This is a genomic window from Kitasatospora sp. NPDC054939 (assembly GCF_053610105.1).
Genome location: NZ_JBSGXP010000035.1, coordinates 1 through 56,293, shown reverse-complemented (window position 1 = coordinate 56,293; position 56,293 = coordinate 1). Strand labels below are relative to the sequence as shown.

General features: G+C 73.9%; 51 protein-coding genes, 2 tRNA genes and 1 other RNA gene (1 of these 54 cut by a window edge). 29 read left to right on the top strand and 25 right to left on the bottom strand.

Annotated features, from left to right (window positions below; genetic code table 11):
• Positions 1-821 carry the 3' portion of a YDG/SRA domain-containing protein gene (locus ACWGB8_RS13275; RefSeq protein WP_452213134.1) on the top strand. It extends 586 nt beyond the left edge of the window, so only the last 821 of its 1,407 coding nucleotides appear in the window; its start codon lies off the left edge, out of view; the stop codon is at positions 819-821.
• On the opposite strand, the gene ACWGB8_RS13270 is transcribed toward ACWGB8_RS13275, so the two are convergent.
• On the bottom strand, positions 776-1,051 hold the full coding sequence (locus ACWGB8_RS13270; protein WP_452213156.1) for an ATP-dependent Clp protease proteolytic subunit: 276 nt from the start codon (positions 1,049-1,051) through the stop codon (positions 776-778). The two genes, ACWGB8_RS13275 and ACWGB8_RS13270, sit on opposite strands and share 46 nt — an antisense overlap.
• 198 nt (positions 1,052-1,249) lie before the next feature.
• Here ACWGB8_RS13270 and ACWGB8_RS13265 point away from each other — a divergent pair, with 198 nt between their 5' ends.
• Positions 1,250-3,088 carry a S9 family peptidase gene (locus ACWGB8_RS13265; protein ID WP_452213132.1) on the top strand — a complete coding sequence of 613 codons (1,839 nt, stop codon included), beginning with the start codon at positions 1,250-1,252 and terminating at the stop codon, positions 3,086-3,088.
• A 102-nt stretch (positions 3,089-3,190) separates the two neighbouring features.
• Here ACWGB8_RS13265 and ACWGB8_RS13260 read toward each other — a convergent pair whose 3' ends face one another.
• The 10 genes from ACWGB8_RS13260 to ffs all read right to left on the bottom strand — a co-directional run bounded on the left by ACWGB8_RS13260 (position 3,191) and on the right by ffs (position 13,343).
• Positions 3,191-3,979: an SURF1 family protein gene (locus ACWGB8_RS13260; RefSeq protein ID WP_452213130.1), complete on the bottom strand. Its 789-nt coding sequence runs from the start codon at positions 3,977-3,979 to the stop codon at positions 3,191-3,193.
• Between the two features lie 80 nt (positions 3,980-4,059).
• Positions 4,060-5,334 (bottom strand): hypothetical protein, encoded by a 1,275-nt coding sequence (locus tag ACWGB8_RS13255; protein WP_452213128.1) that lies wholly within the window; start codon positions 5,332-5,334, stop codon positions 4,060-4,062.
• A gap of 122 nt (positions 5,335-5,456) precedes the next feature.
• The gene (locus ACWGB8_RS13250) at positions 5,457-6,173 is read right to left on the bottom strand and encodes a SigE family RNA polymerase sigma factor (protein WP_452213154.1); all 717 of its coding nucleotides are present in this window, start codon (positions 6,171-6,173) and stop codon (positions 5,457-5,459) included.
• 235 nt (positions 6,174-6,408) lie between these two features.
• Entirely contained in the window at positions 6,409-7,461 is a 1,053-nt protein-coding gene (locus ACWGB8_RS13245) for an aspartate-semialdehyde dehydrogenase (protein ID WP_452213127.1), read from the bottom strand.
• Entirely contained in the window at positions 7,458-8,738 is a 1,281-nt protein-coding gene (locus tag ACWGB8_RS13240; protein WP_452213125.1) for an aspartate kinase, read from the bottom strand. Before ACWGB8_RS13240 ends, ACWGB8_RS13245 begins: the two co-directional genes overlap by 4 nt.
• Before the next feature lie 360 nt (positions 8,739-9,098).
• Positions 9,099-9,764 carry a DUF5063 domain-containing protein gene (locus ACWGB8_RS13235; protein ID WP_452213123.1) on the bottom strand — a complete coding sequence of 222 codons (666 nt, stop codon included), beginning with the start codon at positions 9,762-9,764 and terminating at the stop codon, positions 9,099-9,101.
• The gene (gene recR, locus ACWGB8_RS13230; protein WP_452213152.1) at positions 9,757-10,356 is read right to left on the bottom strand and encodes a recombination mediator RecR; all 600 of its coding nucleotides are present in this window, start codon (positions 10,354-10,356) and stop codon (positions 9,757-9,759) included. The genes ACWGB8_RS13235 and recR overlap by 8 nt, the downstream gene beginning before the upstream one ends.
• 173 nt (positions 10,357-10,529) lie before the next feature.
• On the bottom strand, positions 10,530-10,868 hold the full coding sequence (locus ACWGB8_RS13225; RefSeq protein WP_452213121.1) for a YbaB/EbfC family nucleoid-associated protein: 339 nt from the start codon (positions 10,866-10,868) through the stop codon (positions 10,530-10,532).
• Positions 10,869-10,971: 103 nt separating this feature from the next.
• Positions 10,972-13,170, bottom strand: coding sequence for a DNA polymerase III subunit gamma and tau (locus tag ACWGB8_RS13220; protein ID WP_452213119.1), 2,199 nt, complete (start codon positions 13,168-13,170; stop codon positions 10,972-10,974).
• A gap of 82 nt (positions 13,171-13,252) precedes the next feature.
• Positions 13,253-13,343: signal recognition particle sRNA small type (ffs, locus tag ACWGB8_RS13215), an RNA gene on the bottom strand.
• A 122-nt stretch (positions 13,344-13,465) separates the two neighbouring features.
• On the opposite strand from ffs, the gene ACWGB8_RS13210 reads away from it, so the two are divergent.
• From ACWGB8_RS13210 to ACWGB8_RS13200, 3 genes are all read left to right on the top strand, one after another.
• A tRNA-Ser gene (locus ACWGB8_RS13210) sits at positions 13,466-13,550 on the top strand.
• 554 nt (positions 13,551-14,104) lie between these two features.
• On the top strand, positions 14,105-14,566 hold the full coding sequence (locus tag ACWGB8_RS13205; RefSeq protein ID WP_452213117.1) for a prevent-host-death family protein: 462 nt from the start codon (positions 14,105-14,107) through the stop codon (positions 14,564-14,566).
• Complete coding sequence (locus ACWGB8_RS13200) at positions 14,563-14,919, top strand: hypothetical protein (protein ID WP_452213115.1); 357 nt, start codon at positions 14,563-14,565, stop codon at positions 14,917-14,919. Before ACWGB8_RS13205 ends, ACWGB8_RS13200 begins: the two co-directional genes overlap by 4 nt.
• Positions 14,920-15,210: 291 nt before the next feature.
• Here ACWGB8_RS13200 and ACWGB8_RS13195 read toward each other — a convergent pair whose 3' ends face one another.
• Positions 15,211-16,677, bottom strand: a complete 1,467-nt coding sequence (locus ACWGB8_RS13195; RefSeq protein WP_452213113.1) for an aminotransferase-like domain-containing protein — start codon at positions 16,675-16,677, stop codon at positions 15,211-15,213.
• 53 nt (positions 16,678-16,730) lie between these two features.
• On the opposite strand from ACWGB8_RS13195, the gene ACWGB8_RS13190 reads away from it, so the two are divergent.
• From ACWGB8_RS13190 to ACWGB8_RS13170, 5 genes are all read left to right on the top strand, one after another.
• The gene (locus ACWGB8_RS13190) at positions 16,731-18,266 is read left to right on the top strand and encodes a DUF885 family protein (protein WP_452213111.1); all 1,536 of its coding nucleotides are present in this window, start codon (positions 16,731-16,733) and stop codon (positions 18,264-18,266) included.
• Positions 18,263-18,880 carry a LysE family translocator gene (locus tag ACWGB8_RS13185; RefSeq protein ID WP_452213110.1) on the top strand — a complete coding sequence of 206 codons (618 nt, stop codon included), beginning with the start codon at positions 18,263-18,265 and terminating at the stop codon, positions 18,878-18,880. Before ACWGB8_RS13190 ends, ACWGB8_RS13185 begins: the two co-directional genes overlap by 4 nt.
• Positions 18,881-19,071: 191 nt before the next feature.
• Complete coding sequence (locus ACWGB8_RS13180) at positions 19,072-19,881, top strand: hypothetical protein (protein WP_452213109.1); 810 nt, start codon at positions 19,072-19,074, stop codon at positions 19,879-19,881.
• A gap of 17 nt (positions 19,882-19,898) precedes the next feature.
• On the top strand, positions 19,899-21,089 hold the full coding sequence (locus ACWGB8_RS13175; protein WP_452213107.1) for a sensor histidine kinase: 1,191 nt from the start codon (positions 19,899-19,901) through the stop codon (positions 21,087-21,089).
• On the top strand, positions 21,086-21,826 hold the full coding sequence (locus tag ACWGB8_RS13170; RefSeq protein WP_452213105.1) for a response regulator: 741 nt from the start codon (positions 21,086-21,088) through the stop codon (positions 21,824-21,826). The genes ACWGB8_RS13175 and ACWGB8_RS13170 overlap by 4 nt, the downstream gene beginning before the upstream one ends.
• Before the next feature lie 89 nt (positions 21,827-21,915).
• On the opposite strand, the gene ACWGB8_RS13165 is transcribed toward ACWGB8_RS13170, so the two are convergent.
• Positions 21,916-22,581 (bottom strand): NADPH-dependent F420 reductase, encoded by a 666-nt coding sequence (locus tag ACWGB8_RS13165; RefSeq protein WP_452213103.1) that lies wholly within the window; start codon positions 22,579-22,581, stop codon positions 21,916-21,918.
• 170 nt (positions 22,582-22,751) lie between these two features.
• Here ACWGB8_RS13165 and ACWGB8_RS13160 point away from each other — a divergent pair, with 170 nt between their 5' ends.
• Positions 22,752-23,108: a winged helix-turn-helix transcriptional regulator gene (locus ACWGB8_RS13160; RefSeq protein ID WP_452213150.1), complete on the top strand. Its 357-nt coding sequence runs from the start codon at positions 22,752-22,754 to the stop codon at positions 23,106-23,108.
• A gap of 84 nt (positions 23,109-23,192) precedes the next feature.
• On the opposite strand, the gene ACWGB8_RS13155 is transcribed toward ACWGB8_RS13160, so the two are convergent.
• The 4 genes from ACWGB8_RS13155 to ACWGB8_RS13140 form a co-directional block, all read right to left on the bottom strand.
• A complete protein-coding gene (locus ACWGB8_RS13155; RefSeq protein WP_452213101.1) occupies positions 23,193-23,702 on the bottom strand; it encodes a cupin domain-containing protein in 510 nt (169 codons plus the stop codon).
• A 135-nt stretch (positions 23,703-23,837) separates the two neighbouring features.
• Positions 23,838-24,719 (bottom strand): SCO6745 family protein, encoded by an 882-nt coding sequence (locus ACWGB8_RS13150; RefSeq protein WP_452213099.1) that lies wholly within the window; start codon positions 24,717-24,719, stop codon positions 23,838-23,840.
• 189 nt (positions 24,720-24,908) lie between these two features.
• The gene (locus ACWGB8_RS13145; protein WP_452213097.1) at positions 24,909-25,514 is read right to left on the bottom strand and encodes an NAD(P)H oxidoreductase; all 606 of its coding nucleotides are present in this window, start codon (positions 25,512-25,514) and stop codon (positions 24,909-24,911) included.
• A 5-nt stretch (positions 25,515-25,519) separates the two neighbouring features.
• Positions 25,520-26,638 (bottom strand): NADP-dependent oxidoreductase, encoded by a 1,119-nt coding sequence (locus ACWGB8_RS13140; protein WP_452213095.1) that lies wholly within the window; start codon positions 26,636-26,638, stop codon positions 25,520-25,522.
• Positions 26,639-26,792: 154 nt separating this feature from the next.
• Here ACWGB8_RS13140 and ACWGB8_RS13135 point away from each other — a divergent pair, with 154 nt between their 5' ends.
• Entirely contained in the window at positions 26,793-30,305 is a 3,513-nt protein-coding gene (locus tag ACWGB8_RS13135; protein WP_452213093.1) for a BTAD domain-containing putative transcriptional regulator, read from the top strand.
• A gap of 227 nt (positions 30,306-30,532) precedes the next feature.
• Positions 30,533-31,312 (top strand): TetR/AcrR family transcriptional regulator, encoded by a 780-nt coding sequence (locus ACWGB8_RS13130; protein WP_452213091.1) that lies wholly within the window; start codon positions 30,533-30,535, stop codon positions 31,310-31,312.
• 103 nt (positions 31,313-31,415) lie between these two features.
• Here the strand turns inward: ACWGB8_RS13130 and ACWGB8_RS13125 are convergent, their stop codons facing one another.
• Positions 31,416-32,219, bottom strand: coding sequence for a VOC family protein (locus tag ACWGB8_RS13125; protein WP_452213089.1), 804 nt, complete (start codon positions 32,217-32,219; stop codon positions 31,416-31,418).
• 219 nt (positions 32,220-32,438) lie between these two features.
• Positions 32,439-35,090, bottom strand: a complete 2,652-nt coding sequence (locus ACWGB8_RS13120) for a terpene synthase family protein (RefSeq protein ID WP_452213087.1) — start codon at positions 35,088-35,090, stop codon at positions 32,439-32,441.
• A 347-nt stretch (positions 35,091-35,437) separates the two neighbouring features.
• On the opposite strand from ACWGB8_RS13120, the gene ACWGB8_RS13115 reads away from it, so the two are divergent.
• Positions 35,438-36,655: a hypothetical protein gene (locus ACWGB8_RS13115; RefSeq protein WP_452213085.1), complete on the top strand. Its 1,218-nt coding sequence runs from the start codon at positions 35,438-35,440 to the stop codon at positions 36,653-36,655.
• Between the two features lie 90 nt (positions 36,656-36,745).
• Complete coding sequence (locus tag ACWGB8_RS13110) at positions 36,746-37,342, top strand: HhH-GPD-type base excision DNA repair protein (protein ID WP_452213083.1); 597 nt, start codon at positions 36,746-36,748, stop codon at positions 37,340-37,342.
• Positions 37,343-37,366: 24 nt separating this feature from the next.
• Here the strand turns inward: ACWGB8_RS13110 and ACWGB8_RS13105 are convergent, their stop codons facing one another.
• Positions 37,367-37,579, bottom strand: coding sequence for a KTSC domain-containing protein (locus tag ACWGB8_RS13105; protein ID WP_452213081.1), 213 nt, complete (start codon positions 37,577-37,579; stop codon positions 37,367-37,369).
• Positions 37,580-37,776: 197 nt separating this feature from the next.
• Positions 37,777-39,282, bottom strand: a complete 1,506-nt coding sequence (locus ACWGB8_RS13100) for an MFS transporter (protein WP_452213148.1) — start codon at positions 39,280-39,282, stop codon at positions 37,777-37,779.
• Positions 39,283-39,576: 294 nt separating this feature from the next.
• Between ACWGB8_RS13100 and ACWGB8_RS13095 the strand changes: the two genes are divergently transcribed.
• Positions 39,577-40,548 carry a helix-turn-helix transcriptional regulator gene (locus tag ACWGB8_RS13095; RefSeq protein ID WP_452213079.1) on the top strand — a complete coding sequence of 324 codons (972 nt, stop codon included), beginning with the start codon at positions 39,577-39,579 and terminating at the stop codon, positions 40,546-40,548.
• A 30-nt stretch (positions 40,549-40,578) separates the two neighbouring features.
• Here the strand turns inward: ACWGB8_RS13095 and ACWGB8_RS13090 are convergent, their stop codons facing one another.
• Positions 40,579-41,097, bottom strand: a complete 519-nt coding sequence (locus tag ACWGB8_RS13090) for a YbhB/YbcL family Raf kinase inhibitor-like protein (RefSeq protein ID WP_452213077.1) — start codon at positions 41,095-41,097, stop codon at positions 40,579-40,581.
• 148 nt (positions 41,098-41,245) lie between these two features.
• Here ACWGB8_RS13090 and ACWGB8_RS13085 point away from each other — a divergent pair, with 148 nt between their 5' ends.
• Complete coding sequence (locus tag ACWGB8_RS13085) at positions 41,246-41,947, top strand: rhomboid family intramembrane serine protease (protein WP_452213075.1); 702 nt, start codon at positions 41,246-41,248, stop codon at positions 41,945-41,947.
• A gap of 96 nt (positions 41,948-42,043) precedes the next feature.
• Positions 42,044-43,210 (top strand): hypothetical protein, encoded by a 1,167-nt coding sequence (locus tag ACWGB8_RS13080; protein WP_452213073.1) that lies wholly within the window; start codon positions 42,044-42,046, stop codon positions 43,208-43,210.
• On the opposite strand, the gene ACWGB8_RS13075 is transcribed toward ACWGB8_RS13080, so the two are convergent.
• Positions 43,153-44,880 carry a helicase HerA-like domain-containing protein gene (locus ACWGB8_RS13075; RefSeq protein ID WP_452213071.1) on the bottom strand — a complete coding sequence of 576 codons (1,728 nt, stop codon included), beginning with the start codon at positions 44,878-44,880 and terminating at the stop codon, positions 43,153-43,155. The genes ACWGB8_RS13080 and ACWGB8_RS13075 overlap by 58 nt on opposite strands.
• Before the next feature lie 276 nt (positions 44,881-45,156).
• Here ACWGB8_RS13075 and ACWGB8_RS13070 point away from each other — a divergent pair, with 276 nt between their 5' ends.
• Both ACWGB8_RS13070 and ACWGB8_RS13065 read left to right on the top strand, forming a co-directional pair.
• Positions 45,157-45,453, top strand: a complete 297-nt coding sequence (locus ACWGB8_RS13070) for a type II toxin-antitoxin system VapB family antitoxin (RefSeq protein ID WP_030061387.1) — start codon at positions 45,157-45,159, stop codon at positions 45,451-45,453.
• Positions 45,454-45,725: 272 nt separating this feature from the next.
• Positions 45,726-46,388 carry a LytR C-terminal domain-containing protein gene (locus ACWGB8_RS13065; protein WP_452213146.1) on the top strand — a complete coding sequence of 221 codons (663 nt, stop codon included), beginning with the start codon at positions 45,726-45,728 and terminating at the stop codon, positions 46,386-46,388.
• Between the two features lie 78 nt (positions 46,389-46,466).
• On the opposite strand, the gene upp is transcribed toward ACWGB8_RS13065, so the two are convergent.
• Entirely contained in the window at positions 46,467-47,102 is a 636-nt protein-coding gene (gene upp / locus ACWGB8_RS13060; protein WP_452213069.1) for a uracil phosphoribosyltransferase, read from the bottom strand.
• A 151-nt stretch (positions 47,103-47,253) separates the two neighbouring features.
• On the opposite strand from upp, the gene ACWGB8_RS13055 reads away from it, so the two are divergent.
• The 8 genes from ACWGB8_RS13055 (at position 47,254) to ACWGB8_RS13020 (ending at position 52,520) form a co-directional block, all read left to right on the top strand.
• Complete coding sequence (locus ACWGB8_RS13055; protein WP_452213144.1) at positions 47,254-47,454, top strand: hypothetical protein; 201 nt, start codon at positions 47,254-47,256, stop codon at positions 47,452-47,454.
• A 325-nt stretch (positions 47,455-47,779) separates the two neighbouring features.
• Positions 47,780-48,280, top strand: a complete 501-nt coding sequence (locus ACWGB8_RS13050) for a tRNA adenosine deaminase-associated protein (RefSeq protein WP_452213068.1) — start codon at positions 47,780-47,782, stop codon at positions 48,278-48,280.
• Between the two features lie 67 nt (positions 48,281-48,347).
• Entirely contained in the window at positions 48,348-48,902 is a 555-nt protein-coding gene (gene tadA, locus ACWGB8_RS13045; RefSeq protein ID WP_452213066.1) for a tRNA adenosine(34) deaminase TadA, read from the top strand.
• A gap of 10 nt (positions 48,903-48,912) precedes the next feature.
• Positions 48,913-49,002 (top strand) — tRNA-Ser (locus ACWGB8_RS13040).
• 512 nt (positions 49,003-49,514) lie between these two features.
• On the top strand, positions 49,515-49,679 hold the full coding sequence (locus ACWGB8_RS13035; protein WP_452213065.1) for a hypothetical protein: 165 nt from the start codon (positions 49,515-49,517) through the stop codon (positions 49,677-49,679).
• A 116-nt stretch (positions 49,680-49,795) separates the two neighbouring features.
• A complete protein-coding gene (locus tag ACWGB8_RS13030) occupies positions 49,796-50,089 on the top strand; it encodes a Dabb family protein (RefSeq protein ID WP_452213063.1) in 294 nt (97 codons plus the stop codon).
• Between the two features lie 263 nt (positions 50,090-50,352).
• Positions 50,353-51,321: an RNA polymerase sigma factor SigF gene (locus tag ACWGB8_RS13025; RefSeq protein WP_452213061.1), complete on the top strand. Its 969-nt coding sequence runs from the start codon at positions 50,353-50,355 to the stop codon at positions 51,319-51,321.
• 191 nt (positions 51,322-51,512) lie between these two features.
• Entirely contained in the window at positions 51,513-52,520 is a 1,008-nt protein-coding gene (locus tag ACWGB8_RS13020; protein ID WP_452213059.1) for an RNA polymerase sigma factor SigF, read from the top strand.
• Between the two features lie 14 nt (positions 52,521-52,534).
• Here the strand turns inward: ACWGB8_RS13020 and ACWGB8_RS13015 are convergent, their stop codons facing one another.
• The gene (locus ACWGB8_RS13015) at positions 52,535-53,482 is read right to left on the bottom strand and encodes a tyrosine-protein phosphatase (RefSeq protein ID WP_452213057.1); all 948 of its coding nucleotides are present in this window, start codon (positions 53,480-53,482) and stop codon (positions 52,535-52,537) included.
• Between the two features lie 417 nt (positions 53,483-53,899).
• Here ACWGB8_RS13015 and ACWGB8_RS13010 point away from each other — a divergent pair, with 417 nt between their 5' ends.
• Entirely contained in the window at positions 53,900-56,239 is a 2,340-nt protein-coding gene (locus tag ACWGB8_RS13010) for a hypothetical protein (RefSeq protein WP_452213055.1), read from the top strand.
• Positions 56,240-56,293 lie beyond the last annotated feature (54 nt).

Below are 56,293 nucleotides of genomic sequence, written 5' to 3'. Positions count from 1 at the left end.
TCTGCGGGACCGCGGCCGGCGGCGCCGAATCGATCGTCGTCTCCGGCGGCTACGAGGACGACGAGGACCACGGTGACGTGATCATCTACACCGGCCAGGGCGGGCGCAACCAGGACACCGGCCAGCAGGTGGCCGACCAGACGCTGACACGGGGCAATGCCGCTCTCGTGACGAGCCTGGCCATGGGTACTCCGGTCCGTGTCATCCGTGGCTCCGAGGGAGATCCGGCCTACTCGCCGACCGAGGGGTACCGCTACGACGGACTCTTCCGGGTCGAGGACCACTGGTCGGAGATCGGCAAGTCGAGCTTCCGCATCTGGCGCTACCGGCTCACCCGAATTCCCGATCCGGATCACATCGCCTGGCACCACCCTCGGCCCGCAGTGCTGCCGCGGCAGCCCGAGGGTCGCGTGGCTCCCACCCGCGTCACGACCAGCACGCAACGCATCGTGCGGAACACCGCGGTGGCGGAGTACGTGAAGCGCGTACATGCACACACGTGCCAGGTGTGCGGGCTGCGCCTCGTGACGCCCACCGGCGGATACGCGGAGGCTGCACACATCCGCGGGCTCGGGCGACCCCACTCGGGGCCGGATGTCGCCGACAACGTGCTGTGCCTGTGCCCCAACCATCACGTGCTGTTCGACTTCGGCATGCTGATCATCGAGGACGACCTCACGGTCATAGATCGCACGGCCGGCTCCGATCTCGGCCGGCTCCGGGTGAGCGAACCGCACGAGATCGGGCGCCAGTACCTCGCCTACCACCGCAATCATCACGCTGGACAGGATGCGGCCCGGGACGGGGCACGACCCGTCTGAACACCCGAGGCCGGAGGCCCCCTCGGAGGGATCCTAGGTGCCCTCCGGCCTCGTACGGAGCCGGCCGAAGCTGACCCGTCAGACGGCGGGGAGGTCGGCCGGGGAGGAGATGACGCGGTCGATGCGCCGTAGGCGGCGGCTTCGGGGGCGGTGAGCCAGTGGTCGCGGTCGGCGTCGGCGGTCCACTGTTCGACGGTCCAGCCGCTGTGGAGGGCGGAGAGCTCGGTCATCCGCCGCTTGGTGTGGAGCAGGTGCTCGGCATGAATCAGGTGGTCGGCGTGGATCCGGATGTCGGTGGCGAAGTCGGCCAGGGCCATCGCGATGGTGACCCCCGGCGCCGGCCGGCGGTCGGGCCCGGCGGGCCGGGCCGCGGGCCGGGTGGTGCGGGGGCGTTCCGTTCGGCGGGCCGCATCGGGTTGGATGGTCGGATGAGCGAGGAGAAGAGCGCCGTACCGGCGTGGGAGCAGCGTTTCAGGGCGGCCCGGGTCTCACTGCCGGACTGGGCCGACGACGCCCCCGACCGGGCGCTGTACGTGTCCAACGCGACCGGCACCTACGAGGTCTACGCCTGGGACCGGACCACCGACGTCCACCGCCGGGTCACCGACCGTCCGAACGGCACCACCGACGCCGAGCTGTCGCCCGACGGCGCCTGGGTGTGGTGGTTCGACGACCACGACGGGGACGAGTTCGGCATCTGGCGGCGCCAGCCGTTCGCCGGGCGGCCGGAGGGCGCCGAGGGGCCCGACGAGGAGGCCGTGCCCGGCCTGGCCGCCTCCTACTCGGCGGGGCTCGCCCTCGGCCGGGACGGCACGGTGGTGGTCGGCCGCTCCAGCGACGAGCACGGCACCACCCTGCACCTGCGCCGCCCCGGTGCGGCGGAGGCCGTGGAGATCTACCGGCACCAGGAGTACGGCGGCGTCGGCGACCTCAGCCACGACAGCGCGCTGCTCGCGATCGACCACACCGAGCACGGCGACGCGATGCACGCGGCGATCCGGATCGTACGGCTCGCGGACGGCGCCACCGTCGCCGAGCTGGACGAGGTGACCGGCCGGGACGAGCCGCGCGGGGTGGCCTGCCTGGGCTTCGCGCCGGTCGAGGGCGACACCCGGCTGCTGGTCGCCCACCAGCGCACCGGGCGCTGGGAGCCGATGATCTGGGACGTCGCCACGGGCGTCGAGACCCCGCTGCACCTGCGTGACGAGCAGGGCCGCGAGCTGCCCGGCGACGTCTCCGCCCAGTGGCGGCCGGGGGCCCGGGCACTGCTGGTGGAGCACGAGTACGAGGCGCGCAGCGAACTGTTCTCGTACGGGCTGGACGACGGGGTGCTGACCCGGTTGGACACGCCGCGCGGCACGGTGTCCGGCACCACCGCCCGCCCGGACGGCACGGTGGAGTTCCTGTGGTCCTCGGCGGCCGAGCCGTCGGTGGTCCGCTCCACGGACGGCGGGGTGGTGCTGCGGGCGCCGGGCGCGGTGCCGCCCGGTTCGGTGCCGGTGGAGGACGTCTGGGTGGACGGGCCGGGCGGGCGCGTCCACGCGCTGGTGCAGCGACCGGCCGGCGAGGGCCCGTTCCCGACGGTCTTCGACGTCCACGGCGGGCCGACCCACCACGACAGCGACTCGTTCGCCGCCGGTCCGGCCGCCTGGCTGGACCACGGCTTCGCGGTGGTGCGGGTCAACTACCGCGGCTCCACCGGTTACGGCCAGGCGTGGACGGACGCGCTCCGCGAGCGGGTCGGCCTGATCGAGCTGGAGGACGTCGCGGCCGTCCGGGAGTGGGCGGTGGCGAGCGGGCTGGCCGACCCGCGCCGGATCGTCCTCAGCGGCGGCTCGTGGGGCGGCTACCTCACCCTGCTCGGGGTCGGCGTGCAGCCGGAGCTGTGGTCGCTGGGCCTCGCCGCCGTGCCGGTGGCGGACTACCTGACGGCGTACGCGGACGAGATGGAGGCGCTGAAGTCGCTGGACCGCACGCTCTTCGGCGGCACTCCGGAGGAGGTGCCCGAGCGCTGGCACGCCTCCTCGCCGCTCACCTACGTCGAGCAGGTGCGGGTGCCGGTGTACATCAGCGCCGGGGTGAACGACCCGCGCTGCCCGATCCGGCAGATCGAGAACTACGTCGAGCGCCTGGAGCAGCTCGGCCGGCCGCACGAGGTCTACCGCTACGACGCCGGGCACGGCTCGCTGGTGGTGGAGGAGCGGATCAAGCAGCTGCGGCTGGAGATCGACTTCGTCCGGCGCCACCTGCCGGGATCGGCGGACTGAGGCGTCCGGTCGGCGGGGCGGTACGGGGCGGTGCATCCGGCGTACCGCCCCGCCGCGTCTCCTGGTGCTTCCCTCGGAGGGAACGCCTCGGCCGGACAGGGCCTAGTCGAGCGCCGGGTCGAGTCCGAGTGCGCGGTCCTGCTCGGCCTCGGCCTCGCGGCGCACCAGGCGGAACCACATGAAGACCACGAAGCCGCCGAAGACGAACCACTCCAGGGTGTAGCCCAGGTTCTGGAACGCCCGCAGGGTCAGCCCGTCGCCGCCCTGGGGACGGACGGTGGGCACCTGCGCCAGGCCGTCCGGCACGCTGTCGGCGGACACCCAGCCGTCGTACCAGCCGTCGTGTGCGAGCACGTTGACCAGGGCGGCCTGGTTGATGGTGCCGAGCTGCCCGGCCGGCAGGCCGCCGGAGACCGCGCCGCCGCTGCCCGCGTTCTCCCCGGCCTGCAGGCGGCCGGTGAGGGTGACCTCGCCGCTCGGCGGCGGGGCGGCGGACGCCCCGGCGGCCGGGCTGCCGGGGGCCCAGCCCCGGACGACGGCGACGGTGCGGGAGTCGGCGGTGCGCAGCGGGGTGAGGACGTAGTAGCCCTGCTTGCCGTCCACGACGCGGTTGGGGACGAGCAGTTGGTTGGCCGCGTCGAAGGTCCCGGTCACGGTGACGGCCCGGCCGACGGTCGTGGTGCTGACCCTCGGCTCGCCGGTGGTGAGCAGTTCGCCGAGCGGTCGCACTTCACCGGCGTCGCTCACCGATTGGCTGATCTCCTGGTGCGAGGAGACCTTGTCCTCGAACCTCCCGAGCTGCCAGGTGCCGAGCCAGAGACACACCGCGACGGCCGCGACGGCCAGCGCGGTGCCGCCTGCCCAACGCGGGCTCAGGAGAAACCGGTACACCCCACCACGGTAACCAGTCCTCACACCGCCGCCGACCGAGGGGCCCCCGACGGACGGGTACGGCCGTGCCGGCCGCCGGCTCAGCCGCCGGCGGGTGGGGCGGTGGCGGTGCCTGCCGGGCCGGGGGCGGCGCGGTAGACGGTGCCGGAACAGGCGCCGGGCAGGACGGCGGTGGCCGCGGTGGGCGACCCGGAGGCCGGGGTGTGGGCCAGGGTGACGCTCGGCGGGGCGCCGCTCGGGGTGGCGGTGGCGGTGGGACTGGGTGCGCCGGTCGGGGTCGGGGTGCCGGTGGCCGCCGGGGGCAGCGCACTGGGCGAGGCCGCGGTGACGCCCTTCGGAAGGCCGTCGCGGGCGGCGGGGGCGCCCGCCGCGCTGCCGGACCCGCCGGAGGAGCCCGGGACGCCGGAACCGCCGGGACCGGCCTGTCCGCCGGGCTGCAGGCCGGGGGTGGCGGACGGCGTGCCGGGGGCGGGGCAGGCGCCGTCGGGCACCCAGGCGAACTCGACCCGGTACCCGGCCTGCGGGGCGAGCAGCAGCGGCTCGTCGGCGGTCGGCCGGTCGGGCAGTCCGGCGGACGGGTCGCCCGGGGTGTGGTCGAGGATCCGGATGCGGCTCGGGTCGCCCGTGGTGGCGGCGGCCACGGTGATCGCACCGGGCCCGGTGAGCCGGCAGCTGTGGGTGGAGGTGTTGACCACGGTGAACGAGCCGCGGATCCGCCCGGCCGCGTCCGCGGCGCCGGTCTGCGAGGTCGCCTGCCCGAGGTCGGCCCGGGTGCAGGTGGGAACGGAGGCGGTCCCGGTGGCCGGGCCGGTGCCGGCGCCGGTCGCGGGGGCCCCGGGGCCGGCCGTGGTCGCCCCCGGCTCGGTGCTGGGCGTGGCGCCGGGGGTGCCGGACGGGGCGGCGGAGCCCCCGGCGCCGCTGCCGGGATAGGGCCACCAGGTGGGCCCGGTGCCGGTACCGCTGCCCGGGGCGGTGGAGGCGGGGGCGGCCTTGGCGGTGCCGTCGTGGGCGCCGGGCGAGCCGTGGCCGCCGGAGAGGCCGAGGTGTTCGCCGCCGTGCAGGGCGGGGAGGAGGACGGCGGCGGTGACGGCGACGGCCGCCGCCCCGGTCCAGGCACCGCGCCGGGCGGCCCGACGGCGGGGGACGGCGCGGCGGATGCGGGGCAGGGCGGCCGTGGAGGGCTCGACCTCGCGCACGGCCCGCTGCATGAGGTCGCGCAGGGCCCGTTCCTCCCCGCTGAGCGGCTGCTGCGGCGGCTGCGGCTGCTGCGGCTGCTGCGGCTGCGGCTGAAGCGGCTGCGACGCCGGCGTGTGCGAGGCCGGTGTGTGCGCGTCCGGTGTCCGCGCGGTAGGCACGCGCCCGGTCGGCGGCCAGGACGCCGCCAACGGCCCCGAGGGCGGATGCGCCGGCGGCCGGTGGGCCCGTGCGCCCGAGCCGCCGCCCGAGCCGACGCCCGGACCGTCCGTCCGACCCTCCGTCATGCTCCGGCCTCCATCTGGGTGCGGAGCGCGGCGAGCCCCCGGGATCCGTAGGCCTTGACCGAGCCGAGCGAGATGCCCAGGGTCTCCGCGACCTGTGCCTCCGTCATGTCGACGAAGTAACGGAGCACCAGTACCTCCCGCTGACGCCGTTGCAGCCCCCGCAGCGCCGACTTCAACTGGTCGCGCTCCAGCGCATCGTAGGCGCCTTCTTCTGCACTGGCCATGTCAGGCATCGGCTTGGGCAGCAGCCGCAGGCCGAGGATCCGGCGGCGGAGGGTGGAGCGGGAGAGGTTCACCACGGTCTGCCGCAGGTAGGCGAGGGTCTTCTCCGGTTCGCGCACCCGGCGGCGGGCCGCGTGCACCCGGATGAACGCCTCCTGCACGACGTCCTCGCAGGTCGAGAGGTCGTCGAGGAGCAGGGCGGCCAGCCGCAGCAGGGAACGGTAGTGGGCCTGGTAGGTGGCGGTGAGCTGGTCCTCGCTGGTGCCCGCACTGCTCTCGGCGGCCCCGATCGGCACCCCGGCGCCCTCCCGGGCGTCCGGCACCGGCCGGGCGTCCTCCGGCCTATCCACGGGACGAGGGCCCCGCGTCTCCACCGGCCGGAGCCCCTGCGCGCCCGCGAACCGCAGCCCCTGCACGTCCACCGGTCGCGGGGCGCGCGGCGGGAACGTCACCGCGGCCGCCGCCGAGATGCCCGCCCCTGCCCCCACCATCACGTTCGCCACGCCCGTTGGACACTCGATCCCCTGTCATGGTTGCCCCAACCCGCGGGACATTCTTCCGCATGTGCGGAAGCCCCCTCCAGTGAACCCGAGGGGGATTCCGTGCCCGGGGCGGGGCACGGAGGAGTATCGGCGGAGGATCGGTGAAGTCCGGGGGGATCCGCGGCGCGCAGCCGCTGACGGGGGGTCGGCCGCGGCGCGGGGTGGCTGACGGGCGTTCGGCCCGTCAGGGCGTCAGCTCGCCCGCGACCAGTTCGGCGAGCTGGACGGCGTTGAGCGCCGCGCCCTTGCGCAGGTTGTCGCCGCAGAGGAAGAGGTCGAGCGCGGCGGGGTCGTCGAGCGACCGCCGGATCCGGCCGACCCAGACCGGGTCGGTGCCGACGACGTCGTTGGGGGTGGGGAACTCGCCGGCCGCCGGATCGTCGTACAGCACGACGCCGGGCGCGTCCCGAAGGATCTCCCGCGCGTGCTCCTGGGTGACCTCGCGCTCGAAGACCGCGTGGACGGCGAGCCCGTGGGTGCGGATCACCGGGATGCGGACGCAGGTCGCGGAGACCCGCAGCGAGGGCAGGCCGAGGATGCGGCGCGACTCGTCGCGCAGCGCGGCCTCCTCGGAGGACCAGCCGCCGTCGACCAGGGTGCCCGCCCAGGGCACCGCGTTGAGGGCTAGCGGTGCGGCGAACGGCTCGTGGTCGGCAATCAGCGCCCGCAGGTCGCCGGTCTGTTCGCCGACCTCGGCGCCGGCCACCAGCGCGGTCTGCCGGCGCAGCGACTCCGCGCCGGCCCGGCCGGCCCCGGAGGCGGCCTGGTAGGAGGCGACGACGAGTTCGGCGAGCCCGTACTCGGCGTGCAGGGCGCCCAGCGCGGCGATCATGGTGAGGGTGGTGCAGTTCGGGGAGGCGACGATGCCGCGCGGACGGATCCGCAGCGCCGCCGCGTTCACCTCGGGGACGACCAGCGGCACGTCCCCGGCTGCGCGGAAGGCACCGGAGTTGTCGATCACCACGACGCCCTTGGCCGCGGCGATCGGCGCCCACTGCGCGGAGACCTCGGCGGGCACGTCGAACACGGCGACGTCGATCCCGTCGAAGAGCTCCTCGGTGAGCGCCACCACCTCGACGGTCTCCCCGCGCACGACCGTCTTGCGGCCGGCCGAGCGCGGGGAGGCGGCGAGTCGGACCTCGCCCCAGATGTCGTGGCGCAGGGAGAGCAGGCCGAGCAGCACCTCGCCGACCGCGCCGGTGGCGCCGACGACGGCGAGGTTCGGCCGCCGGGTCATCGCCCGGTGCCCCCGTAGACGACGGCCTCGTCGCTCTCGCTGTCGAGTCCGAAGGCGCTGTGCACGGCGCGCACGGCCTCCGGCACGTCCTCGGCGCGGGTGACGACCGAGATGCGGATCTCCGAGGTGGAGATCAGCTCGATGTTGACGCCGGCCTCGGAGAGCGCCTCGAAGAAGGTCGCGGTGACGCCCGGGTTGGAGCGCATGCCCGCGCCGACCAGCGAGATCTTGCCGATCGCGTCGTCGTAGCGCAGCGACTCGTAGCCGATGCCGTCCTTGACCCGGCCGAGCGCGTCGATGGCCTTCTGGCCCTCGGTCTTCGGCAGGGTGAAGGAGATGTCGGTCAGCCCGGTGGAGGCCGCCGAGACGTTCTGCACGACCATGTCGATGTTGACCTCGGCGTCCGCGATGGCGCGGAAGATGCGGGCCGCCTCGCCCGGCTTGTCGGGCACGCCGACGACCGTGACCTTGGCCTCCGAGGTGTCGTGGGCGACTCCGGAGATGATGGCCTGCTCCATCTCGCCCCCTTCGGGCTGGTGCGGGTTGTCGTTGCTGACGATCGTCCCGGGGAGACCCGAGAAGGACGAGCGTACGTGAATCGGGATGTTGTAGCGCCGCGCGTACTCCACACAGCGGTCGAGGAGCACCTTGGAGCCGGACGAGGCCAGCTCCAGCATGTCCTCGTAGGCGATCCAGTCGATCTTGCGGGCCTTCTTCACCACGCGCGGGTCGGCGGTGAACACGCCGTCCACGTCGGTGTAGATCTCGCAGACCTCCGCCTTGAGGGCGGCGGCGAGGGCGACCGCGGTGGTGTCGGAGCCGCCGCGGCCGAGCGTGGTGATGTCCTTGCTCGTCTGCGACACTCCCTGGAAGCCGGCCACGATCGCGATGTTGCCCTCGTCGAGGGCGGTGCGGATGCGGCCCGGCGTCACGTCGATGATGCGCGCCTTGTTGTGGACGGAGTCGGTGATCACACCGGCCTGGCTGCCCGTGAAGGACTGGGCCTCGTGACCCAGCGATTTGATCGCCATGGCCAGCAGGGCCATGGAGATCCGCTCCCCAGCGGTCAGCAGCATGTCGAACTCGCGGCCGGCAGGAATGGGGGACACCTGCTCCGCCAGTTCGATGAGCTCGTCCGTCGTGTCGCCCATCGCGGACACCACGACGACGACCTCATGGCCGGCCTTCTTGGCATCAACGATTCGACGGGCGACGCGCTTGATGCCCTCGGCATCCGCAACGGATGAGCCGCCGTACTTCTGCACGACAAGGCCCACGTGCGCTCCTCGACTTGTGTCGTTCCGGGGGCCGGGCCCCCGCACCCCCGGGTGGCGGGGGCTTTTGCGGTCCGCGCCAGTCTACCGAGCGGGGGTGGCGCGACTGCCGCTTTCCATATGATGAGACGCCCGTTTTAGCAGGTGGGCGGGGGGTCGGCCGGGCCGACCGGCAGGTCTGCGGGGCGCACGGTGCGGGCCCGGAGAATCGCCGGGCGGGCCTCGGACGGTCCCGCATTTCTCCACCGGGCGGGACACGCTGAGAATCCCGTCACATCCCGCCGCGGAGGCGCTGCGGAGGCACCGCGGCGGGCCTTCGGAGCCGCACTCGCCGGCGACCGGACCCGTCGGCGCCGGGATCCGTCAGCGGCCCAGACCGAGCTCGGCCGCCATCAGGTCGCCGGCCTGCTGCTCCAACTGCTCGTCGGTGAGGCCGTCGTCGTCGGTGTCCGCGCCGTCCGGCACCGCCCCGATCGGGCTGTCCAGGCGGACGTGCGCGATCAGCGACTGCAGGGCCCGCAGCACCGCCGTGCAGGTGGTGCCCCAGTTGGAGAGGTACGAGAACTGCCACCACCAGAGCGCCTCGCTGACCCGGCCCTCGCGGTAGTGCGTCAGGCCGTGCTGGAGCTCGCCCACCACACCGGCCAGGTCGTCCGAGATCCGGAACGCGTTCGGCTTCTCCGGCGGCCCGTACGGGTCGAAGACCTCGTGGTACACGTCGATCGGTGCCAGCAGCTCGGCCAGCCGCTCGCGCAGCTGCTCGCCGTCCGGCTCCGGGCCGGTGTCGGGCTCGAAGCGGTCGTCCGGCACGACGTCCTCGATCGCCCCGAGCCGCCCGCCGGCCAGCAGCAGCTGGGAGACCTCCAGGAGGAGCAGCGAGACCGCGCTGCCGGGTTCGTCCCCCTTGGCGACCTCGGTGACGGCGAGCACGAAGCTCTCCACCGAGTCCGCGATCTGCACCGCGAAGTCGTCCGGCTCCGAGCCGTGCGCGTGGGTGTGGGGCTGCTGGTTGATCGTCCGGTCAGACATCGAGCAGTCGTCTCCCTTCGAAGGCACGGCCGAGGGTGACCTCGTCCGCGTACTCCAGATCCCCGCCGACGGGCAGGCCGCTCGCCAGCCGGGTCACCTTCAGGCCCATCGGCTTGCACAGCCGGGCCAGATAGGTGGCGGTCGCCTCCCCCTCCAGGTTGGGGTCGGTGGCCAGGATCAGCTCGGTGACCGTGCCGTCCGCGAGCCGCGCCAGCAGCTCCCGGATCCGCAGGTCGTCCGGGCCGACGCCCTCGATCGGGCTGATCGCGCCCCCCAGCACGTGGTACCGGCCGCGGAACTCCCGGGTGCGCTCGATCGCCACCACGTCCTTGGGCTCCTCGACCACACAGATCACCGCGAGGTCCCGCCGCGGGTCGAGGCAGACCCGGCACTGCTCGGCCTCCGCGACGTTGCCGCAGACCGCGCAGAAGCGGACCTTCTCCTTGACCTCCAGCAGCGCGTGCGCCAGCCGGCGGACGTCGGTCGGGTCGGCCTGCAGCACGTGGAAGGCGATCCGCTGCGCGCTCTTGGGCCCGACGCCGGGCAGCCTGCCCAGTTCGTCGATCAGGTCCTGAACCACGCCCTCGTACAACGTCGCGCCTTCTCTCATGCCCTCGTACGGCCGCCGGTGCTCCGGTGCCATCATCCAACGAATCGGGCGCCGGACACACCGTCCGACGCCCGACTCCCACATAAATCACATGGGCCCGTCGCCCCGTCTCCAGACCTTCCCGGCCGGTTCGTGCCCGGCCGGAGGCCCGGGGATCAGAACGGCAGGCCGGGGATCCCGCCGCCGAGGCCCTGGGTCAGCGGACCCATCCGCTCGGCCTGCATCTTCTGCGCCGCCTGGTTCGCGTCCCGGACGGCCGCCAGGACGAGGTCGGCCAGCGTCTCGGTGTCCTCCGGGTCGACCGCGGCCGGGGCGATGGTCAGCGCCACCAGCTCACCGGCACCGGTCACCGTGGCCTCGACCAGGCCACCGCCCGCCGTACCGCTCACCTTCGCCTCGGCCAGCTGCTGCTGGGCCTTGGCGAGCTCCTCCTGCATCTTCTGCGCCTGCTTGAGCAGCTGCTGCATATTGGGCTGGCCACCACCGGGGAACACGGCTCACTCCTGCCTTGGTACGGATGCGTCTTCGCGTCGTCACACCGAGCCTACGTGCTGCGAACGGCTGATGCGCGCGACCGGTTCCGACCACCCGTACGGGCTACGGACCGTTGTGGTGGATCTCCTCCAGGACGGTCGCCCCCAGCTCGCGGATGATCAGCTCCTGGCCGGAGAACACCTCCTCGTTGAGGTCCGGGTCGTCGTCCTCGGGGACGTCGTCCTCCGGCGCGACCGCCGGCACCGGCGGGGCCGCCGGCCGCGGCGCGGCGACGGGCGGCGCGACCGGCGGCGCCTGCACGGGGGCGACCGGGGCCGGCGCCGACATCGGGACGACCGGGGCCATCGGCGGCGGGGCGGCCGGCGGCGCCACCACCGGCGCGGCCTGCACCGGCGCGGCGGCCGGCCGCGGCGGCTGCGGGGCTCCCCAGCCACCGCCCGGGTTGCCGCCACCGCCGTACCCGCCGGCGGCCGGGGCCTGGGCGCCGCCTGAGGGGTCGACGATGCACTCGACCCGCCAGTCCACGCCCAGCGCCTCCGCCAGTGCCTGGCGCAGCACGTCCTCGCTGTTGCTGCCGACGAAGCTGTCCCGGGCGCCCGCGTTGACGAACGACACCTGCAGGACGCTGCCGTCGAACCCGGCGACCTGCCCGTTCTGGCTGAGCAGGATCCAGGTGAAGCGGCGGCGGTTCTTCACCGCCTCCAGGATCTGCGGCCACAGCTGCCGGACCTGCGCCGCACCCTGCTGCGCGGCGGCGGACGGCTGACCGCCCGCCGGCGGCTGCTGCACGGGCACCGGCTGGGGCTGCGGCGGGGCGGCCGGCACCGGCGCGGGCGCCGCCGGCTGCGGTGCGGACTGCGGCGCGGCGGGTGCGGCGGCCGGGGCCGCGGCGCTCCCGGCGGGCGGGAAGCTCCGCGGGATCGGCCAGGCACCCGGGGCGGGGCCCGCGGGGGCCGGCGGGGCGGCAGCCGGTGCGGGGGCCGCGGCCGGGACCGCCGATGGCGTCGACGCCACCGGCTGGACCTGCGGGACCGGCGGGACCTCGGGCATCGGGGGGGCGCCCACCAGCGCGGCAGCCACGGGCGCGGCCATCGGCGCAGCAGCCATCGGCGCGGCGGCCATCGGCGCCGCGAACCCGCCGGCCGCGGCCCGGCGCTCCAGCTTGTCCAGCCGCGCCTGCAGCGACAGCTCGTCGCTGTACGCCCCGGGCAGCATCACCCGGGCGCAGATCAGCTCCAGCTGGAGCCGGGGCGCCGCGTTGCCGCGCATCTCGGTCAGGCCGGTGTTGACGATGTCGGCCGCCCGGCTCAGCTCGGCCGCCCCGAAGGCGTCCGCCTGCGCCTGCATCACGGCCACCCGGTCCGCCGGGGCGTCGATCAGCCCCTTCTCCCCCGCGTCGGGCACCGTCGCCAGGATCACCAGGTCGCGCAGCCGCTCCAGCAGGTCCGTCACGAACCGCCGGGGATCGTGCCCGCCCTCGACCACCCGGTCGACCGCCTGGAAGACCGTCGCCCCGTCGTGCGCGGCGAACGCGTCCACCACCTCGTCCAGCAGCGCCGAGTCGGTGTACCCGAGCAGCGCGGTGGCCATCTGGTACGTCACCCCGCCCTCGGCGGCGCCGGCCAGCAGCTGGTCCATCACCGACATCGAGTCGCGGACCGAGCCCGCGCCCGCCCGGACGACCAGCGGGAAGACCGGGTCCTCGACCTGGATGCCCTCCCGGCCGCAGACCTCCGTCAGGTAGTCGCGCAGCGTGCCCGGCGGCACCAGCCGGAAGGGGTAGTGGTGCGTCCGGGACCGGATCGTCCCGATCACCTTCTCCGGCTCGGTGGTCGCGAAGATGAACTTGAGGTGCTCCGGCGGCTCCTCCACGACCTTCAGCAGGGCGTTGAAGCCGGCCGAGGTCACCATGTGCGCCTCGTCCAGGATGAAGATCTTGTACCGGCTGTGCACCGGCGCGAAGAACGCCCGCTCGCGCAGCTCGCGCGCGTCGTCCACACCACCGTGCGAGGCGGCGTCGATCTCGATCACGTCGATCGAGCCCGGCCCGCCCGTCGCCAGGTCACGGCAGGACTGGCACTCCCCGCACGGGGTCGGCGTCGGGCCCTGCGCGCAGTTCAGACAGCGCGCCAGGATGCGGGCGCTCGTCGTCTTGCCGCAGCCGCGCGGGCCGCTGAACAGGTACGCGTGGTTGACCCTGTTGTTGCGCAGGGCCTGCTGGAGCGGAGCGGTCACGTGCTCCTGCCCGATGACCTCCGCGAAGGTCTCGGGGCGGTAGCGGCGGTACAGGGCTAGGGACACACCCCCGACGATATCGGGACGGACCGACAAACGCGTCGCCCCTCGCACCCCGCCCGGGGTCCCGAGGGCCCTCCGGGAACGCAAAGACCCCCCGCGCACCCGCCAGAGCCCTCCTACCCTTGCTGCCTTCCGGCCCTGGGGGGGTTCAGAGAGATAACGCCACACGAGGGGCTGGTCCCCACAGTACCCGATCCCAGCCCCCGCCCTCCACCTCCTCCATCCACAGTCCCCCCGCTCCCCGACCTGCGGGATACGTGGTCGCAACCACCCCTGAACATGTACTAAGCTCTCCCACGGAGGATTCGCCTAGAGGCCTAGGGCGCACGCTTGGAAAGCGTGTTGGGTTCACCCCCTCACGAGTTCGAATCTCGTATCCTCCGCCGGCAGAAGGCCCGGACCGCTCAGCGGTCCGGGCCTTCGTCGTTCCCGGCGTCCGGTTCAACCGCTCACCACAGCGGAGAGGACCGACCGCGACCGCTGCTGCTCGGCACTCGGTGAAGCAACGCGAACCCAGCGACACAACCGGTCACGGGCACTCCCTCGTACTGCCCCGACAAGGCTCGGACCCTGTCGCCATAGGTGACACCTGCTGGCTCTTCCTCCCCCCGTGCCGACTTGGGCACGGGCCGGGCATCAAGCCATCGCACGATGTCAGCGAGCCGGAACAGCCGCTTGCGGCCCACCCGCAGCTCCTGCGGAAAGCCCGGCGCGAGTGCACACCTGCAGTCGGCCAGTACAAGAAGCCAACTGTGAACTTCACACATGCAGGGAAGGCGCGCCACGAGAAGCCCTCGGGGAACCCTCCAGAAGTCGGCATTCCCGAAGGCTGCGAGGAGCGTCGACACTCTCCGTGATGCCGACTGCGGAGCGGAGGCATCGAGGATGCGGCCCTCTTCGATTGACTTCGGAACACGTTCCGAAGTAGCGTCGAGCCATGTCCACTCTCACCGTGTCGTTCTCCGACCTGTCGAAGAATTCCAAGCGCGTCGCGGACACCGTCGAACAAGCCCAGCGCGTTCACGTCACGCGCCGTGACGGCGAGGACCTGTATCTGACTACAGCGCGGCACGACCGCCAACGCGAGGAGACCGCTGATGTCACCGCGCGGCTGCTTGCTGCACTGATCACCAGCGACGAGGGGGCTCGTGCTGTCCTCCTCGCGCTCCCTAAGGTCTTCCCCTGGACTCGACACCTATCGGCCGATGAGGTTCGAGAGTTCGTCGTCGACCTCGTGGACGCCACTCGTGATGCAGCGGAGCTGGACGTCCACGCCAACCTGCATCGCGTGATCGTCGAATGGCGCGCCACCGCCCGGATCCTGGCCGATCCGGAGCTGGCCGCGCAGCTCGCCAAGCCGCTTCCCAGCGACGACCACGGCGAGGTGTTCGCGCCATGAGCCCCAAGCGTGGCGACGACGTCCCACCACCACCGATCGGTGACGAGTGGCGACTCCGGTTCGCCACCAACGATGCGGCCAAAGGATGGGGCGATCTCTGCACGGAGGCACCCGGAAACACCCGCCGCTGCTTCGACGCCCTCCGCATCGACCCGTTGTCCATGAGCGACCCGGATCGGCAGCACCGGCTGCGAGGCCGACTGGCGACCCGTGCCCTCGGAGGACGCGAGCTGCCCCAGTGGGAGTACGAGGTGACCGCCGGCGGACGCGTCCGCTACCTCGTCGACGAGCCCGGCCGAACCGTCCATCTCGTTTACGCCTCGCCTCGGCACCCCAAGGACACCGACAGCTAGCCAAAGCTCAGAACCGAATCGGCCGCCCGAGCACCGGCGCCATGGTCTCAGTTCCGGTCTCGTTCACCCCCGTCCGACCAGGTTCAGCCGTTGCTCCACCGCTCTGACACAGGTCAGAACGGGTGTGAACCCCGGCGGACAGCGTTCAGGAGAATTGGAAAGCGTGTTGGGTTCACCTCCTCACGAGTTCGAATCTCGCATCCTCCGCCGGCAGAAGGCCCGGACCGCATCACGCGGTCCGGGCCTTCGTCGTTCCCGGCGTCCGGTTCTGCTCTCAGCCGGTTCTTCTGCTCAGCCTCGGCCGCCGCTGGTCCGGGGCAGTGCGGCCCAGGCCGTCGAGAGGCGGCCGACCAGTTCGGCCGCGGTCTCCGGGGCGAAGGAGTAGGGCAGGCGGAGGTGGTCGTCGTGGGCGCCGGTCGGATCCATCGTGGCGCCCGGGACGACTTCCGCGCCGTGGCGCAGTGCCAGCTGCGCGTACGTCCGGGCGTCCGTGCCCGGCGGCAGCCGGATCCACAGCACCGAGCCTCCCTGCGGTTCCTGCCAGCGCCAGTCCGGAAGCCGCTCGGCCAGCAGCCGGGTCATGACGGCCAGCCGCTCGCGCAGGAGACGGTCCCGTTCGGGGGCGAGGGCGGGGAGCCCGGGGATCAGGCGGGCGGCGAGCGCCTGGTCGAGGACCGGGCTGCCGAGGTCGTTCAGCGCCTTGAGGCGGGCCAGGCGTTCCACCGCGTCCTGCGGCGCGCGGATCCAGCCGATCCGCAGGCCGCCCCAGACCGCCTTGGCCAGGGAACCCACCGTCAGCACGGTTCCCCCGGCCGGGTTCGCGGCGATCGGCGGCGGGGCCTGCCCGGGAGCGAGAGCCGCCGCGTGGGCGCTGTCCTCCAGGACGGTGACGCCGTGTTCGGCGGCGAGCTCGGCCACCCGGCGACGGCGGCCGGCGGACATCAGGGTGCCGGTCGGGTTGTGGAAGGTCGGCATGACGTAGAGCAGCGCGGGCCGGTGCTCGGCGAGTGCGGCGGCGAGCCGGTCGATCCGCACGCCGTCGGAGTCGAGTTCCACGCCGACCAGCCGTGAGCCGGCCGCTCTGAGGACGTCCAGGCAGCCCGGCCACGCGGGGGATTCCACGATCGTGGTCGACCCGCGTCCGAGGTACAGCTGGGCGCTCAGGGTGACGGCCTGCGTGGCACCGGTGGTCACCACCACCTGGTCGGGCGTGGTCGCCAGCCCGTGCGCGGTGTGATGGGCGGCGATCGCCGCCCGCAGTGCGGGCAGCCCGGCCGGGTGGTAGCCCGCGTCACCGATCAGCCCGGGCAGGTCCTCACGGACGAGGTCGAGCAGCGCCCGGGCCAGATCCGGGCCTCCGGCCTCGGCCGCCTGGCCCAGGGAGATGAGGTTCGGCGGCTGCGCCACCAGCCGTTGGATCACCGCGCCGGCCCGGCCGCCGCGCACCCGCCCATCCACCGGAACCCGCTGGTCGGCGGCTCCCCCCGACACCCGCGTACCGCTGCCCCGGCGGGTCTCGACCAGGCCCGAGGCGCGCAGTGCGTCGTAGACCGCGACGACCGTCGCCCGGCTGACCGGGAGCGCGTCGGCGAGCCGCCGCTCGGACGGAAGGCGGTCCCCGGTGCGCAGGTCCCCCGACCGTACGGCCCGGAGGAACGCATCGGTGAGCCGCCGGTACAGCGGCCCGTCGGCCGCACTCCAATCGCCCAGCAGGTCGATCAGCCCGGCCGGCTCGGACGTCTCACGAATCCGGTCCACTTTCCCCTCCATTGGCACGGAAGTACGGGCCGCCGCAGACAGAGGCTAGCGGCATGACATCCACCTCAGCCCTCGACCTCCGGCTGGCAGCGATCTGCGACCTGTCCGTCTCCGCCGCGCGGGACAGCGTGGGACGGCACGAGTACGACGGAACGGTCCAGGACCTCTCCCCGGACGGAGTCCGGCGCGGCCTCGCCGCCCTCGGGGGCCCCGCCGGCACCGAGCCCTACCCGGACCCGCACGACGAGGCGCACGCGGCCGCTGCGGAGGAAGCCCTCCGGGTCCGCTTCGGCGAACTCGAACTGCACCGGAGCAACCCCCTGTGGCACATCGAGAACCTGGACCTCTCCGGCTACGACCGCCCCTACGCGCCCCGCCCCGAGCGGGACGCCGCCCGCAGCGCCCAGTTGCGCCGCTGGCCGGACGCCGTGGACGCGGCGATCGTGGCACTGGACCGCGTGCCCGCGGCGCTCGCCGGTGCGACGCTGCCGCTCGCCCGCGGTCTGGCCGCCCTCCTCGACCCCGAGTGCGGTCCCGTCCACGCCGCCGCCGGCCGGGCCCACGCCCGACTGCTGACCCACCTGCAGCGAGCCGCCGACGGTCCGTCCTCGGCCGCGCTCGGCGGCCCCGCGCTCGCCCGGCTCCTCGGCGCGGCCGAGGCCTGCACCGTCGACCTCACCGCGATGTCCGCCCGGGTGGACGCGGAACGGGACCGCCTGCGGGCACTGCTCGACGATTCGCTGCGCCGCATCGACCCCCGGGCCGCGCCGGCCGACACCGTCCGGGCACTCCAGGCCGACCACCCCGACGCCGACCGCCTGCTGGCCGAGTTCGCGGCACTCGTCGACGAGACGGTCGCCTGGACGGCCCGGCAGGATCTGGTGCCCCACCACGATGTCCGGGTGGACGTCCAGCCGATGCCCGAATCCCAGCGCCGGTCGCTGGCCGGCCTCTTCGCGTCCGCGCCCCACGAGGCCGACGCACCCAGCAGCTTCCGCCTCAGCCTCCCCGACACCGGCTGGAGCAGGACGGAACGCGACCAGTGGCTGTCGACCGGCTTCAACCGGACGCTGATGCCCAACATGGCCATCCACGAAGTGGCACCCGGCCACGCCAGCCACGGCAGGGCACTGCGCCGGGCGACGACCGACGTCCGCCGCACGCTCCACTCCGAGGCCTTCATCGAGGGCTGGGCCCACTACTGCGAGGAGCTGGCCCTGGAACAGGGCTTCCGCGACGGCGACCCGCGCGTGGCCGTCGCCGTCGCCCAGGACGCGCTGCGCAGGGTCACCCGCTTCGCCTGCGCGATCGGACTGCACACCGGAGCCATGACCCTGGCGGACGCGGCGGCGCGGTTCACCGAGGACGTCGCGCTGGCCGGCCCCGCAGCCCTGCACGAGGCCGAGCGCGGGCTGTTCGACCCCACCTACGGCCGGTACACCTGGGGCAAGTTCGCCGTCCTCGACCTGCGCGAGCAGGCCCGGGCACTCTGGGGCGGCGCCTTCTCGCTCCGCCGCTTCCACAGCGCCCTGTTCGACCTCGGCGCCCCGCCCCTCGGCCTGCTGCCCACGGCACTGGACCGCGGATGACCTCACTCGCCGCCTTCGTCCTGGCCTCGCTGGCCCTGGTCGCCGTACCCGGACCCAACCTGATCTACATCGTCACGCGCAGCGTGCAGGACGGGTGGCGGGCCGGCATCGTCTCGGCCCTCGGGGTGGAGACCGGCACGCTCCTCCACGTCATCGCCGCCGTCGGCGGACTGGCCGCGCTCGTCGCCGACCACCCGGCCGCCCTCACCGTCCTGCGCTACGCGGGCGCCGGCTACCTCGCGTACCTGGGCGCACGGACGCTGCTCCGCCACCCGCCCCCCGCCGTCGGCGCCGAACGGCCCGCCCGACGCCGGCTGCTGCGGATCTACGGCAACGCCGTCCTCGTCAATCTGCTCAACCCGAAGGTCGTCCTGTTCTTCCTGGCCTTCCTCCCCCAGTTCCTGCCCACCGGCCTGCCTCCGTCGGACACCCGCACCCGCATGCTCGTACTCGGCGTGGTCTTCCTGGCCGTCGCCCTCGCGCTGGACCTCTGGTACGCGCTCATCGGCGCCGCACTCACCGGGCGGCTCCGTACGGCACCTGGCCGTGCCCGCCGGCTGTCCTGGCTGACCGGCGGCAGTTACCTCGGCCTGGCCGCCCTGGTGTTCATCTGACGCCCCGCATGGACCGGGCGGTTCGTCCGCAGGCGTTCCCGGTGCTCTCTTGGCCCACCTCCGGCCGCGCCCGTCGGACCGTGGTCCGATGCGGGGGCGGGTGGCGGCGTCCGGGTCGGACCCCGGGCCGATCCGGGAATCCGGACCGTGCTCCGATGCGGGGCCGGGGTCCCCGCCGGGATCGTGGGGGCATGACGACGAGCCGGAGTACCGCTCCCACCCGCACCGCACCCGCCGCACCGACCGGCCCGCCGCCTGCGCACCGGGGCGTCCGCGGGCTGCCGGTGGAGTGGGCCGGGGACGCGCCCTTCCCCGGCCGGTGGGTCGGCGGGGTCTCGCTCCTGGTCGGGCCGCTGCTGCTGACCGTCGGCGTGCTGCTGCGCCTGCCGTTCGACTTCTTCTTCCCCGGACAGCTCGCGGCCCGCGCCGAGCACCCCCGTCTGATCGCCGCCTCCTACGGCGCCTTCGCCGCCGGCACCGTGCTGCTGTGGCCGGGGATCGCCGTGCTCGCGGCCCGGATCGGGCGGAGCCGGCCGGGACTGGCGCTGTGGGGCGGGGTGTTCGCGGTGCTCGGCCTGTTCGCCCGGACGTTCCACGCCGGGGTGGACCACCTGGCCTTCCGGTTCGCCGACCGGCAGGGCACCGAGGAGGCCGTCCGGTTCGTCGGTGAGACCTACGGCGCCTTCCACGTCTTCAGCGTTCTCAACGTCGCGGTCATGGGCGGTTGGCTCGTGCTGGCGGTCGGCGCCCGGCGGGTGCGCGTGCTCGGCCCGGTCCGGGCCGTCGCGCTCGCGGCGGCGGCCGCGCTGCCGCTCGGCGTGCTCAAGGGCACCACGCCGCTGTCGGTCGTGGCGGCGGGCGGGCTGTGCCTCGCGCTCGTCCCGTTGGGCGTCACCGTGCTGCGGGACGGACGGGCTCCGCGCCGGACCGCGGCGCTGGGCTGGACCGGCGTCGTCGTCGCCGCGGTCGCCGCGATGGCCCTTCTCGGGCAAGCGGGTTGACCGGGTACGGTCGGGCCATGGGTCTCCTGCGCCGGTCGGACGGCGGCCACCTGCTCGCGCTCGACCTGGCCGCGGCACTGCTCGTCGTGGCCGCGTACCTGGGTTTCGCCCGGATGACCGGGAGCGACGGCCAGCCCGCCTACGCCGGGCCGGCGTGGGCGGGTTGGCTGGTCGCCGCGGCGGTCGGGCTGCCGGTCGCGGTACGGCGGCGCCGGCCCGTCCCCGCTGCCGTGACCGCGCTCGCCGCGGCCGCCACCGCCACGCTCCTCGACATCACGCGCGAGCCCTGGACCGCCGTGGGGCTGACCCTGTACCTGGTCGGACTCGCCTCGCCGCCGCGCCGCTCCGTACCCGTGCTGGCCCTGGCGGGTGCCGTGTCGGCGGCCGCCGTGCTGACCGGGGAGGCGGTGATCACGCCCGCCGAGACCTGGAGCGGGGCGATCGGTGTCACCGCGGGCGTCTGGGTGGTCCTGGGCGCCGGTTGGGGCGCCGGCCTCGCGGTACGGCTGCGCCGGGCCCGTGACGAGGAGCGGAGCGCACGCCGCACCGAGCAGATCATCGTCGACGAACGGCTGCGGATCGCCCGGGAGTTGCACGACATCGTGTCGCACAGCCTGAGCCTGATCACGGTCCGGGCGGGCGTCGCCGGGCACATCGCCCGCACCCGCCCGCAGGAGGCGCTGGACGCGCTGCGCATCATCGAGGAGACGAGCCGCGCGGCGATGACCGAGATGCGCCGCACGCTCGGCGTGCTGCGCGCCGATGTCGCGGGCCGCCCGGCCGACGCCGCGCTCGGCCCCGCGCCGGACCTCGACGGGCTCGCACTCCTCGCGGACCGGGCCCGACAGGCCGGCCTGTCCGTGGACTTGACGGTGCGGGTGCCGGAGCCGCTGCCCGCGGGAATCGCCCTCGCCGTCCACCGGATCGTCCAGGAGGGTCTCACCAACGCGGTCAAGCACGCGGCGCCCGCCCACTGCCGCGTGGACGTCGAGGCGGACCGGGACGAGGTGCGGATAGCGGTCACCGACGACGGCCGCCGCGGCGGACCGCCGACCGGCGGCGGTGACCGGGCCGGCGGCCACGGCCTGGTGGGCATGCGGGAGCGGGTGATGATGTACAGCGGGGAGTTCGGGGCCGGCCCGGGCCCTGAAGGGGGGTTCGCGATCGCCGCGAGCCTGCCGCTCGACCGTGTGAGGGGGAGCAGGTGAACGGTGACGCCATCCGCGTCCTGGTCGTCGACGACCAGGTGCTGCTGCGGGGCAGCTTCCGCATCCTCGTCGAGAACGAGCCCGGGCTCGCAGCGGTCGGCGAGGCCGGGGACGGCGCCGAGGCGGTCGAACTCGCCCGGCTGCACCGCCCGGACGTGGTGCTGATGGACGTCCGGATGCCGGTCATGGACGGCATCGAGGCGACGCGGCGGATCTGCACCCTCCCGGAGACCGCCGGGGTGCAGGTGCTGATGCTGACCACCTTCGACCTCGACGAGTACGTCTTCGGCGCGCTGCGAGCGGGGGCCGCGGGCTTCCTGCTCAAGGACGCGCCGCCCGCGGACGTCCTGGCCGCCATCCGTACGGTGGCCTCCGGCGACTCCCTGCTGGCACCGTCCCTGACGCGGCGGCTGATCGAGCGGTTCACCCGCCACCCCGAGGCCTCCCCGCAGGTCAGCCCCGCCCTGACCGGGGTGACCGAGCGGGAACGGGAGGTGCTGGGGCTGATCGCCCGCGGGCTGGCCAACCAGGAGATCGCGCAGCACCTGCAGCTGAGCATGGGCACGGTGAAGACCCACATCGGCCGGCTCCTCGCCAAGCTCGGCGCCAGGGACCGGGCGCAGTTGGTCATTGCCGCGTACGAGGCGGGGGTGGTGACCGCCCGGGTCCCGAGCCCTGCCGGACGTCCCTCCGGAGCCGACCGACCGGCCGGAGGGGATCTCCCCGGCCGGAGGTAGGCCCGGTCGGCCGTCCGGCAGGGCCGGCGACGCCCGGCGGGCTACGGGACACGCGGGCTACGGGACGCGCGGGCTACGGGACGCGCGGGCTACGGAACGTCGTCGGTCGCGCCGGGGGCGAGGGCGGGGGCGGGGAAGACGTGGCGGGCCTCGGCGCCGGACCACCAGACGCCGACCGCGAAGACTGCGGCCGCTTCGAGGACGGCCGCGCGGTCGAGCCCGCCGCAGGGCAGCGGGGTGCAGCCCATCGAGGTGACCAGGTCGGCCACCAGGTCGGCGGCGGCCGGGCTGTCCGTGCAGAACGGGACCGCGAGCGGCGCCCCCTCGAAGGCCGGTCGGGGCAGGGTCCAGATGCTCTCGTGGCAGATGCCGAAGACCTTGGCGACCTGCGCGGCGGGGGCGGCGGCGGCCAGCCGGGCGGCGACCGAGTCGGTACCGCCGGTGGTGGTCGGCGAGGGCCCGCCCGCGCCGGGTGCCATCGGGACCGTGCAGTCGAGCACGATCCGGCCGGCGAGCTCCGGGGCCAGGGCCGCGACCAGCTCCGCCGCGGTGCCGGCCGGGACGGCGACGAGCACGGCTTCACCGTGGCGTGCCGCGTCTGCGAGGGTGCCGTGTCCGGCGGCCCCGGCGCCGGCCGCCGTCCGGGCGGCGGCTGCGGTGTCCCGTCCGCCCACCAGGACGTCGTGTCCGGCCCGTACCCAGGCCCCGCCCAGGGCTGCCGCCATGGCGCCCGTTCCGAGAATGCCGATGCGCATCGTCGTGCTCCTGTTCGCGTCGTGGATGCCGTGTTCCGGACGTTAGGGGAGCCGATGGACACCGTCCGGTACGCATCGGGCGGGCAGGATGTCGGTAGGGGAGGTCGGCATGGGAGGTCGGTATGGGAGAGCCGGACGAGGCGGTCGACGGGGTGGATGATCCCGTCGACATGGCGGGGGGCGTGTTCGCGGCGGACTGCCGGGCCCGGATCGCCTTCGAGGTGCTGGCCAACCGCTGGGACAGCGTGGTGGTCTACATCCTCGGCGAGGGCGGCCCGATGCGGCCCCGGGCGATGCTGGGCCGGATCGGGGGGATCAGCCCCAAGGTGCTCAACGAGGCGCTGCGACGACTCGAACGGAACGGCCTGGTGGAGCGCCGCCGGTACGCGGAGGCGCCGCCGCGCGTCGACTACGCCCTCACCGAGGCCGGGCACGCGCTGATCGGCCCGATCCGCGCGATGGGCGCCTGGGCGGCGGCGTACGGGGACATCGTCGTGTCCGCCCAGGCCCGCTTCGGCGGCCCGTAGTGCGGACCCGGCCGCCTCCGCCTGGCCCGCACCGGACCCGCACCGGACCCGCCAATGGCCCCGGGCCGGGGCCCCGGACCCGGCTCAGGCGCGCTGGGCCAGGGCCTGCTGCCAGACCGGGCTGTCGACGTAGTGGTTGTCGTAGCGCTCGGAGGAGTCCTTGATCTCCTGCGGGCTGGCCTCGCCGCGCATGACGCGGCCGAGGAGGCGGAGGTAGTCGAAGCGGGCCATGCCGGGGGTGAAGGCGAACAGGACGTCGGCCTCGGCACCGGGGGCGGCGGCGAACGCGTGCGGGGTGTGCGGCGGGACGAGCAGGAAGTCGCCGGCCTCCAGGACGGTCAGCTCCTCGCCGAGGAGGACCTGGAGGGAGCCGCCGAGGACGAAGAACATCTCCGAGGCCCGGGTGTGGAAGTGGGCCGGGGCGCCGACCGCGCCCTTGGCGAAGGAGGAGCGGTAGCTGGTGAGCTGTCCGCCGGTGGTGTCCGAGTCGGCCAGCAGGGTCATGACGCTGCTCGGGTCGCTGGTGGTCTCGGCGTCGGCGGCGCGGGTGAGGATCGGGGCGAAGGTCTTCAGCGGGTTCGTCTGCTCGCTCATGAAGATCAATCTAGTGGACAAGTGACCGGCGATCGAGGTCAATACCCGAGCAGAATCACGGGTCAATTGCCCCCGCCCCGCCGCGACCGCACCGCGCGCGAGCGACTGGTGGGCCGGCGGCCCACCAGCCGCGTTTCACCAGGTCGGCGCCGGCACGGTGGTGATCCCGAGGGTGCTCCGGGCCGGCAGCAGGCCGGACTGGACGGCGGCGAGGAAGAAGGGCAGCGCGAGGGTCATGAAGCGTTCGCTGCGCTCGGCGCCGAGCGCCTCCCAGGGGCCTGCGGCGAGCTGGTCGGTGAGGCGCTCGACCTCGTTGCGGCCGGCCCGTCCGAGGTCGGTGGCACGGCCCTCGGCGTCCAGCCAGCCGCGGTCGGCCAACCGCGCGGCGGCGGCGGACCACTGCTGCGCCATCCAGCCGCGGGAGGCGAAGTTCTCGGCCGGCGCGGCCCCGATCGCGGCGAACGACACCAGGGACTCGCACGGGTCGAGGCCGGCCGCCTGCAGGGCGACCAGGTGGCCGTCCCCGCGGTGCTCGCGCAGGACGGTGACGGCCTGCCAGAGCGCCAGGTGCGGTTCGTCGGGCCACGGCAGTGCGGCGTTGGCGGCGGCCAGCGGGCGACCGGCGGTGTCCGCGGCCTCGGCGGCCCCGCGGGCCAGGTCGACGAGTTCGCGGAGGTCCGGCGAGGCCAGCAGGTCGCCGAAGAGCGCCCGGCAGATGGCGTCGACGGCCCGCAGCCGGGCCGCCAGGACCTCGGCGGGCCCGGCGGTGTCCCAGATCGCGGGGACGTGCTCGGCGACGGCGGCCGGGTTGAAGCTGTAGCAGACGGCCGCCGCCAGGTCGGCGCTCGCCGCGCCCAGCGGTGCGGTGCGCCAGGCGAAGTAGGCGGGCCAGCGGGTGTCGGTGCGGTGGCCGAGGGCGGCGGCCTCGGCCACCGCCTCGGGTGCGAAGTAGAGCACGGCGTGCAGCGGTTCGAGGTGGTGCCAGGCGCGGCGGGGCAGGGCGCGGTCGAGCGGCATGGAGGACTCCCCCGAGTAAAGCGGATAGCTTGACTATCCAATTTGACCCCATGGGCGGCCGGCTGTCCAGAGCGGATCCGCCCCGGCCGCCGATCGGTCGGCGGTCGGGGGCGGACAGCGGGCGCGCCGGGGGCGGCGGCCGGGGGCGGCGGTTCGGAAGCCGGCGGCCGGGCCGCCCGCAGGCGCCGTTCAGCGGGCGGGCGCCGCGTCGAGGAACCCGTCGAGCGCGGCGTCCGCCGCTCCGACGGCCGCGGCACCGGCACCGGCACCGGCACCGGCACCCAGCGAGTCGTGGACGACGGCGACCGAGACGTCCCGGATCCCGCAGAACTCCGAGATCCCGACCCGCAGCTGCCGGTCCATCACCTCGCTCCAGCCCAGCTCGGCGTACTGCTCGCGCGAGTAGCTCGACAGCCCGAGCCAGAGCATCCGCTTGCCGCCCAGCCGGGGCCGGCTGCGGCCGTACGCGAAGCCGTAGTTCCAGACCCGGTCGATCCAGCCCTTGAGGACGGCGGGGAGCCCGAACCACCAGACCGGGAAGACCACCAGGATGCCGTCGGCCGCGTCGATCCGCGCCATGTGCGCGCGGACCTCGGGCGAGTACTCCTTCTCCCGGTCCGTCCAGTCCGGCTCGTCCTCCGGGCCGAGGCGGGGGTCGAAGCCCTCGGCGTACAGGTCGAGCAGGTCGACGGTGTGGCCGACGGCCAGCAGCCGTTCGCGGGCGTGCCGGGCGGTCGCGGCGGTCAGGGAGTCGCCGCGCGGGTGGGCGACGACCAGCAGGGTGTGCGGTGCCACGACCCTCAGCCCTCCAGCCGGACGAGCATCTTGCCGGTGTTCGCGCCGCGCAGCACGCCGAGGAAGGCGTCGGGCGCCCGGTCGATGCCCTCGAACACGGTCTGCTCGGTGCGCAGCGAGCCGTCGGCCAGCCAGCCCGCGGCGCGGTCGATCCACTCGGGGAAGAGGTGGAACCAGCTGCTGACCAGCATGCCGCGCAGGCTCAGCTCCTTGGCCGCCGCCTGGAACAGGTTGTCGGGCCCCGGCGCCGGGGCGGTGTCGTTGTAGCCGCTGATCGCGCCGACCAGGGCGATCCGGCCGCCGGGGCGCATCGCGGCGACGGCGGCCCGCAGGTGGTCCCCGCCCACGCTGTCCAGGTAGACGTCGATGCCGCCCGGCGCGGCCTCGGCCAACTGCTCCTCCAGGCCGCCGGCCCGGTAGTCGATCGCGGCGTCGTACCCGAAGTCCGCCACCAGCTTCGCCGCCTTGACCGGTCCGCCGGCCGAACCGATCACCCGGGCCGCCCCCAGCCTGCGGGCCAGCTGCCCGGCGACGCTGCCGACCGCGCCCGCCGCCGCGGAGACGAACACCGTGTCGCCCTCCCGCACCGGGGCGATCTCGGTCAGCGCCGCGTACGCGGTCAGTCCGGTGGTGCCCAGCGCCCCCAGGTACGCCTGCGCCGGGGCGAGGTCGGTGTCCACCACGGTCGCGGCGGCGGCCGGCAGCACCGCGTACTCGCGCCAGCCGAGGAAGTGCGACACGGTCGCGCCGACCGGCACCGCCGCCGAGCGCGAGGCGACGACCGTGCCGACCGCGCTGCCCTCCAGCGCCGCGCCCAGCTCGAACGGCGGGATGTAGGAGGGCGCGTCGTCCATCCGGCCGCGCATGTACGGGTCGACCGACATCCAGGTGTTGCGGACGACGATCTCGCCCTCGGCCGGCTCCGGCACCCGGGTGCGGACCAGCTCGAAGGTGTCGGCTGTGGGCTCGCCGACCGGGCGGGCGGCCAGCTGGATCTCACGGGAGAACAGGGCGCCCGCGGTGGCGGTGCTCGGGGTGTCGGCGGTGGCGGTGCTCGGGGTGGCAGCGGTGCTCGGGGCGGCGGCGGTGCTCGGAGTGTCGGCGGTGCTCGGGGTGTTCGGCATGGTGGGCTTCCTCGGTTCGTCGGGGCCGTCCGGCCGGTTCGGCGGGGCCGTTCCTGGTGACGAGGACGACTCTGCCGGGGGCCGCGCACGAGCCGCTGACGGTGCACGCACGGCCGCGCACGGGCGCTGTCCGCACGGGGGTTAACGTGGCGTCATGCACTTCGAAGTGTTGGGCCCGCTCCAGGTCCGTACCGACGAGGGGGCCCCGGTCGCCGTCCGCGAACCGAAGGTCCGCGCCCTGCTGGCCGTCCTGCTGGCGCACCACGGGCAGCCTGTCGCGGCCGACCGCCTGGTCGACGAGTTGTGGGGCGAGGCGGTGCCCGGCAATGCGGCCAACACGCTCCAGACCAAGGTCTCGCAGCTGCGCCGGTCCCTGGAACTGGGCGAGCCCGGCGGCCGCGCCCTGGTGGCCCGCCGTCCGGCCGGCTACCTGCTGGAGGTGCCGGACCCGGCCGTGGACGCGGGCCGGTTCACCGAGCTCACCGCACGGGCCCGCCGGACCGATGACCCGCGCGGCCGGGCCCGCCTGCTGTCGGACGCCCTGGCGCTCTGGCGCGGGCCGGCCTTCGCCGAGTTCCGCGACGAGACCTTCGCCGAGACGGTCGGCGCCCGCCTCGACGAGCAGCGGCTGACAGCCCTGGAGGAACTCGCCGACATACGCCTGGAGCTCGGCGAACACCGGTTGCTCGCCGACGAGTTGGGAGATCACGTCCGACAGCACCCGCTGCGTGAACGGCTCCGCGCGGTGCACCTGCGCGCGCTCTACCGCGCCGGGCGCCAGACCGAGGCGCTGGACGGCTACCGCGAACTCACCGACCACCTCGCCGAGGAGCTCGGCCTCGATCCCGGCCCCGAACTCGTCGCCCTGCACCGGGCGATCCTCCGCCAGGACCCCGCTCTGACCCCCGCCCCGGCCGCCGCCACCCCCGCGACCCGGGCGACGTCCGGCAACCTGCCGGCCGCGACGACCGACCTGGTCGGCCGCCGCACGGAGGTCGCCCGGATCGGCGAACTGCTGGCCACCGGACGCCTGGTGACCCTCACCGGGCCGGGCGGCGTCGGCAAGACCCGACTCGCCCTGGCGGCCGCCGCCGCTGCCGTCTCTGCCGTCTCCTCCACCTCCGCCGTCTCCGCCCCCTCTGCCGTCTCCGCTGCGGATGCAGCCGCTGCGGACGCCTTCCCGGACGGGGTCTGGCTGGTCGAACTCGCCGCAGAGACCGCCGAGTCGGGTCGCGACGCGGGAGCGGGCCGCAACGCCGACAGGGGCGCAAGCAGGGGTGCAGGCGGCGTCGACGACGTCGCCGCGGCCGTCGCCGAGGCGCTGGGGATCCGCGACCACGCCGTCGCCGACCTGCCGCCGCGCCGGGCGGCCGACCGGCTCGCCCAGGCGCTCGGCCCGCGCCGGCTGCTGCTCGTCCTGGACAACTGCGAGCACCTCGTGGAGCCCGTCGCCGAGTTGGCCGAACGGCTCCTGCGCCACGCCCCCGACCTGCGGATCCTGGCCACCAGCCGGGAGCCGCTGGCGATCTCCGGCGAACTGCTGCACGCGGTCGAGCCGCTGCCCGAGTCCGACGCCGTCCGGCTCTTCGCCGCGCGGGCCGCGGCGGCCTCCCCCGGCTTCGCGCTCGGCCCCGCCAACGCCGACGCGGTGGCCCGCATCTGCGAACGCCTCGACGGCATCCCGCTCGCCCTGGAACTCGCCGCCGCCCGGGTGCGCGCCCTGGGCGTCCACGAGTTGGCCGAACGCCTCGGCGACCGCTTCCGCCTGCTCAACGCCGGACGCCGGGACTCCCCCGCCCGTCAGCGCACCCTGCGTGCGGTGATCGACTGGAGCTGGGAGTTGCTGACCGACCCCGAGCGCACCGTCCTGCGGCGGCTGTCGGTCTTCGCCGGCGGCTGGACCCTGGCCGCCGCCGAGGAGGTCTGCGCGGCACCGGACGTCCCCGGTGACACCGTGCTCGACGTGCTCACCCGGCTGGTGGACCGCTCGCTGGTCACCATGCGGGACGACCCGGACGGAGCCCGGTACCGGATGCTGGAGTCGGTCGCCGCCTACAGCCTGGAGCGCCTCGACCTGGCCGGTGAGTCGCGGCTCGCCCGCCGCCGGCACGCCGCCCACTTCACCGCGCTGGCCGAACGGGCGGAGCCCCTGCTGTGGGGCCCCGAGCAGCGCTCCTGGCTGCGGCGGCTCGACACCGAGAGCGCCAACCTGCGCGCCGCCCTCGCAGCGAGCACGGGAGGCGGCGGCACCACCGAGTCCCCCGACTCCCCCGACACCTCCGACTCCGCCGACACCTCCGCCCGCGCCGACTGCGGACCTGCGGCGGCGGGTGACGGTGCGGCGGGTGGAGCAGGGGCGCTGCGCCTGGTCAACGCGCTGACCTGGTACTGGTTCCTGCGCGGACGGCTCGACGAGGCCCGGCGCGCGTTCGACCTGGCCCTCCGGTCGACGACCCCCGCCCCCGCCCCCGTACCCGCCCCCGCGCCCTCCTCCGCCCGGGCCGGCGCGCTGGCCCGGCAGGCCGCCTTCGCGCTGCTGACCGGTGACGGCGGGCAGGCGCAGGCCCGGACCGCCGACGACTGGAGGCAGGAGGGTGCGGACGCCCGGGCCCGCTGGTTCCTGGAGCTCGCCCGCTGCGGCTTCGCCGAGCTGTCGCGGACCGACCGCACCGAGGCCCTGCTCGCCGAGTTCCGGGCCGCCGACGACCACTGGGGCATCGCCGCCACCCGGAGCACCCTGGCCACCCAGGCCCTCTACCGGGGCGACCTCGCCGGCCTGCGGCTGCACGCCGTGGACAGCGCGGCCCGGTTCGCCGAACTCGGCGACGGCTGGGGCCGGCTGCAGGCCGCCGACCAGCTCGGTGTGCTGGCCGAGATCGCCGGCGACTACACAGCGGCGGCCCGGCTTCAGCAGGACGGCGTGCGGCTGGCGGAGGAGCTCCACCTCTGGACGGACGTCTCGTTCCGGCTGTCGCGGCTGGGCCGGATCGCACTGCTGCGCGGCGAGTACGCCGCCGCCGCGGAGCACCACGAGCGGGCCCGGCGGCTGGCCGCGGAGCAGTCCCACCGGCCCGCGGAGCAGTTCGCCGTGATCGGGCTCGCCCTGGGTGCCCGGCGGTCGGGCGACCCCGACACCGCCGAGGCGCACCTGCGTCCCTGGCTGGACTGGAACCGCCGGCAGGGCGTGGACTCCGGGGCCGCCCTGGTGCTCGCCGAGCTCGGCTTCGGCGCGGAACAGCGCGGCGACGCCGACCGGGCCCGGTCGTGGCACTTGGAAGGGCTGGCCGCGGCCCGCCGGACGGGTGACCCCCGGGCGGTCGCGCTCGCGCTGGAGGGTTTGGCCGGGGCCCAGTCGCTCTACGGAGGCCCCACAACCTCCGGAGGCGCCGCGAGCCCCGGACCCTCCGCGGGCTCCGGGAGCACCGGAAGCACCGCGGACCCCGGGTCCGCCGAACAGGCGGCCCGGTTGCTCGGTACGGCGAGTGCCGTCCGGGAGTCGGTCGGCTCACCGCTCCCGCAGGCCGAACGCGGCGACGTCGACCGCATCACCGCACGGGCCGTCGAAGCCCTGGGTGCAGCGGCGTTCGCCACCGCGTTCGGGCAGGGCAGCACGCTGGCACCCGACGACCACCTGGACGATCTGCCGCCGTTGCCGCTGCCCCGCTGACCGCGCGCTGTGCGCACCCCCGTGACGCACGCACGCTGTGCGGGCACACCGAACCCCGTCCCCACGTTGAACGGTGTGCGCGCTCCGCACACTGTACGGAGCGCGCACACTGTACGTAAAGCGCACGGCGTTCGGTTCATGCGCACGGTGTACGGAGCGCCGTACGGTGTGCGGGGCGCGGCTATGGTGGTGTTCCGGGGCGCGCCCGGACCCGAGAGGAGGCCGCCTTGCCGGCCGAAAGCCAGCAGATCCCGTCCGTGTGGACCAGGCCCCAGCGGGCCCGGCGGCGGGACCAACCGGCTCTCAGCCGGGAGCAGATCGTGGCCGAGGCGGTCGCGATCCTCGATGCCGAGGGCCTCGACGCCCTCAGCATGCGCCGACTCGGAGCCCGTCTGAACGCGGGCGCCACGTCGATGTACACCCACGTGGCGAACAAGGAGGAGCTGCTCGAACTCGTCGTGGACACGGTCTTCGGCGAACTGCGGCTGCCCGACCCCGACGCCGCACCCGGTTGGCGTCCGGCGATGGTCGACACCGCCCGGACCATGCGCGAGACCGCACTGCGGCACCCGTGGCTGGTCAACGTCCTCGGCGATCTCGGGCTGGCCTACCTGGGGCCGAACATGATGCGGCTCTCCGAGGCGATGCTCGCCATCCTGGAGGAGGACGGCTTCGAGCTGCTGGAGGCCAGCGAGGCGATGACCATCGTCTTCGCGTACGTCATCGGCACGGCCAGCAGCGAGGCCGCCTGGCTGACCACGGTCACCCGGCACGGCCAGGGCGAGCACGAATGGGTGCGCCGACTGCTGCCCCTCGCCATCGAGGCGACCAGCGGCCACCCGCGCCTCCAGCGCCTGTACTCGGCGATCCAGGCCCAGGGTGACTACGACCGCGACCGCGCCTTCGACGAGGGCCTGAACTGCGTCATCGACGGCATCGAGCTCTCCCACGTCCTCCGGTTGGAGGCCAGGGCGGAGCGCACCGCGGCGGCCGGCCCCCGGGTCTGAGAGCGGCCCGGCGCCCGGGGTTCCGAACCCCGGGTGCCGGGCCGCCGTCCGAGGAGTCGGGGCGCCCGAGGATCCGCGGTCCCGGCGCCCGGTCCCGCCGCGGTCAGGCCACGTCCACCATCGTGGGCTCCTCGCCCTCGGTCCGGGCCAGGTCGATCAGGCCGAACGGTGCACCCTGCGGGTCGGCGACCGCCGCGAAGCGGCCATAAGGGCTGTCCATCGGACCGAACAGCACCGTGCCGCCGCGCCCGGCGGCCCGGGCGAGGGCCGCGTCGCAGTCGTCGACGGCGAACAGCACGCTGATGTACGAGGGCGCCCCGGGCGGGAGCTCGTCCGGCCCCATCCGCATCCGGCCGAGCACGGGCTCCTCGCCGAGCAGGAACAGCCGGTAGTCGACCTGGTCCTCGTCCATCCGCTTGGCGCCGTACGGGAAGACGGCCGGGAAGAACGCGTCGGACTTCTCCGACTCGCGGGTCAGCACCTCGGCCCAGGCGTACCCGCCCGGCTCGCCGATCTTCTCGAAGCCCTCGTGGGTGCCGGCCTGCCAGACCCCGAAGACGACGCCGCCCGGATCCTTGGCGATCACCATCGTGCCGAAGTCGCCGACCGTCAGCGGGCCCATCATCACCTCGCCGCCGTTGGCACTGATCCGCTCGGCGGTGGCGGCGGCGTCCGGCGAGGCCAGGTAGAGGCACCAGGCCGCGGGCGGCGCGTCCTGGCCCGGCATCGGCGGGACGATGGCGGCCACCGCCTTGCCGCCGGAGTACGCCTGCGTGTAGTTGCCGTACTCGCTGCTGCTCTCGCCGAAGGTCCAGCCCAGGACATCCCCGTAGAACGCCTTGGCGCCCTCCAGGTCGGCGAACATCGCATCGGCCCAGCACGGGGTGCCCTCTGCTAGCGCGGCCATCTCTCCACCCTCTCGTTTCCGGCGGACGGTTCCGTTCTGCCCCGATTCGTCACCCTAGCCAGTACGCCCCGCGGTCGCGCGCGGACCGACCGGGACGCGGGAGGCGGGACGCGGGACCCGGGCCGGGACCCGGGGAACGCGCGGGGCCCGCCGGACTTCCGTCCGACGGGCCCCGGGTCGGCCGGGGACCCGCACGCACCCGTGCGCGGCCCCGGGCGGTCACCCCACCGGCGAGGAGAGGTCCGCGTTCGGCGCGGGTACCGGCGGCCGGGCGCCCGCCGTGCCGAACCCGCCGACCACCGGCACCGCGCCGAGCGCGGCCGGCCGGTGCAGCTCGTCCGGGCGCGGCGCCTCGGGGGCCGCCGCCCGAACGGGCCGGGCCGCCGACGTCCCCAGCCCGGTCGGACCGGTCGCCACCGCACCCACCACCGCACCCACGCCCGCACCCGCACCCGCACCCGCGAACACCGGCACCTCCTCCACCGCCGCCCCACCGGCCGACCCCGGAGCCGCCGGCACCCCCGGAACCCCCGGCACCCCCGGCACCGCGACCTCGGCCACCTCTCCCGCCGCACCGACCCCGGCCGCCACCGCATCCACGGCGTCCACCGCGTCCACGCCGAAGTGCCGCCGCAGGTCCTCCGCGCCGTAGCGGCGGCAGTCCCGGTGCCAGACGAGGATGCCCGCGAGCCAGTCCTCCAGCTCGCCCACGTACCCGTCGAGCGCCTTGCGCGCGTCCGGTTCGAGGCCGAAGTCTCCGTACAGGACCGGTAGTTCCTCGGCGGCGACGTGCTGGAACTGGGCCAGCCGGGAGTGCATCAGGTCGTCGACGATGCGGACGGCGGCCGGGTAGTCGCAGTTGAAGAAGTTCTGCACCACGAGCACCAGGTTGTGCACCTCACCCTCGTACTCGACCTCCTTCTGGTACGAGTACAGGTCGTTCATCATGCAGGCGTAGTCGGCGGCGGCGTTCTCCAGCGAGCGCATCGACCCGCTCTCGTAGATCTCCTCGGGCACCTGGCCGCCGTCCGCGAGCCGGGCGAGGCTCATGGTCAGGTCGGAGCCGAAGGTGCTGCGGCGCATCTCGATGTAGTCGACCGGGTCCGGAATGCGGTGCTGCGCCTGGTTGTTGAGCTCCCACAACCAGCTGAGCGTCATGTTCTCCACGGCCGAGCGGAACCGTCGCCGCGCCCCGGGCACCATCGGGCCGGCCGTCCGGGTCCACAGGTCGGCCAGCCCGCGCTCCAGCGCGTTGGCCGGGGCGGGCGGGGTGCTGCCGTCCAGCGGCATGAACTCCGACAGCCGGTCGTTGGCCAGCTTGGCCCCGGCGAGGTCCCGACCGCGTCCGAACACCGCGGGGAAGTAGTCGTCCGCGTAGGTGCCCCAGGTCAACCAGTCGGTGGTGAGGTCGAGTTGCTCGGCGGTGGCGTCCGGGTGGATGCCGGCCGAGCAGAGCGCGAAGTCGTAGTCGGCGAGCTTCTCGGCCGTCCAGACGCCCGAGCCGGCGATCCCGGGCTGGGCCTCCAGCATGCCCATCGCGCGCGCCCAGTCGGCGGCGTGCTCCCGGGAGGCGTCCAGGTGCGGGCTCGGCTCCACGGTGAACGGGAGCTCGAACGCGGGCAGTTGCGAGGGTCCGACCGGCCGGAACGGGACGTGGCTGTACGACCGGGCCCGGCGCACACCCGGGTCGCCGCCCACCTCCACGCCCCCCTCGCGCACCCCGCCGCCGGACGCCCTACCCCCGGGCACCCCGCCGCCGCGCGCCAGGTCCCCCAGCCCGCTCTCCCGCAGCACCCCGGAGCCGAGGATGTCCAGGGCGGACGTCCCCACCCCGCCGATCGCGAACGGATCCCACCAGTGGGACGAACTCTCCTTCGCCCCACCGCCGTTCATGTACCGGCTGGAGCGCATGTGCCACTCCTGGCCGCCGGCCTGCCAGTCCTGCAGTCCCTTGACGTACGCCATCACCCGCGCACAGTCCTCCGGGCCGAGCCCGGCTTCGGCGAACAGCGGCGGCAGCTCGGCGAACACGGTGTTCTCGAACTGGTGCAGGCGCGAGGTGAGCAGGTCGTTGACGGCCTCCGCGGCCTCCTGCGTCGAGCAGCCGAGGAAGGTCTCCAGGACCAGCACGCCGTTGCTCAGCTCGCCCTCGTCCTCCACCTCCCGCTGGTACGAGAACAGGTCGTTGCGCAGGTGCACCCCGTCCGCGAAGGCGTCCATCAGCACCCGCAGCGGGCGCGACCCTGCGACCTGCGCGGGCACCTCGGCGCTCGCCGCGTACTCGATCAGGCCCGCCGACCAGGGCGCGCCGCCCACCTTGCGGCGCATCTCGACGTACTCGACGGGGTTGGCGATGCGCCCGGCGTTGATGTTGGAGAGTTCCCACAGCGACTCGTTCAGCAGATTCCGGGTGGACTCGGCGAACCGGACCCGCCAGCCCTCGCCCATCGTCGGCACGGTCCGCCGCCAGAGGTCCGCCAGCCCCTGCTCGACCGGGTTGGTGGGCTCGGGCATCGGCGCGTCCGGGTCGGCCGGCATGAACAGCGGCAGCCGGTCCAGGTACGCCTTGCCGCCCTCCCGGTCGTTGGTCCGCTTGTAGACCTCAAGGAAGTGGTCGTCGAAGAAGAACACCCACACGTACCAGTCGGTGACCAGCGCCAGCGCCTCGGCCGAGCAGTCGGGGTGCGTGTACGCGCAGAGCAGTCCGTAGTCGTGCGCGTCGAGGTCCGCCTGCTCCCAGACGCCCGACCCCTCCAGCATTCCCATCTGCCGCGCCCAGTCGGTCGAATGGTCGCGCGCGTGCTCCAGGTGCGGATTCAGCCGCGCCGGATGCGGCATGTAGAAGGCGGGCAGTTCGAACGGCTGAGTCACTTCGGGCGAGCCTTTCTTGACGTGTCATCAGCGGCGGACCTGCGGGACGGACCACCCGGTCGGCTCAGCATTACCCGACACCCGGCGCCCCCACCTGCGAAACGCAGCAGGCGAACAAGATCGGGGGACTGATTCGAACCGATGAACCAATTCATGGCCCCCACCTGATCACCTGTGCGAATTGCCCCGCACCGCACGCCTCTTGCGCCCCGGATCACCCGTTCGGCCCCGTATCCGGATCGGCCCGCCCGGAGGAGGATGGCAGGGCGATGCGGACACGGAGGACCGAGGAAGAACCAGAGGAAGAGCCGGAGTCAGAGCCAGAGGAAGACCAAGGGGGCCCGCGAGTGCACGACCACCTCGTACGGGACGGGCGTTGGGCGCTGGAGGCGGTCTGCGCCTGCTACCTGTTCGTCGTCTACATGACCAGCCGCGGCCTGATCGCCGCACCCCGCTACCGACTGCTGCAGGCGCGCATCCACGACTGCCGGGCGCGCATCACGGTCCTCTCCGCCGGCCTCGCCCCTCCCGCCACGGACGCACCGGCCCCCGCCGCGCCCGCGACGGGCGAGCCTCCCGCCCCGCCGGCGGCCCCCGCCGACCTCGTCCGGGCGGCCGCGCTGCGGGCGGCCTCCGAACGGCTCGACAACCTCGAAGTGAGCGGCCAGGTCGTCTGGCGGCTCCTCCCGGGCCGCTGGGTGATCGCCATCCCGCTCTCCAAACTGGCCGCCGCCTGGCGGGTGCTGCACGGGGTGGAGCGCCAACTGCTGCGCCTGGAGGGACCGGAGGAGATCACCCTGCGCTGCCACGCGCTCCGGTTGCGGATCACCACCGACGACGACCCGACCAACGACCTGCTGGCCGGCGAACTGCACACCTCCACCGGCGATCCGGCCGCCGAACGGGCCCTGCTGATCGCCACCACCGAGCAGTTCCACGAGCGCGAGGACAGCGCCTTCGAGCGCGAGTACGAGCTGCAGCGGATCGCCCTCTGGCTGGCGCTGACCGGGATCGGTGCGGTGCTGCTGATGGGGATGGTGCTCGACCACCGGCTGTCGATGCTGGTGGGCGGCCTGGGCGGCTTCCTGTCGCCACTGATCGGGGTGATGCGCGGGTCGCAGCGGCCGTCCTCGTGGGGCGTGCTGGTGCTGGCGCCGGTGGGCGGCGCGCTGGCCGCGCCCGGCGGCCTGCTGCTGGTGCGGATGCTCGCCGACCCCGAACTCAACCTGCTCGGCCAGGTGTTCCTGCACAACTCGTGGAACGCGCCCGAGCAGCCGATCTCGCTGGCGATCGCGCTGCTCTTCGGCTTCTCGGGCACGCTCTTCTCCCGGCTCGCCCTCGCCGCCACCGGACAGCTCGTCCCCGTCCGCGGCCGGGCCGCGCACCGTGCGGGCGGCAACCCCGGCCCGGCACCTGCCGCACCTGCGCCCTTCGGCCCGGCACCCGTGGTACCTGCGTCCCTCATCCCCGCACCCACCGCCCCACCGGACGCCGCCCCACCGGACGCCGTCGACCCGGGCGCGGGCCCCGGCGCGGCCCCGGGCGGCAGCGCACGGGTGATCTGAGCCGAACGGCCGTACCGCGTGTTGACCGCGCATCGGCCGGGCCCGTCCACCAGACTGGGCGCGGATCGCCGACCGGAGGAGGCCCGGCCCATGGACGTCAGTGTGCGGCTCGCACAGGAGCCCGAAGCGGACGCGCTGCTCGGACGGAGCGCGTTGGCGGCCCTGGTGGGGATGCTGCTGGACCAGCAGGTACCGATGGAGTGGGCGTTCGCCGGCCCGCTGACGGTGGCGCAGCGCCTCGGCCGGGACGACCTCGACGCGCACGAGATCGCCGTGCACGACCCGGAGGCGTTCGTCGCGCTGCTCTCGCAGAAGCCCGCCGTGCACCGCTACCCGGCGGCGATGGCCAAGCGGATCCAGCAGCTGTGCCAGTACCTGGTGGCGCAGTACGACGGGGACGCCGAGGCGGTCTGGCGCGACGCGAGCACCGGACGGGAGCTGCTCAACCGGCTCACCGCGCTGCCGGGCTTCGGCAAGCAGAAGTCGCAGATCTTCCTCGCCCTGCTCGGCAAGCAGTACGGCGTGCAGCCGGACGGCTGGCGGGCGGCGGCCGGCTCGTACGGCGACGAGGGCTCGTACCGCTCGGTGGCGGACATCACCGGCCCGGAGTCCCTGGAGAAGGTGCGCGCCTTCAAGCAGGAGGCGAAGCGGGCGGCGAAGGAGACGGCCGCGCAGGCCAGGAAGTAGCGGCCCCGGACGGAGGTCCGGGACTCAGAGCACCCGGCGGTAGGCGTACCGGTCGCGGATCGCGGCGTTGAAGTACCGGCCGTGGCTGGGCGCCGCCAGCAGCGCGCGGTGCACGGCCGCCGGCACCCGGGCGTAGCGGTAGACGTGGCCGCCGGTGAACTCCAGCTCCAGGATCAGCCGGGCCGGGTCGTGGCCGACCGACCTGAGCACGGAGGACTCCACGGGCGTACGGTGCATGGCCCTTCCAGTCTGGCCCGATAAGACCGCCACCGCCCACCCGCACCGCACCGACCTTGCCGCCCCGCCCCGCCCCGATGCCCGCGCCCCACCCCGAACCCGGCGGCCCGCAAGCCCGGCCCGCAAGCAGGCCCGGCGCGCAAGCGAGAGGGCCCCGACCGCACAGAGCGGTCGGGGCCCCCGGCACCACGGAGGGCTCAGACGAGCACCGGCTCCTTCGCCGACGACGACCCGGCCGGACCGCCCTCGGACCCGTCACCCTCGACGCCGGAGCCGCCGGAGCCGTCGGAGACCGCGAAGACCTCGGCCGTCCCGGAGCCGTCCGCCCCCGCGCTCCGGCGCCGCGGCAGTGCGAACATCAGCAGGAACACCACGGCCAGCACCCCGACGACCCACCACAGGGCGTTCACGAAGGCGTCCCCGTACGCGATGCCCGGCGCCGTCCCGGGGGCGGTGTCGTCCAGGATCCCGAAGAACGCGATGGAGACGAGGCCCAGGCCGAGCGCCAGGCCCAGCTGGTTGACGGTGTTGATCAGCCCGGAGGCCGAGCCGGCGTGCTCGCGCGGCACCTCGGCCAGCACCGCGTCGGTGATCGGCGCGACGATCAGGCCCATGCCGAGGCCCATCACCACCAGCGGGAGCGCCATCTGCCAGGGCGCGATGGCGGTGCCGTACCGGTCGGCCTCCCAGATGTAGACGAGGACGCCCGCGGCCATCACCAGCGCACCGGCCTGCAGCACCTTGCGGCCGAAGCGCGGCACCAGCTGCTGCACGGAGAGGCCGGCCGCCGTGGAGACGGCGATCGAGAACGGGATGCCGGTGGTGCCGGCCTTCAGCGGGCTCCAGCCGAGGCCGAGCTGCATGTAGAGGGTCCAGACCAGGAAGAAGATCCCGGTGACGACGCCGAAGGTCAGCTGGACGCCGATGCCCGCCGCGAAGCTCTTCACCCGGAACAGCGCCAGCTCGACCAGCGGCGAGCCGTCGCGCCGCGTCTTGATCCGCTCGTAGTGCACGAACAGCGCGAACACGGGCAGGCTGCCGATCATCGACAGGTGGCCCCAGAGCGGCCAGCCGGCCTCGCGGCCGTGGGTGAGCGGGTACAGCAGCATCAGCAGGCCGATGCTGGCGAGGGCCATCCCGACCAGGTCGAGCTTGAGCGCCTTCTCGGCCTTGGACTCGCTGATGAACGCGCGGCCGAGCAGCAGCCCGGCGATGCCGACGGGCAGGTTGATCAGGAAGATCGGCCGCCAGCCGAGGCCGAAGAGGTCCCACTCGGTGAGCAGCGCGCCGATCAGCGGCCCGGAGACGGCGCCGAGGCCGACCACCGCGCCGAACATGCCGAACACCTTGCCGCGCTCCTCCGCCGGGAAGCTCGCGTGGATGATCGACAGCACCTGCGGCACCATCAGCGCGGCCGTGGCGCCCTGCAGGACGCGGGTGGCGACCAGCATCTCGGCGCCGGTGGCGAAGCCGCAGAGCGCGGACGCGACGGTGAACCCGCCGATGCCGAGCAGGAAGAGCCGCTTGCGGCCGTAGATGTCGCCGAGCCGTCCACCGGTGATCAGGCCGATGGCGAAGGCCAGGGCGTAGCCGCCGGTGACCCACTGGATGGCGCTGAACGAGGCGCCGGTCTCCGCCTGGATGCTGGGGACGGCGATGTTCACGATGGTGACGTCGACCAGGTCCATGAAGGAGGCCGTCATCACGATCGCCAGGGCGATCCACCGCCGGCGGTCGGCGTCGGCCGCCGACCCGGTCCGTTCGACCGCCCCGCCGTCCCGCGCGCCGATCCGCGTTCCGTTCTCCTGCGCCACGGCCGTGTCCTTCCCCCCGGGTGCCCCGGCCGCAGCCGCCCCCTCGTCCACCCGCTCCACCTTCACGTGCTTCCCGTCCACAGCCGTCTCGTCCACAGTCTTCGTCCCGGTCGTTTCCACGTCTCCGACGGTAGAGGTCATGTAGGCCAGATCCTGTCCCAGTTGTCCGGCATCCTGGACGGCATGACAGACACCCCGGCACGACTCCTGAGCCTGCTGTCCCTGCTGCAGACGCCGCGCGAGTGGCCCGGCAGCGAACTGGCCGACCGGCTGCAGGTGAGCACCCGGACGATCCGCCGGGACGTCGACCGGCTGCGGGGGCTGGGCTACCCGGTCGAGGCGACGATGGGCGCGATCGGCGGCTACCGGCTGGTCGCGGGGGCGGCGATGCCCCCGCTGCTGCTGGACGACGAGGAGGCGGTGGCCATCGCGGTCGGCCTGCGCGCGGCGGCCGGGCACCCGGTGGTGGGCATCGAGGAGGCGTCGGTGCGGGCGCTGGGCAAGCTGCTCCAGGTGCTGCCGTCCCGGCTGCGGCACCGGGTGGGCTCGCTCAACACGGCGACGGTGCCGCTGCTGTGGGACAACGGGAGCACTCCGACCGTCGACCCGGAGGACCTCACCGTGCTCGCCAACGCGATCACCAACAAGGAGCGGCTGCGCTTCAACTACCGGGCGGGGAACGGCGCCGAGACCCGGCGCCAGGTCGAGCCCAACCGGCTGGTGGCGGCCGGGCGCCGCTGGTACCTGGTGGGCTGGGACCTCCACCGGGAGGACTGGCGGCTGTTCCGGGTGGACCGGATCAGCGACCCGTTCGCCACCGGGGCCCGCTCGGCGCCGCGCGAACTGCCCGCCGGGGACGCCGCCGCCTTCGTCTCCGACAAGCTCCGCCGGCTGGCGCCGACCACGACCCTGGTGGCCACCCTGCACATGCCGGCCGACGAGGCCCGGCGGCGGCTCGGCGGTTACGGCGACTCCGAGGTCGAGCCGATCGACGAGGGCTCCTGCCGACTGGTCTCCCGGGCCGACTCGCTGGAGTGGCTGGCGGTGCGCCTGCTGATGCTGGGCTGCGAGTTCGAGGTGCAGGAGCCGGTGGCACTGCTCGGCCACCTGCGCGCCCTGGGCGAGCGCGCCGCCCGGGCGGCCGGCGGGAGCTGACCGGTCCGGGCGGCGCCGCGGCGCCGGGGCTCAGACGCCGTACTCGGCGGTGAGCACCGCGCGGGCCAGCGTGTGGAAGGTGAGGTGGAAGCCGATCTGGGCGGCCGGGGTGTCGGCGGTGACGTCCAGGCGGTCGACGTCCAGCGCGTGGACGGCGAACGCGTACCGGTGCGGCGCGCCGGGCGGCGGCGCGGCGCCGTCGTACTTGTGGCCGGGGAAGTCGTTGCGGGCGTGGAAGGAGGCCGCGCCGGGAAGGGTGTCGTCGGAATCCCCCGCGCCGCGCGCCAGGCCGTCGGTGTCGGCGGGCAGGCCGAGGGCGAGCCAGTGCCACCAGCCGGAGCCGGTCGGGGCGTCCGGGTCGAAGCAGGTGACGGCGAGGCTGCGGGTGCCCCCGGGCAGCCCGGACCAGGCCAGCTGCGGCGAGCGGTTGCCGCCGGCGTGGACGAACTCCGCGGCCAGCGTGCCGCCTTCGGTGATGTCCTCGCTGGTCAGCGCGAAGGACGGGACCTCCGGGAGGAAGGCGTACGGCAGCGGCGGTCGGGCGGTCATGGGGCTCACCTCTCGGCGGACGGTCGGAACCTCGGAACGCGCCTCACTCTAGGGGGGCTCCGACGATTCGCACCGCGCGCCCGGCCGGAGCCGTCGGACTGGCCCGAGGGGGTGCGCCGGTCACGGAGGCCGTTCTAGAGTCGGCGGCATGGCCTCGAAATTCACCCGGCTGCTCGCCGACTCCCGCCGCGCGCTGTTCGCCATGCTGGGCCTCCTGACCGTCATCTGGACGGTACAGCTGGTGAACTGGGCGGACGACTACGGACTCTCGTACGACTACGGACTCGCCGCGCGCCGCGTCGACGAGCTGCCGGACATGTTCACCATGCCCTTCCTGCACTTCGGTTGGGACCACATCGAGGCCAACTCCTGGCCGCTGTTCGCGTTCGGCTTCCTGTCCGCGTACCGGGGCATGCGGAAGTTCCTCTGGACGACCCTGATGATCACCGTGGTGGGCGGCCTGACGGTCTGGCTGTTCGAGCGCCCCGAGGCGGTGACGGCCGGCGCCAGCGGCCTGGTCTACGGCTACTTCGGCTACGTGGTGCTGCGCGGCTTCCTCGACCGCAACCTGCTGGACGCGGTGATCGGCATCGCGATCGGCGTCCTCTACTCGGCCCTGCTGGTCGGCGTGCTGCCGAGCGCCCAGGGCGTCAGCTGGCTGGGGCACCTCGGCGGGCTGATCGGCGGACTGGCGGCCGCCTGGTTCTTCCGCAACCGTGCCGCCCGGCCCGCCGCGGCCGGCGGATCCGCGCCGGGGACCGCCCGCACCCGGGCCGCCGACCGGCCCGCCGCCGACACCCCGGGCTCGCGGTCGGCGCTGCTCAAGGAGCTCGACGACCTGGGCATCTGAGGGGCCCGCGACCCGCCGGGCGGGCAGCCAGGTATAGACCATTGCCGGCCCGGCGGCTAGCGTGAGAGGCCCTGCCCCCTGCTCCGGAGCCGCACCGTGGAGTCGTCCGTCCTCGCCTTCGCCACCGATCTGCTCGACGAGGGGGCCGACACCTTCTTCGGTAACCTGACCGACCGGGCCGGGGTCGGCGGGGTCACCCTCGCCTCGGTCTACCACGAGGCCCGCGACGTCTTCCCGCACAACCCGCGCCGGGTGATCCGCTACCTGGAACCCGGCGCCGCCTACTTCCGCCCGGACCCGGCGCGCTGGGCCGGGCGCCGGCTTGCCCCCGTCCCGGCCGCCGCGATCGGCGACCGCGACCCCTTCGCCGAGGCCGCCGCGGAGGCCGACCGGCGCGGACTGAAGCTGCACGCCTGGACGGTGTTCTGCCACAACGACCGGCTCGGCTTCCAGCACCCGGACTGCGCCCCCGCCAACGCCTTCGGCGACCGCCACCTCACCGAACTGTGCCCGGCCCACCCGGAGGTCCGCGCCTACGCCGTGACCCTGGTCGAGGAGCTGGCCCGGTACGGCGTGGACGCGATCCGCGCCGAGTCGCTGCACTTCCACGGCCTGCGCCACGGCTACCACCACGAGCGCTACTTCGAGGAGCTGGGCCCGGTCGCCGAGGCGCTGCTCGGCCTCTGCTTCTGCGACCACTGCCGCGCCGCCGCCGTCCGCGCGGGCGTCCCGGCCGACGAGGTGCGCTCCGCCGTCCGGCACGAGCTGCGCCGCCGGCTCGCCGACGACGCGGCGGCCGCCGAACCGGGCGCGCTGGACGAGCTCGCGGGCGGCGCCCTGGCCGCGTACGTCGACGCCTCGGCCGCGACCGTCACCTCGCTGGCCGCGGAGGTCGCCGAGGCGGCCGGGCGGCACGGCATGCGTCTGAGCTTCATGGACGGCGGCGGCCCGGGCACCGGCTGGCTCGCCGGCATCGACCTGCCCCGGCTGGCGCAGGCCGTCCACCAGGTGGAGACGCTCGGCTACGCGGCGACCCCGGAGGCCGTCCGCGAGAAGATCGCGGCCTTCGCCCTGCACGGGGTGCGGCCCCGGGACATGGCGGTGATCCTGCGCCCGATGGCCTCGGACTGCGACGGCCCGGCCAATCTCGCTGCCAAGATCGAGGTGCTGCGCGGCCTGGGCGTCCCGGAGGTCGAGTTCTACAACTACGGGCTGATGCGGCTCTCCTCGCTGGACCGCATCGGCGCCGCCCTGCGCGGCTGACACCCCGCGCCCGCCGCCCGGGCGGACTCGGGGGGCCGCTCAGCGCCGCCGGCGCGAGGTGCCGAAGATGCTGCGGGAGATCTCCCGGCCCAGCTGGGTCCCGGCCGAGCGGGCGAAGGACTTGAACGCCGGGCTGCCCAGCAGCGACCCGAGCAGCCCGCCCTCCTTCCGCTCCTCCCGTGCCCCGCCCGAGCCTCCCCGCGGTCGGCCTCACCCGCGGACTCCCCGGCAGACTCCCCGGCGGGCCCGCCGCCGGACGGCTCCGCGGGCCCCGGCACCGGGGCCGCCGCAGGACGGGCGGCCCGGGCCGCCAGCTTCTCGTACGCCGACTCCCGGTCGACCGCGTCCCGGTAGCGGGCCGTCAGCGGCGAGGCGTCCACCGCGGCGCGCAGTGCGGCCGGTTCGATCGGCCCCATCAGGGACTGCGGTGCCCGCAGCCGGGTGGCCGCCACCGGGGTCGGCGCACCGCGTTCGGAGAGCACCGTGACCACGGCCTCGCCCGTGCCCAGCGAGGTCAGCACCTCGCCCAGGTCGTACGAGGACCGGGGGAAGGTCGAGACGGTGGCCTTCAACGCCTTGGCGTCGTCCGGGGTGAAGGCCCGCAGCGCGTGCTGCACCCGGTTGCCCAGCTGCGCGAGGACGTCGGCCGGGACGTCCCGCGGGGTCTGGGTGACGAAGAAGATCCCGACGCCCTTGGAGCGGATCAGCCGGACGGTCTGGGTGATCGACTCCAGGAAGGACTTGGACGCGCCCTTGAACAGCAGGTGGGCCTCGTCGAAGAAGAACACCAGCTTGGGCCGGTCGAGGTCGCCGACCTCCGGCAGCTCCTGGTAGAGGTCGGCGAGCAGCCACATCAGGAAGGTCGAGAACAGCCGCGGCCGGTCCTGCACGGCGGGCAGCTCCAGCACCGAGACCACCCCGCGCCCGTCCGCGGCGGTCCGGAGCAGGTCGGCGGTGTCGAACTCCGGCTCGCCGAAGAAGCTGCCCGCGCCCTCGTTCTCCAGCACGGTCAGCCCCCGCAGGATGACCCCGGCGGTGGCGGAGGAGAGGCCGCCGACGGTCCGCAGCTCCTCCTTGCCCTCGGGGGAGGTGAGGAAGGAGATGACGGCGGTGAGGTCCTTGAGGTCGTACAGCTCCAGGCCCCGGCGGTCGGCGTAGTGGAAGACCAGGCCGAGCGAGGACTCCTGGGTCTCGTTCAGGTCGAGCACCTTGGCGAGCAGCAGCGGGCCGAAGCTGGTGACGGTGGCCCGGATCGGGATGCCCTCGCCCAGGCCGCCGAGCGACCAGAACTCGGTCGGGCAGCCGCGGGCCTCCCACCGCTGCCCGACCTCGGCGGCCCGGGCCGCGGTCCGCCCACCGGGCACGCCGGGCGCGCAGACGCCCGAGACGTCGCCCTTGATGTCGGCCAGGAAGACCGGGACGCCCTGCGCGGAGAGCTGTTCGGCGATCAGCTGGAGCGTCTTGGTCTTGCCGGTGCCGGTGGCCCCGGCGACCAGGCCGTGCCGGTTGAGCACGCCGAGCGGGATGCGCACCGGGGCGTCCGGGTGGGCGGTGCCGTCGAGCAGCACCGCGCCGAGGTCGAGGGCCGGCCCGGTGAAGGCGTAGCCGTCGGCGATCTCCCGCACCGCCGGCGGGAGGGCGGCGGCGGGCGGGGTCTCGGCTGCGGACATGGCGGCTCCCTCTTCCTGGCGGGGTTTCCGGCGGGACCTCCCGGGCTCCCCGGCGGGGCCTCCCGGGCACGGGCCCCGGACGGTCCGACCCGGCCGGACCGGACCGAACAGGACCGAATGGGCCCGGACCGGACCGGAACCCACCCGAAAGGGGCGGGCGACGTTCACGACATTTCCCATGAAACCGTGGCAATCGTCCACCCGCAGCTCACACCGCCGCGCGTGGCGGCGTCGCGGCTGCTGCGCCATCCACCGCCCAAACGGTAGGCTTTCCGTGTGATCTTCAAGCGCATCGGCAATGGGCGGCCCTACCCGGATCACGGCCGGACCAGCACCCGCCAGTGGGCGGACGTCGCCCCGCGCCCGGTGCGGCTGGACCAGCTGGTGACCACCAAGGGCCAGCTCGACCTGGAAACCCTCCTGGCCGAGGACTCCACCTTCTACGGTGACCTCTTCGCCCACGTCGTGAAGTGGCACGGCGACCTCTACCTGGAGGACGGCCTGCACCGGGCCGTCCGGGCGGCGCTGCAGCAGCGTCAGGTGCTGCACGCCCGCGTCCTCGAAATGGAGTGACGGGCCGCTCCCGCACTTCGCAGCGCCCGCCCTCCGACCAGCGCCGGAGGGCGGTTCAAGCGTGCCGGGACGGGATCGTCCCGGCACTCCGGCAGCGGCTCCGATCCCCCGTTCGGGTACCGGCGTACTCCGGATGATGATCATTTAGTACCTTCACCGCCGTAGCGCACTAATCTGCTGACTACGGCCGCGAACCGTGGCGCCCAGCCCGCCCCGGCCGCCCTCCGTCATCCGATCCCCGCCCCGGCACGAGGGGGAGACAAACCGTGAGCATGTTGACTCCCCAAGGTCTGAAGGGGAAGCAGTACCGCATCACCGGCAACGCCTATCCCAGGCTCGGCCGGCCCCCGAAGAAGAGCCGCAAGGTCTTCGCGGCGATCGGCATCATGCTCGCCCTGGCCCTGATCGGCCTCGGCGGGGTGCAGCTGTGGTCGATCTTCACCGGCGCCGGCAAGGACGCCACCGCGCAGGCCTGCGCCTCCCCCTCCGGCAAGCCGCTCGCCGCGCCGACGCCCGAGCCCACCCCGGGTGCGCCCGGCGCCCCGGTCGACCCGAAGGCCGTCCCCCAGCCCTCGGCCGTGACGGTGAACGTCTACAACGCCACCGCCAAGTCGGGCCTCGCCGCGCGGACCGCCGAGGAGCTGAAGAAGCGCGGCTTCACCATCGGCAAGGTCGGCAACGCGCCCGCCGAGCTGGACAAGAAGGTGCCCGGCACCGCCCAGGTGATCGGCGGCCCGGCCGCGGTCGGCGCGCTGACGCTGGTCGGCTCGCAGATCGCGGGCGCCACCACCACCCCGGACGCCCGGACCGACGCCTCGGTGGACTTCGTCATCGGCGACAGCTACAACACGCTGCTCGACGAGACCCAGGCCGCCGCCGCACTCGCCCTGGCCACCAAGCCCTCACCGGCCCCGAGCGCCACCGGCAGCTGCTGAGGCCGGCCCCGGCCGCACACGGCAGAGCCCCCCGGCAGCGCGCCGGGGGGCTCTGGTCCGTTCGGGTGGGACGGGGGCTCAGCCGGCCGTGCCGTAGAGGCGGTCACCGGCGTCGCCGAGGCCGGGGACGATGTAGCCGTTCTCGTTGAGCCGCTCGTCGACGGCAGCGGTCACGACGGTGACCGGCAGCCCGGCCAGCTCGCGCTCCATCACGGCGACGCCCTCCGGCGCGGCCAGCAGCACGACGGCGGTGACGTCGGTGGCGCCCCGGTCGATCAGCATCCGGATCGCCGCGACCAGCGTGCCGCCGGTGGCCAGCATCGGGTCGAGCACGTAGACCTGGCGGCCGGACAGGTCGTCCGGCATCCGGGTGGCGTACGTGGAGGCCTCCAGGGTCTCCTCGTTGCGCACCATGCCGAGGAAGCCCACCTCGGCGGTCGGCAGCAGCCGGGTCATGCCGTCCAGCATGCCGAGGCCGGCCCGCAGGATCGGCACCACCAGCGGGCGGGGGTAGCTCAGGCGGGTGCCGGTGGTGACCGCCACGGGCGTGGTGATCTCCACGTCTTCGGTGCGGACGTCCCGGGTGGCCTCGTACGCGAGGAGGGTGACCAGCTCGTCGGTGAGGCGACGGAAGGTCGGCGAGTCGGTGCGCTCGTCGCGCAGGGTGGAGAGCTTGTGGGCGACCAGGGGGTGGTCGACGACGTGGATCCGCATGCATCGAGGTTAGCCCGGCGCGGGCCCCGCCACGACCAGCGGTGACACGGGGTGACACGCCGTGACACACCGCGAATGTCCGGTCCGGGGGCATTTCCGTGGTATCAACCGGGCGGATCGGGGAATGTCAGACGCTATGACGAGCAAGCCGATGTCCGGGGGCGTGTCCGGGGGCGGCTCGACGGAGGAGCCCCAGGCCCCGCCCGAGACCGAGGCGGAACGCCGCAAGCGGCGGGCCGTCTTCCTGCGCGAGCTCGCCGAGGCGCGCGAGCTGCGGGAGCGGGTGCAGCCCCGGCGGACCAAGGAACGACGGATGCGCGAGGCGATGCGGATGCGAACCTTCCGGATCTGACGGGCCCCCGACGGCCCCGCGAGCGGTTACCGGCGGTTCGCGGGGCCGCCGCCCGGCGCGTCGCGGCCACGGGTGGCTCCGTTCACCCGATCGCGGCCGGCCCTTCCGACACGACCTGCAAAGACGCGCTGCCGAACACCCCCCGCCAGGCCGGGCTTTCTGTCACGATTCCGATGGGACGGTCCGAACAGCGGACCGCCTCTGGCGCGGGGGCGGCCAGTTCCGCGTTGCCCGAGAGCGCCGACAGCCGAGACCGAGATCTTGGGGAGTGTCCCTGGTGGCGTACTTCGCTGCAGTGCTTGCTCGCACCGAGGACGGGTGGGATGTGAGCGAGACGGAGCTCGACGACGTCGAAACCCTGGCCGACCTGGCCGACCTGGCCCGCGGGGCCGCGCAGGACGAGGACAGCGTCCTGGTCTTCATCGAGCAGGAGGACGCCTGGTTCGCCGTCGTCCGGGTGGACGGCGAGGAGGATCCGCGGATCTTCGTCTCCGACGGCGCCGCCGCGGCCCGCAGCTCCTACGGCTCCGTCCTCACCGACGAGCTGGTCGACCAGGCCGGCGAGAGCGAGTTCGGCGACATCGACGACCTCGTCGACCGCTTGGAGGACGAGGAGGCCGCGGCCGAGGAGCAGGACGAGGACGAGGACGCGCCCGGCGGGCGGGTCCCGGTCGGACCGCTCGGCGACTCGCACCTGCTCACCGAGTTCGGCCTGCCCGCCGAGGAGCTGCTCGCGCTCAGCGGCGAGGGCGCCGTCCCCGGCGACGCGCTGGAGGAGATCGCCGAGGCGCTGGGCTGCGGCGAGGTCCTGGAGGCGGTCCGGTAGCGGACGGCGACGGCCCCGGAGACCCGCGCCGACCGGCCGGTCCCCCGGATGCCGGAGACTGGATGCCATGCAGTCCCCCCTTCAGCCGATCCCCCTGCCCGCCCCCGTGCGCCCCGATCCGGTCCGTGACCGCTGGGTCGAGCCCATGCGCCTCGCCATCGCCGAGGCAGCACTGGCACCGGCCACCGGTGACGTCCCGGTCGGGGCGCTCGTCCTCGGCCCCGACGGCACCGTCCTCGGCCGCGGCCACAACGAGCGCGAGGCCGTCGGCGACCCGACCGCGCACGCCGAGGTGGTCGCCATCCGCGAGGCCGCCGCCAGAACCGGCGAATGGCGGCTCAGCGGCTGCACCCTCGTCGTCACCCTGGAGCCCTGCACCATGTGCGCCGGCGCCATCGTGCTCTCCCGGATCGACCGGGTGGTCTACGGCGCACTGGACGAGAAGGCCGGGGCCGCCGGCTCGCTCTTCGACGTCATGCGCGACCGCCGGCTCAACCACCGCCCCGAAGTGATCATGGGCGTCCTGGAGGACGCGTGCGCGGCGCAGCTCCGCGCGTTCTTCGACGGTCACCGCGGGCCCTCCCCCGATACGGATTTCGTGACCGCCCCACCCGTCCGGTAGAGTCTCCCTCGGTAGCGTGTCCGAGCGGCCAAAGGAGCACGCCTCGAAAGCGTGTGTGGGGGCAACTCCACCGTGGGTTCGAATCCCACCGCTACCGCCAGAAGTCAGAGGGCCCGTCCGATCCGGACGGGCCCTTCGGCGTTCCCCGGGGGCGTTTGCACGGGCGGGCGGACGGATTACCGCGGAAGAGCGCCGCGGGACGGACGCGAACGGTGCGCCCGCAGAACGGCGAAAGGCCCCGTACCCGGGGCCGATGACCACCAACGCCTTCGAATACGGAGCCTGGAGGGGGAGCGGCCAGGGGGGCGGCCGCTCCCCCGGCGGAGTCCCACAACCGGGGCCGCGTCGGGGGGAAGTCGCGACACCCGGTCCCACAGCGGGGAGCTCCGGATCCGTGCGCCGGGGATTCCTGCCAGATCCCCGACACATCAACCATCCTGCTCCCCGCCCCCGCTCCCGGCACCCGGAGAAAGGCCCCTGTCGGCGGGACCTTCGTCCCGCCGGGTGAACGCGTCGCACACTTGATGGGCTGTCCGGTGGATAAGCTGCCCGTGCAAAGGGGCGCTCGGGGACCGAGCGGCGGCGCCCCACAGCAGGGAGGAAGGTCACCGGATGGCGCAGGCGAAGAAGATCGGCATGGTCATCCTGCTCGTCTTCGTGCTCTACACGATCATCGCCACTCCCGAGCGGGCCGCCGAGCTCGTCCAACTGGGCTTCCAGGGCATCTCGAACGCGGCCAAGGCGGTCGGCACCTTCATGACCGGGCTGGTGAAGTAGCGCCGACCGGAGGTCCGGGGCCGGTCGGTCCGGTGGGCCCGGGGCCGGTGGGGCCGCCTGTCGGGGACCGGCTACGGTGGGCGGGACCCTCAACCCCGTCCGCGAGGAGCGGCATCGTGATCCGGCACCTGGTCCTGTTCAAGCTCAACGAAGGCGTCGGCAAGGACGACGAGCGCGCGGTCGCCGGCGCCGAGGCCTTCGCCGCGCTCGGTCCGGTCGTCCCCGAGCTGCGCGAGTGGGAGTGCGGCTGGAACACCACCGACCGCGACATCGCCTACGACTACGCGATCAACAGCCTGGTCGAGGACCGTGAAGCGCTGCAGTCCTACATCGCCCATCCGGCCCACCAGGCCGCGGCGGCCCAGTGGCGCGAGTTCGCCACCTGGGTGATCGCCGACATCGAGGTCTGACCCCCGGCGCCACCCCCCGGGAGACCCCCGTACGGCCCTACGGTGCCCCGCCCGAGACCCGGGCGGGGCGCCGTCGTGCGTACCGGAACCAGTGCTGTGCACAGCTTCGCCACCGCACCAACACACCACCGCGCGGTGCTTGCCCGAATGACGCCCGCCTTGTGATGCTATGACCGGTTTTGCCGGATCATGGCGAGGTGGTGGGACGAGACGCGACACCCGATCCCGCAGGTCCCACCGTTGTCGACATTGGGAGGGGTGACGTGTCCGTGCGGACACCAGGCAGCGCACCGGACACCGGCACACCGGACGCCGGCATCGAGCCCCCGGAGCCCGGGGCCGCGGCGCTCGGCGCCCCGGCCGGACCCGGAGCCGCCGCCCCCGGCCCCTCCGGGGACGAGGTGCTGGCGGCCGTGATCAGCCCCGCCGGGGAGCTCCGGCCGGACCGCCTGCGCGGCCCCGGGGGCCGCCCGGCCGTGGACGTCCGGACGCTCACCCGGGTGCTCTTCGAGCGGCTCGCCGAGCTGCCCGCGGACGCCCCCGAGCGGGAGCGGATCCGGGCGGCGCTGATCGAGGTCAACATCCCGCTGGTGCGCTACGCGGCGACCCGCTTCCGCAGCCGCAGCGAGCCCATGGAGGACGTCGTCCAGGTCGGCACCATCGGGCTGATCAACGCGATCGACCGCTTCGACCCCGGCCGGGGCGTCCAGTTCCCGACGTACGCGCTGCCGACCATCCTCGGCGAGATCAAGCGCTACTTCCGCGACAACGTCCGCACCATGCACGTGCCGCGCCGGCTGCAGGAGCTCTGGGTGCAGGTCAGCGGGGCCATGGAGGAGCTGACGGTGACCCACGGGCGGGCGCCCAAAGTGCCCGAGATCGCCGCCAGCCTGCGGATCCCCGAGGAGGACGTCCGCGCCTGCCTGGACGCCGGCCGGGCCTACAACGCCGCCTCGCTGGAGGCCGCGCAGGAGCACGAGGGCGGTCTGGCCCTGCTCGACCGGCTCGGCTACGAGGACTCCGCGCTGGCCGAGGTCGAACACCGCGACATGGTGCGCCACCTGCTGGTGCAGCTGCCGGAGCGGGAGCGCCGGATCGTCATGCTGCGCTTCTTCGCCAATCTGACCCAGTCGCAGATCAGCACCGAGCTCGGGATGTCGCAGATGCACGTCTCCCGGCTGCTCTCACGGATCCTGACGAGGCTTCGGACCGGCAATTCCTGGGAAGACTGAACCTCACAAACCCCCCGCTACTGCCGCAATTCCCCCCGCCCGGACAGGATTGCTACGCGTTACCACCGCGTGACGTCTTGCAACCTTCGGGTTTGCAGGGGACTGTGTTCCGGTATGGAGGGGGAGGGCGCCGCACGGGAACCGCCGTGCGACAGCGCCCGTTCAACAGTCAGTCACGAGGGGGTGGGTGCATGTCCGGCGAGGCGGGCACTGCGGCGATCCACAGCACGGCCGCCGTCGACACGGCGGCGGTCCGGACGGTGGCGGTCGACCCGGCCGGGGTCGACACGGCGGTGATCGACCCGGTGGCGGTCGAGCCGGCGGTGACCGGGGCCCCGGCGCCCGGGGAGGGCGCGGTCCCCGGCGGTGCGGTCCCCGCCCAGCGCGCGGACGCCCCCGCCGCGGCCGGGCAGGCCCCCGCGGGCGGCCAGGGGGCCGCACTGGACACCCGGACGCTCTCCCGCTCGCTCTTCCTGCGGCTGGCCGCCCTGGAGCCGGGCAGCGACGAGCACACCTACGTCCGCGACACCCTGATCGAGCTCAACCTGCCGCTGGTGCGGTACGCCTCGGCGCGCTTCCGCAGCCGCAACGAGCCGATGGAGGACATCGTCCAGGTCGGCACCATCGGGCTGATCAAGGCGATCGACCGCTTCGACCCGGAGCGCGGGGTGGAGTTCCCCACCTTCGCGATGCCCACGGTGGTCGGCGAGATCAAGCGGTTCTTCCGCGACACCAGCTGGTCGGTGCGGGTGCCGCGGCGGCTGCAGGAGCTGCGGCTGGCGCTCACCAAGGCCGGCGACGAGCTGGCCCAGAAGCTCGACCGCTCCCCCACCGTCGCCGAGCTGGCCGTCTGCCTCGGGGTCAGCGAGGAGGACGTCGTCGAGGGCCTCGCGGTCGGCAACGCGTACACGGCCAGCTCGCTGGACTCCAACCCGGGCGAGGAGGACGGCGACGGTCCGCTGGCCGAGCGGCTCGGCTACGAGGACCTCGCGCTGGAGGGCGTGGAGTACCGCGAGTCGCTGAAGCCGCTGCTGGCCAAGCTGCCGCCGCGCGAGCGCCGGATCATCATGCTGCGGTTCTTCGGCAACCTCACCCAGTCGCAGATCGGCGAGGAGATCGGGATCTCCCAGATGCACGTCTCCCGGCTGCTGACCAGGACCCTCACGCAGCTGCGCGAGGGCCTGATCAGCGAGGGCTAGTGCGGCCCTGCGGATCAGTCCAGCAGGTTGGCGTGCAGCCCGGCCAGCACCTCGTCGTCGAGGCCGAGGCCGTCCCGCCAGAACTCCTCGAAGGAGGCCCAGCCAGCCGCGACCTCCTCGAAGGCCGCCTCCAGGTAGTGGCGCTCGGCCCGGAAGACCGGCAGCAGCAGCTCGGGCTCCTGCATCAGGCCGCGGGTGCCGAAGCTGTCCATGATGCTCTCGACGAGCACGGCGGAGCGCTCGTTGGTGAGCAGGTAGTCGGCGAAGACCGTGTCCCGGTCGACGCCGAGGGCGGTGAGCACGATCGCCGCGGTCCAGCCGGTGCGGTCCTTGCCGGCCGAGCAGTGGAAGATCAGCGGCGCACCGTCGGGGGCGGCGAGCAGCCGGACGACGGTGGCGAAGCGCTCGCGGGCGACCGGGTCGGTCACGAACCAGCGGTAGAGGCCGACCATCATCCCGGCGGCCTTCCCGCCGCCGAGGAGGGCGCGCTGCTTCGCGGGGCTGCGGTCGGCCAGGGCGTCGCGCAGGGCCACGTAGATGTCGAAGTCGGCGGCGAAGACCGGCAGGTGGTGCAGGTCGATGCCGTCCGGCGCGGTCCGGTCGACGGTGATCGCGGTGGCGGACAGCTCGGCGGCGGCGATCTCGGCGACCGGGAGGCCGGGGATGCGGTCCGGACCGGCCTCGCGGACCTCGTCCAGGCTGCGCAGGTCGACGATCCGGCGCAGGCCGAGACCGGTGAGGAGAGCGAGGTCCTCGCCGGAGAGCCGGTTGAGGGCGTCGCTGCGCAGCGCCACGCCGTGCCGCAGCACCCGGCCGCCGGCCGTCCGGTAGCCGCCGAGGTCGCGGGCGTTCACCGCACCGCGCAGCCCCAGGGTTCGGGCCGCACCGCTGCCGCCGAGGGCGGTGAGCGCGGCCTCCGAGGCGGTCCGGAGTTCGGCGGTCTCGGTCTGCTGCTCGGTCACGTGGTGGCCTCCCATTGGATATTCGGACTGTGACGTGGCACAACCCTGCGCGATATTGCATGAACCTGCCCAGAAGAACGGGCGGATGTGCCAGAGTGTCATGCGCAACGCCGTCAGTGTAGGCCGCTCCCTGACCGGGCCGGCGGCGCCTCCGGTGACCAGTAGTGACGCCCCGGCTGCGGGATTTCGGCTTTCAATTCCTTATTTGCGCCACGGGTGCGTTTCCGGCCACAATCAGCCCCCTCATGGCCGAGCCATGAACATTGGTAACAGATTTGCTGCACTCCCGCCCATTCGGTCCCAGGAGACCGGGAGTCTCCACCAGGATGGGCGCCGGGCAGCCTGCTGCCTTCGAACAGCAAACAGGGCTGGTGGCGCGCGAGCAGCGGAGCGCCCCGCCCAGGGGAGGAATCACACATGGGTCGAGCGACCCGAAGAGTTGCCGCCTGCGCGGCAGCCGTACTGCTGGCGAGCGGCCTGCAGTCGTCCGTGGCCGCGTACGCCGCCACCACCCCCCGGATCGACCTCACCGTCCTCGTGATCGACGACGGCGGCCCGGCCGTCTCGGCGATCGTCGCGGAGCTGAAGAGCCAGGGCGCCCCGCACAAGATCGTGAAGATCAACGACGCGGGACGCCCGGTCATCAACGCCGCGTTCCTCAGCGACACGGTCGACGGCCGTCCGCGGGGCAAGTACCAGGGCATCGTCATGCCCAACGACAACCCCTTCGGCGCCGGTTCCGCCGAGATGACCGCGATCGCCGCGTACGAGGCGGCGTTCGGCGTCCGGCAGGTCGACGCCTACACCTACGCCCGTCCGGACGTGGGCCTGAACTACGCCCAGGACCCCGGCTACATGGGCAAGCTCGACGGCACCCAGGGCCAGGTCTCCGCCGCCGGGCTGGCCGGCCCGTTCGGCTACCTCAAGGGCAGCGTCCCGTTCGAGGACAACGACCCGAACGTCGACGAGAGCTACGGCTACCTGGCCACCCCGCTGGCCTCCCCTCCGGCCGGCGCCAGCTTCACTCCGCTGGTCGAGGCCGTCATACCCGGCACCTCGACCAAGGGCTCGCTGGTCGGCGAGTACAGCCACGGCGGCCGCAAGGAACTGGTCGTCACCTTCGTCTACAACCAGTACCAGCAGCAGTACCGCCTGCTGGCGCGCGGCATCGTGGACTGGCTGACCCAGGGCATCCACCTCGGCTACGACAAGAACTACTTCGCCGCCCACATCGACGACGTGTTCCTGGCCGACGACCGGTGGGACACCACCCTCAAGTGCACCCCGGGCGACGTCACCTGCCCGCCGGGCACCCCGGAGACGGCCAACCCGATCCGGATGACGGTCGCCGACGCGAACTACGCCAAGCAGTGGCAGATCGCCAACAACTTCACCATGGACATGGTGTTCAACGGCGGCGGCAGCGAGGACTGGAAGGCCGACCACGAGGTCACCGCCGACCCGGTGGTGGACCAGATGGTCGCCGACCAGACCAGCTACCGGTGGATCAACCACACCTACACGCACCCGTACATGGGCTGCCTGCAGGACGTCTCGGTGGTGCCGTGGAAGTGCACCGTCGACGGCAGCGGCAACACCGTCTGGATCGACCAGGCCACCATCACCGCCCAGGTCAAGAACAACATCGACTGGGCGGCGGCCCGCGGTCTGGTCATCGACAAGACCGAGCTCGTCACCGGTGAGCACTCGGGTCTGCTGACCGCTCCGCAGGAGACCAGCGACAACCCGTACCTGGCGCCCTCGCTGGCGACCAACGGCGTGAAGTGGCTGGCCAGCGACGCCTCCCGCGAGCCCGCCCAGCGGGCCGTCGGCGCGGCGCTGACCGTCCCGCGGTACCCGATGAACGTCTTCTACAACGCCGGCACGGTGCAGGAGCAGACGGACGAGTACAACTGGATCTACACCAGCAAGGCCAACGGCGGCAGCGGCGCCTGCGAGAGCGCCAACTCCACCTGCCTGGCCACCCCGCTGGACGTCAACACCGGCTACCAGTCGTACATCGTGCCGCTGGAGGCCCGGATCGACCTCGGCCACGTGCTGAGCAACGACCCGCGTCCGCACTTCATCCACCAGTCGAACCTGGCGGAGGACCGGATCGTCTACCCGGTGCTGGAGCGCATCCTCTCCACCTACCGGTCGCTGCACGCCGACAGCGCCCCGATCGTGAACCTGTCGCAGAAGGACATCGGCCTGGAGTTCCAGCGCCGTGCCGCCTGGAAGACGGCCGTCGACGCCGGCCAGGTCACCGCGTACCGGATCGGCGACACCGTCACGGTCAACGCCCCGGCCGGTCTGCAGACCCAGGCCACCATGCCGAACGGCACCACCCAGAAGCTGGCCATCGGCTCGACCGCCTTCGGCAGCGCCTACGCCGGTTCGCTCACCGGCTGGGTCAAGCCCGGCTCGCTGCAGAGCAGCGTCGTGCTGAAGCTGACCGCCGCCGGCACCCCGGCCGACCCGGCCGCCGCGCCGGCCGCGGCCCAGGCGCCCGCCGCCCCGGCTCCGACCGCTATCGTGCCCCAGGGCACCGCGGACGCCGTTCCGGCCGGCCCGGGCGACACCGAGCGCACCGACGCCGCCACCCTGGTGCCGGGCAGCGGTGAGCCGGTCGCGGGCAAGGGCGTGACGCTCACGGCCCCGACCAAGAGCACTGGCAAGGCCACCGGCAAGACCACCGGGGCCAAGGTCTCCGGGGGGAAGACCGCCACGAAGACCGGCCGCACCGGCGGCCGTTAACCGGCAAGTGATACCGGTGGTGGGGCCGGGGCGGGCCCCCGCCCCCCCCCCCGC

What these genes read in the sequence shown, in the direction of transcription:
- ACWGB8_RS13270 (WP_452213156.1), bottom strand. Translation starts at nt 1,051, where the DNA reads ATGACCGAGCTCTCCGCCCTCCACAGCGGCTGGACCGTCGAACAGTGG.
- ACWGB8_RS13265 (WP_452213132.1), top strand. Translation starts at nt 1,250, where the DNA reads ATGAGCGAGGAGAAGAGCGCCGTACCGGCGTGGGAGCAGCGTTTCAGG.
- ACWGB8_RS13250 (WP_452213154.1), bottom strand. Translation starts at nt 6,173, where the DNA reads ATGGTGGGGGCAGGGGCGGGCATCTCGGCGGCGGCCGCGGTGACGTTC.
- ACWGB8_RS13245 (WP_452213127.1), bottom strand. Translation starts at nt 7,461, where the DNA reads ATGACCCGGCGGCCGAACCTCGCCGTCGTCGGCGCCACCGGCGCGGTC.
- ACWGB8_RS13235 (WP_452213123.1), bottom strand. Translation starts at nt 9,764, where the DNA reads ATGTCTGACCGGACGATCAACCAGCAGCCCCACACCCACGCGCACGGC.
- ACWGB8_RS13205 (WP_452213117.1), top strand. Translation starts at nt 14,105, where the DNA reads ATGTCCACTCTCACCGTGTCGTTCTCCGACCTGTCGAAGAATTCCAAG.
- ACWGB8_RS13200 (WP_452213115.1), top strand. Translation starts at nt 14,563, where the DNA reads ATGAGCCCCAAGCGTGGCGACGACGTCCCACCACCACCGATCGGTGAC.
- ACWGB8_RS13190 (WP_452213111.1), top strand. Translation starts at nt 16,731, where the DNA reads ATGACATCCACCTCAGCCCTCGACCTCCGGCTGGCAGCGATCTGCGAC.
- ACWGB8_RS13185 (WP_452213110.1), top strand. Translation starts at nt 18,263, where the DNA reads ATGACCTCACTCGCCGCCTTCGTCCTGGCCTCGCTGGCCCTGGTCGCC.
- ACWGB8_RS13180 (WP_452213109.1), top strand. Translation starts at nt 19,072, where the DNA reads ATGACGACGAGCCGGAGTACCGCTCCCACCCGCACCGCACCCGCCGCA.
- ACWGB8_RS13175 (WP_452213107.1), top strand. Translation starts at nt 19,899, where the DNA reads ATGGGTCTCCTGCGCCGGTCGGACGGCGGCCACCTGCTCGCGCTCGAC.
- ACWGB8_RS13165 (WP_452213103.1), bottom strand. Translation starts at nt 22,581, where the DNA reads ATGCGCATCGGCATTCTCGGAACGGGCGCCATGGCGGCAGCCCTGGGC.
- ACWGB8_RS13160 (WP_452213150.1), top strand. Translation starts at nt 22,752, where the DNA reads ATGGCGGGGGGCGTGTTCGCGGCGGACTGCCGGGCCCGGATCGCCTTC.
- ACWGB8_RS13155 (WP_452213101.1), bottom strand. Translation starts at nt 23,702, where the DNA reads ATGAGCGAGCAGACGAACCCGCTGAAGACCTTCGCCCCGATCCTCACC.
- ACWGB8_RS13150 (WP_452213099.1), bottom strand. Translation starts at nt 24,719, where the DNA reads ATGCCGCTCGACCGCGCCCTGCCCCGCCGCGCCTGGCACCACCTCGAA.
- ACWGB8_RS13140 (WP_452213095.1), bottom strand. Translation starts at nt 26,638, where the DNA reads ATGCCGAACACCCCGAGCACCGCCGACACTCCGAGCACCGCCGCCGCC.
- ACWGB8_RS13135 (WP_452213093.1), top strand. Translation starts at nt 26,793, where the DNA reads ATGCACTTCGAAGTGTTGGGCCCGCTCCAGGTCCGTACCGACGAGGGG.
- ACWGB8_RS13125 (WP_452213089.1), bottom strand. Translation starts at nt 32,219, where the DNA reads ATGGCCGCGCTAGCAGAGGGCACCCCGTGCTGGGCCGATGCGATGTTC.
- ACWGB8_RS13110 (WP_452213083.1), top strand. Translation starts at nt 36,746, where the DNA reads ATGGACGTCAGTGTGCGGCTCGCACAGGAGCCCGAAGCGGACGCGCTG.
- ACWGB8_RS13105 (WP_452213081.1), bottom strand. Translation starts at nt 37,579, where the DNA reads ATGCACCGTACGCCCGTGGAGTCCTCCGTGCTCAGGTCGGTCGGCCAC.
- ACWGB8_RS13100 (WP_452213148.1), bottom strand. Translation starts at nt 39,282, where the DNA reads ATGACGGCCTCCTTCATGGACCTGGTCGACGTCACCATCGTGAACATC.
- ACWGB8_RS13095 (WP_452213079.1), top strand. Translation starts at nt 39,577, where the DNA reads ATGACAGACACCCCGGCACGACTCCTGAGCCTGCTGTCCCTGCTGCAG.
- ACWGB8_RS13090 (WP_452213077.1), bottom strand. Translation starts at nt 41,097, where the DNA reads ATGACCGCCCGACCGCCGCTGCCGTACGCCTTCCTCCCGGAGGTCCCG.
- ACWGB8_RS13085 (WP_452213075.1), top strand. Translation starts at nt 41,246, where the DNA reads ATGGCCTCGAAATTCACCCGGCTGCTCGCCGACTCCCGCCGCGCGCTG.
- ACWGB8_RS13075 (WP_452213071.1), bottom strand. Translation starts at nt 44,880, where the DNA reads ATGTCCGCAGCCGAGACCCCGCCCGCCGCCGCCCTCCCGCCGGCGGTG.
- ACWGB8_RS13065 (WP_452213146.1), top strand. Translation starts at nt 45,726, where the DNA reads ATGTTGACTCCCCAAGGTCTGAAGGGGAAGCAGTACCGCATCACCGGC.
- upp (WP_452213069.1), bottom strand. Translation starts at nt 47,102, where the DNA reads ATGCGGATCCACGTCGTCGACCACCCCCTGGTCGCCCACAAGCTCTCC.
- ACWGB8_RS13055 (WP_452213144.1), top strand. Translation starts at nt 47,254, where the DNA reads ATGTCCGGGGGCGTGTCCGGGGGCGGCTCGACGGAGGAGCCCCAGGCC.
- tadA (WP_452213066.1), top strand. Translation starts at nt 48,348, where the DNA reads ATGCAGTCCCCCCTTCAGCCGATCCCCCTGCCCGCCCCCGTGCGCCCC.
- ACWGB8_RS13035 (WP_452213065.1), top strand. Translation starts at nt 49,515, where the DNA reads ATGGCGCAGGCGAAGAAGATCGGCATGGTCATCCTGCTCGTCTTCGTG.
- ACWGB8_RS13020 (WP_452213059.1), top strand. Translation starts at nt 51,513, where the DNA reads ATGTCCGGCGAGGCGGGCACTGCGGCGATCCACAGCACGGCCGCCGTC.
- ACWGB8_RS13010 (WP_452213055.1), top strand. Translation starts at nt 53,900, where the DNA reads ATGGGTCGAGCGACCCGAAGAGTTGCCGCCTGCGCGGCAGCCGTACTG.